The sequence below is a fragment of the Rhodanobacter caeni genome (assembly GCF_039523575.1).
In the GTDB taxonomy this organism is placed as follows: Bacteria; Pseudomonadota; Gammaproteobacteria; order Xanthomonadales; family Rhodanobacteraceae; genus Rhodanobacter; species Rhodanobacter caeni.
In genome coordinates, this window is sequence record NZ_BAAAFO010000004.1 from 558,884 (window position 1) to 614,701 (window position 55,818).

General features: G+C 66.2%; 54 protein-coding genes, 1 tRNA gene and 1 riboswitch (2 of these 56 only partly in view). Of the genes, 38 read left to right on the forward strand and 17 right to left on the reverse strand.

Features of this window, described 5'->3' with window-relative positions; translation table 11 throughout:
• The 6 genes from ABD017_RS15350 to ABD017_RS15375 all read left to right on the forward strand — a co-directional run.
• On the forward strand, positions 1-587 hold the final stretch of the coding sequence (locus ABD017_RS15350) for an MATE family efflux transporter (protein WP_343883648.1). The gene continues 793 nt to the left of window position 1, outside the view; the window shows 587 of its 1,380 coding nt (coding positions 794-1,380); its start codon lies off the left edge, out of view; the stop codon is at positions 585-587.
• A gap of 144 nt (positions 588-731) precedes the next feature.
• On the forward strand, positions 732-1,271 hold the full coding sequence (locus ABD017_RS15355; protein WP_343883649.1) for a 2'-5' RNA ligase family protein: 540 nt from the start codon (positions 732-734) through the stop codon (positions 1,269-1,271).
• Positions 1,272-1,356: 85 nt separating this feature from the next.
• Positions 1,357-2,346, forward strand: a complete 990-nt coding sequence (locus tag ABD017_RS15360; protein ID WP_343883650.1) for a L,D-transpeptidase family protein — start codon at positions 1,357-1,359, stop codon at positions 2,344-2,346.
• A 1-nt stretch (position 2,347) separates the two neighbouring features.
• Positions 2,348-3,040, forward strand: coding sequence for a M23 family metallopeptidase (locus ABD017_RS15365; RefSeq protein ID WP_343883651.1), 693 nt, complete (start codon positions 2,348-2,350; stop codon positions 3,038-3,040).
• Positions 3,041-3,143: 103 nt separating this feature from the next.
• On the forward strand, positions 3,144-3,884 hold the full coding sequence (locus tag ABD017_RS15370; protein ID WP_425543746.1) for a murein L,D-transpeptidase catalytic domain family protein: 741 nt from the start codon (positions 3,144-3,146) through the stop codon (positions 3,882-3,884).
• Positions 3,885-3,897: 13 nt separating this feature from the next.
• Positions 3,898-5,247: a DUF763 domain-containing protein gene (locus tag ABD017_RS15375; protein ID WP_425543752.1), complete on the forward strand. Its 1,350-nt coding sequence runs from the start codon at positions 3,898-3,900 to the stop codon at positions 5,245-5,247.
• Positions 5,248-5,366: 119 nt separating this feature from the next.
• Here ABD017_RS15375 and ABD017_RS15380 read toward each other — a convergent pair whose 3' ends face one another.
• Positions 5,367-6,176, reverse strand: a complete 810-nt coding sequence (locus tag ABD017_RS15380) for a DUF72 domain-containing protein (RefSeq protein WP_343883653.1) — start codon at positions 6,174-6,176, stop codon at positions 5,367-5,369.
• A gap of 147 nt (positions 6,177-6,323) precedes the next feature.
• On the opposite strand from ABD017_RS15380, the gene cycA reads away from it, so the two are divergent.
• Positions 6,324-7,706: a D-serine/D-alanine/glycine transporter gene (cycA, locus tag ABD017_RS15385; protein WP_343883654.1), complete on the forward strand. Its 1,383-nt coding sequence runs from the start codon at positions 6,324-6,326 to the stop codon at positions 7,704-7,706.
• A 49-nt stretch (positions 7,707-7,755) separates the two neighbouring features.
• On the opposite strand, the gene ABD017_RS15390 is transcribed toward cycA, so the two are convergent.
• Together ABD017_RS15390 and ABD017_RS16800 are read right to left on the reverse strand one after the other, a co-directional pair.
• The gene (locus tag ABD017_RS15390) at positions 7,756-8,040 is read right to left on the reverse strand and encodes a hypothetical protein (protein WP_343883655.1); all 285 of its coding nucleotides are present in this window, start codon (positions 8,038-8,040) and stop codon (positions 7,756-7,758) included.
• Positions 7,934-8,986, reverse strand: coding sequence for a DUF4142 domain-containing protein (locus ABD017_RS16800; RefSeq protein WP_425543747.1), 1,053 nt, complete (start codon positions 8,984-8,986; stop codon positions 7,934-7,936). The genes ABD017_RS15390 and ABD017_RS16800 overlap by 107 nt, the downstream gene beginning before the upstream one ends.
• Here ABD017_RS16800 and ABD017_RS15400 point away from each other — a divergent pair.
• Complete coding sequence (locus ABD017_RS15400) at positions 8,985-9,251, forward strand: DksA/TraR family C4-type zinc finger protein (RefSeq protein ID WP_343883657.1); 267 nt, start codon at positions 8,985-8,987, stop codon at positions 9,249-9,251. The two genes, ABD017_RS16800 and ABD017_RS15400, sit on opposite strands and share 2 nt — an antisense overlap.
• 77 nt (positions 9,252-9,328) lie before the next feature.
• Here ABD017_RS15400 and recN read toward each other — a convergent pair whose 3' ends face one another.
• The gene (gene recN, locus ABD017_RS15405) at positions 9,329-11,008 is read right to left on the reverse strand and encodes a DNA repair protein RecN (RefSeq protein WP_343883658.1); all 1,680 of its coding nucleotides are present in this window, start codon (positions 11,006-11,008) and stop codon (positions 9,329-9,331) included.
• Between the two features lie 140 nt (positions 11,009-11,148).
• On the opposite strand from recN, the gene hrcA reads away from it, so the two are divergent.
• The 6 genes from hrcA (at position 11,149) to ABD017_RS15435 (ending at position 18,285) form a co-directional block, all read left to right on the forward strand.
• Positions 11,149-12,210 carry a heat-inducible transcriptional repressor HrcA gene (hrcA, locus tag ABD017_RS15410; RefSeq protein WP_343883659.1) on the forward strand — a complete coding sequence of 354 codons (1,062 nt, stop codon included), beginning with the start codon at positions 11,149-11,151 and terminating at the stop codon, positions 12,208-12,210.
• A gap of 82 nt (positions 12,211-12,292) precedes the next feature.
• On the forward strand, positions 12,293-12,829 hold the full coding sequence (gene grpE / locus ABD017_RS15415) for a nucleotide exchange factor GrpE (protein WP_343883660.1): 537 nt from the start codon (positions 12,293-12,295) through the stop codon (positions 12,827-12,829).
• A gap of 122 nt (positions 12,830-12,951) precedes the next feature.
• Positions 12,952-14,877, forward strand: coding sequence for a molecular chaperone DnaK (dnaK, locus tag ABD017_RS15420; protein ID WP_343883661.1), 1,926 nt, complete (start codon positions 12,952-12,954; stop codon positions 14,875-14,877).
• 135 nt (positions 14,878-15,012) lie between these two features.
• Positions 15,013-16,134 carry a molecular chaperone DnaJ gene (dnaJ, locus tag ABD017_RS15425; protein ID WP_343883662.1) on the forward strand — a complete coding sequence of 374 codons (1,122 nt, stop codon included), beginning with the start codon at positions 15,013-15,015 and terminating at the stop codon, positions 16,132-16,134.
• Positions 16,135-16,182: 48 nt separating this feature from the next.
• Entirely contained in the window at positions 16,183-17,001 is an 819-nt protein-coding gene (gene dapB, locus ABD017_RS15430) for a 4-hydroxy-tetrahydrodipicolinate reductase (RefSeq protein WP_343883663.1), read from the forward strand.
• Positions 17,002-17,055: 54 nt separating this feature from the next.
• Positions 17,056-17,177, forward strand: a riboswitch (yybP-ykoY riboswitch).
• 100 nt (positions 17,178-17,277) lie between these two features.
• Entirely contained in the window at positions 17,278-18,285 is a 1,008-nt protein-coding gene (locus ABD017_RS15435) for a sodium:calcium antiporter (RefSeq protein ID WP_343883664.1), read from the forward strand.
• A 19-nt stretch (positions 18,286-18,304) separates the two neighbouring features.
• On the opposite strand, the gene ABD017_RS15440 is transcribed toward ABD017_RS15435, so the two are convergent.
• The gene (locus ABD017_RS15440) at positions 18,305-19,000 is read right to left on the reverse strand and encodes a 2OG-Fe(II) oxygenase (protein WP_343883665.1); all 696 of its coding nucleotides are present in this window, start codon (positions 18,998-19,000) and stop codon (positions 18,305-18,307) included.
• A gap of 213 nt (positions 19,001-19,213) precedes the next feature.
• Here ABD017_RS15440 and carA point away from each other — a divergent pair, with 213 nt between their 5' ends.
• The 3 genes from carA to greA are packed head-to-tail and all read left to right on the forward strand — an operon-like array spanning position 19,214 to position 24,041.
• Entirely contained in the window at positions 19,214-20,341 is a 1,128-nt protein-coding gene (carA, locus tag ABD017_RS15445) for a glutamine-hydrolyzing carbamoyl-phosphate synthase small subunit (protein WP_343883666.1), read from the forward strand.
• Positions 20,341-23,568: a carbamoyl-phosphate synthase large subunit gene (carB, locus tag ABD017_RS15450; RefSeq protein ID WP_343883667.1), complete on the forward strand. Its 3,228-nt coding sequence runs from the start codon at positions 20,341-20,343 to the stop codon at positions 23,566-23,568. The genes carA and carB overlap by 1 nt, the downstream gene beginning before the upstream one ends.
• Positions 23,565-24,041: a transcription elongation factor GreA gene (greA, locus tag ABD017_RS15455; RefSeq protein ID WP_343883669.1), complete on the forward strand. Its 477-nt coding sequence runs from the start codon at positions 23,565-23,567 to the stop codon at positions 24,039-24,041. Before carB ends, greA begins: the two co-directional genes overlap by 4 nt.
• A 92-nt stretch (positions 24,042-24,133) precedes the next feature.
• Here greA and ykgO read toward each other — a convergent pair whose 3' ends face one another.
• The 3 genes from ykgO to ABD017_RS15470 form a co-directional block, all read right to left on the reverse strand.
• On the reverse strand, positions 24,134-24,259 hold the full coding sequence (gene ykgO / locus ABD017_RS15460; RefSeq protein WP_007080705.1) for a type B 50S ribosomal protein L36: 126 nt from the start codon (positions 24,257-24,259) through the stop codon (positions 24,134-24,136).
• 60 nt (positions 24,260-24,319) lie between these two features.
• The gene (locus tag ABD017_RS15465; RefSeq protein WP_343883671.1) at positions 24,320-25,231 is read right to left on the reverse strand and encodes a LysR substrate-binding domain-containing protein; all 912 of its coding nucleotides are present in this window, start codon (positions 25,229-25,231) and stop codon (positions 24,320-24,322) included.
• 213 nt (positions 25,232-25,444) lie between these two features.
• Complete coding sequence (locus ABD017_RS15470; protein ID WP_343883672.1) at positions 25,445-27,463, reverse strand: oxidoreductase; 2,019 nt, start codon at positions 27,461-27,463, stop codon at positions 25,445-25,447.
• A gap of 186 nt (positions 27,464-27,649) precedes the next feature.
• Between ABD017_RS15470 and cmk the strand changes: the two genes are divergently transcribed.
• From cmk to ABD017_RS15520, 10 genes are all read left to right on the forward strand, one after another.
• Positions 27,650-28,327 (forward strand): (d)CMP kinase, encoded by a 678-nt coding sequence (gene cmk / locus ABD017_RS15475; RefSeq protein ID WP_343883673.1) that lies wholly within the window; start codon positions 27,650-27,652, stop codon positions 28,325-28,327.
• Between the two features lie 168 nt (positions 28,328-28,495).
• Complete coding sequence (rpsA, locus tag ABD017_RS15480) at positions 28,496-30,169, forward strand: 30S ribosomal protein S1 (protein ID WP_343883674.1); 1,674 nt, start codon at positions 28,496-28,498, stop codon at positions 30,167-30,169.
• A gap of 77 nt (positions 30,170-30,246) precedes the next feature.
• Complete coding sequence (locus ABD017_RS15485) at positions 30,247-30,546, forward strand: integration host factor subunit beta (RefSeq protein ID WP_343883675.1); 300 nt, start codon at positions 30,247-30,249, stop codon at positions 30,544-30,546.
• Positions 30,547-30,698: 152 nt separating this feature from the next.
• Positions 30,699-30,947: a LapA family protein gene (locus tag ABD017_RS15490; RefSeq protein ID WP_343883676.1), complete on the forward strand. Its 249-nt coding sequence runs from the start codon at positions 30,699-30,701 to the stop codon at positions 30,945-30,947.
• Positions 30,944-32,116 (forward strand): lipopolysaccharide assembly protein LapB, encoded by a 1,173-nt coding sequence (gene lapB / locus ABD017_RS15495; RefSeq protein ID WP_343883677.1) that lies wholly within the window; start codon positions 30,944-30,946, stop codon positions 32,114-32,116. The genes ABD017_RS15490 and lapB overlap by 4 nt, the downstream gene beginning before the upstream one ends.
• Before the next feature lie 178 nt (positions 32,117-32,294).
• The gene (locus tag ABD017_RS15500; protein WP_343883678.1) at positions 32,295-33,155 is read left to right on the forward strand and encodes an MraY family glycosyltransferase; all 861 of its coding nucleotides are present in this window, start codon (positions 32,295-32,297) and stop codon (positions 33,153-33,155) included.
• Positions 33,142-35,037, forward strand: a complete 1,896-nt coding sequence (locus tag ABD017_RS15505; protein ID WP_343883679.1) for a polysaccharide biosynthesis protein — start codon at positions 33,142-33,144, stop codon at positions 35,035-35,037. The genes ABD017_RS15500 and ABD017_RS15505 overlap by 14 nt, the downstream gene beginning before the upstream one ends.
• The gene (gene galU / locus ABD017_RS15510; RefSeq protein WP_343883680.1) at positions 35,038-35,913 is read left to right on the forward strand and encodes a UTP--glucose-1-phosphate uridylyltransferase GalU; all 876 of its coding nucleotides are present in this window, start codon (positions 35,038-35,040) and stop codon (positions 35,911-35,913) included.
• Positions 35,914-35,999: 86 nt separating this feature from the next.
• Positions 36,000-37,289 (forward strand): NAD(P)/FAD-dependent oxidoreductase, encoded by a 1,290-nt coding sequence (locus tag ABD017_RS15515; RefSeq protein ID WP_343883681.1) that lies wholly within the window; start codon positions 36,000-36,002, stop codon positions 37,287-37,289.
• Positions 37,286-37,654, forward strand: coding sequence for a tRNA-binding protein (locus tag ABD017_RS15520; RefSeq protein WP_343883682.1), 369 nt, complete (start codon positions 37,286-37,288; stop codon positions 37,652-37,654). The genes ABD017_RS15515 and ABD017_RS15520 overlap by 4 nt, the downstream gene beginning before the upstream one ends.
• A gap of 7 nt (positions 37,655-37,661) precedes the next feature.
• On the opposite strand, the gene ABD017_RS15525 is transcribed toward ABD017_RS15520, so the two are convergent.
• Positions 37,662-38,594, reverse strand: coding sequence for an MBL fold metallo-hydrolase (locus ABD017_RS15525; RefSeq protein ID WP_343883683.1), 933 nt, complete (start codon positions 38,592-38,594; stop codon positions 37,662-37,664).
• Between the two features lie 108 nt (positions 38,595-38,702).
• On the opposite strand from ABD017_RS15525, the gene ABD017_RS15530 reads away from it, so the two are divergent.
• A complete protein-coding gene (locus ABD017_RS15530) occupies positions 38,703-39,185 on the forward strand; it encodes a TlpA disulfide reductase family protein (protein WP_343883684.1) in 483 nt (160 codons plus the stop codon).
• 116 nt (positions 39,186-39,301) lie between these two features.
• On the opposite strand, the gene ABD017_RS15535 is transcribed toward ABD017_RS15530, so the two are convergent.
• Positions 39,302-40,201: a LysR family transcriptional regulator gene (locus ABD017_RS15535; RefSeq protein ID WP_343883685.1), complete on the reverse strand. Its 900-nt coding sequence runs from the start codon at positions 40,199-40,201 to the stop codon at positions 39,302-39,304.
• Positions 40,202-40,302: 101 nt separating this feature from the next.
• Between ABD017_RS15535 and ABD017_RS15540 the strand changes: the two genes are divergently transcribed.
• Both ABD017_RS15540 and ABD017_RS15545 read left to right on the forward strand, forming a co-directional pair.
• Positions 40,303-41,178 carry an NmrA/HSCARG family protein gene (locus tag ABD017_RS15540; RefSeq protein ID WP_343883686.1) on the forward strand — a complete coding sequence of 292 codons (876 nt, stop codon included), beginning with the start codon at positions 40,303-40,305 and terminating at the stop codon, positions 41,176-41,178.
• 273 nt (positions 41,179-41,451) lie between these two features.
• Entirely contained in the window at positions 41,452-42,549 is a 1,098-nt protein-coding gene (locus ABD017_RS15545) for a hypothetical protein (protein WP_343883687.1), read from the forward strand.
• Between the two features lie 44 nt (positions 42,550-42,593).
• Here the strand turns inward: ABD017_RS15545 and msrA are convergent, their stop codons facing one another.
• Positions 42,594-43,100 (reverse strand): peptide-methionine (S)-S-oxide reductase MsrA, encoded by a 507-nt coding sequence (gene msrA / locus ABD017_RS15550; protein WP_343883689.1) that lies wholly within the window; start codon positions 43,098-43,100, stop codon positions 42,594-42,596.
• A 163-nt stretch (positions 43,101-43,263) separates the two neighbouring features.
• Between msrA and ABD017_RS15555 the strand changes: the two genes are divergently transcribed.
• Complete coding sequence (locus tag ABD017_RS15555; protein WP_343883690.1) at positions 43,264-43,839, forward strand: TMEM175 family protein; 576 nt, start codon at positions 43,264-43,266, stop codon at positions 43,837-43,839.
• 62 nt (positions 43,840-43,901) lie between these two features.
• Here ABD017_RS15555 and ABD017_RS15560 read toward each other — a convergent pair whose 3' ends face one another.
• Positions 43,902-44,666 (reverse strand): SDR family NAD(P)-dependent oxidoreductase, encoded by a 765-nt coding sequence (locus ABD017_RS15560; protein WP_343883691.1) that lies wholly within the window; start codon positions 44,664-44,666, stop codon positions 43,902-43,904.
• Between the two features lie 137 nt (positions 44,667-44,803).
• Between ABD017_RS15560 and ABD017_RS15565 the strand changes: the two genes are divergently transcribed.
• The 5 genes from ABD017_RS15565 to ABD017_RS15585 all read left to right on the forward strand — a co-directional run bounded on the left by ABD017_RS15565 (position 44,804) and on the right by ABD017_RS15585 (position 48,223).
• Positions 44,804-45,706: a LysR family transcriptional regulator gene (locus ABD017_RS15565; RefSeq protein WP_343883692.1), complete on the forward strand. Its 903-nt coding sequence runs from the start codon at positions 44,804-44,806 to the stop codon at positions 45,704-45,706.
• Positions 45,707-45,916: 210 nt separating this feature from the next.
• Positions 45,917-46,675: a triose-phosphate isomerase gene (gene tpiA, locus ABD017_RS15570; RefSeq protein WP_343883693.1), complete on the forward strand. Its 759-nt coding sequence runs from the start codon at positions 45,917-45,919 to the stop codon at positions 46,673-46,675.
• 13 nt (positions 46,676-46,688) lie between these two features.
• Positions 46,689-47,132 carry a preprotein translocase subunit SecG gene (secG, locus tag ABD017_RS15575; RefSeq protein ID WP_343883694.1) on the forward strand — a complete coding sequence of 148 codons (444 nt, stop codon included), beginning with the start codon at positions 46,689-46,691 and terminating at the stop codon, positions 47,130-47,132.
• Positions 47,133-47,156: 24 nt separating this feature from the next.
• Positions 47,157-47,241, forward strand: a tRNA-Leu gene (locus ABD017_RS15580).
• A gap of 328 nt (positions 47,242-47,569) precedes the next feature.
• On the forward strand, positions 47,570-48,223 hold the full coding sequence (locus ABD017_RS15585; protein WP_343883695.1) for a response regulator: 654 nt from the start codon (positions 47,570-47,572) through the stop codon (positions 48,221-48,223).
• A gap of 76 nt (positions 48,224-48,299) precedes the next feature.
• Here ABD017_RS15585 and ABD017_RS15590 read toward each other — a convergent pair whose 3' ends face one another.
• Positions 48,300-51,413, reverse strand: a complete 3,114-nt coding sequence (locus ABD017_RS15590; protein WP_343883696.1) for an Rne/Rng family ribonuclease — start codon at positions 51,411-51,413, stop codon at positions 48,300-48,302.
• A gap of 335 nt (positions 51,414-51,748) precedes the next feature.
• Here ABD017_RS15590 and ABD017_RS15595 point away from each other — a divergent pair, with 335 nt between their 5' ends.
• Complete coding sequence (locus tag ABD017_RS15595; protein ID WP_343883697.1) at positions 51,749-52,747, forward strand: RluA family pseudouridine synthase; 999 nt, start codon at positions 51,749-51,751, stop codon at positions 52,745-52,747.
• Here the strand turns inward: ABD017_RS15595 and ABD017_RS15600 are convergent, their stop codons facing one another.
• Positions 52,748-53,089, reverse strand: coding sequence for a 4a-hydroxytetrahydrobiopterin dehydratase (locus ABD017_RS15600; RefSeq protein ID WP_343883698.1), 342 nt, complete (start codon positions 53,087-53,089; stop codon positions 52,748-52,750). It lies immediately after the preceding gene.
• A gap of 142 nt (positions 53,090-53,231) precedes the next feature.
• Here ABD017_RS15600 and ABD017_RS15605 point away from each other — a divergent pair, with 142 nt between their 5' ends.
• Complete coding sequence (locus ABD017_RS15605) at positions 53,232-53,840, forward strand: NfuA family Fe-S biogenesis protein (protein ID WP_343883699.1); 609 nt, start codon at positions 53,232-53,234, stop codon at positions 53,838-53,840.
• Positions 53,841-53,906: 66 nt separating this feature from the next.
• On the opposite strand, the gene ABD017_RS15610 is transcribed toward ABD017_RS15605, so the two are convergent.
• From ABD017_RS15610 to ABD017_RS15620, 3 genes are all read right to left on the reverse strand, one after another.
• Positions 53,907-54,266: a c-type cytochrome gene (locus ABD017_RS15610; RefSeq protein WP_343883700.1), complete on the reverse strand. Its 360-nt coding sequence runs from the start codon at positions 54,264-54,266 to the stop codon at positions 53,907-53,909.
• 24 nt (positions 54,267-54,290) lie between these two features.
• Positions 54,291-54,617, reverse strand: a complete 327-nt coding sequence (locus tag ABD017_RS15615; protein ID WP_343883701.1) for a c-type cytochrome — start codon at positions 54,615-54,617, stop codon at positions 54,291-54,293.
• A gap of 109 nt (positions 54,618-54,726) precedes the next feature.
• Positions 54,727-55,818, reverse strand: partial view of a TraB/GumN family protein gene (locus tag ABD017_RS15620; RefSeq protein WP_343883702.1) — the 3' portion only. 153 nt of this gene lie beyond the right edge of the window; the window shows 1,092 of its 1,245 coding nt (coding positions 154-1,245); its start codon lies off the right edge, out of view; the stop codon is at positions 54,727-54,729.

Consider the following 55,818-nt stretch of genomic DNA (forward strand, 5'->3'; position numbering starts at 1 on the left):
TCTATGTGGCAACCGGGCTGGGCTCGCCACAGCTGGCAGCGTTCCAGATCGTGATGACGCTGTTCGCCACGCTCGCGTTTGCGCTGGATGCGCTGGCGATCGCCGCCCAGGCGCTGGTCGGTCGCCATCTGGGTGCGGGTGACCGCGCCAGTGTCAGGGCGGTGCTGCGCCGGTGCCTGGAGTGGGGCTTGCTGGCGGGGCTGTTGTCCGGTGCGGTCGTGGCGATCGGCAGCGGCGTGCTTGGCCACTTGTTCACCAACGCCGCTGCCGTGCTGGCGCTCTTGCCGCCCAGCCTGGTAATGCTTGGCCTCTCGGTTCCCATCGGTGCGGTGGTCTGGGTGCTGGATGGCGTGCTGATCGGCGCGGGCGATCTTCGCTATCTGGCCGTGGCCGGGGTGATCAACCTTGCGGTGTTCGCACCGCTGGCGGTGGCCATCCTCATCGTCGCCCCCGCGGGAACGGCGGGGCTTGGGTGGCTTACGGCGGCCTTTGTCTTCGGTTTTCTGGGCGCGCGCCTGGCCACGCTGGGTTGGCGCGTGCGGCATGATCGGTGGATGGTCATCGGCCCGGATCGCTCGCGCCCCTAGCTGGCGGCACCTGCCCGAGGATGGCCTGGGCTGTCGCATGGATTATCCTCGGCGCCCCATCGACGAGGCCTTGCTCGACGACGGGGCAAGAGCTGAGGGACGAACATGTCGCAACAAGCATCATTCCCTGGATTTGCGCCGGCGGTGGCCACCGATCGCCTGTTTCTGGCCACGTTCCCGGACCGCGGTACCGCCGGCAGGCTCGCCGCCTTTGCGGCGGCGCAATGCGCCCGCCACGGTCTGCGCGGCAAGCCGCTGGCGACCGACCGCTTCCACGTCACGTTGTTCCATCTTGGTGATTCGGCGGGCTTGCGCCCGGAGATCGTGGCGGCGGCCAGCGCCGCGGCGGCGCGGGTCACCGCGGCACCGTTCGATGTGGTTTTCGACCAGGTCACCAGCTTCGAGGCTCGCCGGGAAACATCGCCGTTCGTGCTGACCGCCGAGCAGGGCAACGCGTCGTTGCACGCGTTCCAGGCCGAGCTTGGCGCGCGGCTGCGCGAGGCGGGGTTGGGTCGATGGGTGGCGTCGGGTTTCAGGCCGCACGTGACGCTGGCGTACGACCATCTGGTGATCGCGCCGGAAAAGGTCGCGCCAATGGCCTGGCGAGTGGAGGAGTTCGTGCTGGTGCACAGCCTGCTGGGCCGGACGCGCCACATCCCGCTGGCGCGCTGGCCGCTCGGGTAGGGTCCGACCGGCGTGGCGGGCGCCAACGATCCTTCACGCCGGCTGCGGCAAGCTCGGGCCTCCCCATTCAGGAGGCCGCTTGCCGATGATCGAAAAACGCTGTCGGGTTCTCTGGGCGCTGCTTGCCGCCGCCGCACCGGCACTGGCGGTCGCGCAGGATGCGCTGCCGGTCGTGTTCAATGCGGCGAGGGTGAACGATGCCGCGCTGGTTTCGCCGGTGCGGGCAGGCGACCGGGGCGCGGCGGTGTTGCGGGCGCAGATCCTGCTCGATCGCGCCCGCTTCTCGCCGGGGGAGATCGACGGCGTTTATGGCTCCAACCTGCGCCAGGCGATTGCCGGTTTCCAGGCCAGCCGCGGATTGGGCGTCACCGGCGAGATGGATGCGTCCACCTGGGCGGCGCTGGACCAGGATCGCGCGCCCGCGCTGGTCGCACTCACCCTTGGCCCCGACGACGTCGCCGGCCCGTTCCGCCCGGTGCCCGACGACACGGCGGCCAAGGCCCGCATGGATGCCCTGGGTTATGCCTCGCCGCTGGAAGCGCTGGGCGAGAAGGTTCACGCCAGCCCCGCCTTGCTTCAGCAGTTGAACCCGGGCAAGGATTTCGGCCGGGCCGGCGAGTCGCTGGTGGTGCCGAATGTGCGCAGCGCCATGCCGTTGCCGGCCGTGGCGAAGGTGGTGGTGGACAAGTCCGACGCCACCGTTTCGCTGCTGGACGAGGCCGGCAGGATCGTGGCGCAGTACCCCGCATCCACCGGCAGCAGGCACGATCCGCTGCCCATCGGCGACTGGAAGATCGAAGGCGTGGCCAGGGACCCAGTCTTCCACTACAACCCCAAGCTGTTCTGGGATGCCGAGGCCGGCGATTCCAAGGCGATCCTGCCGGCGGGCCCAAACAATCCGGTGGGCGTGGTGTGGATCGACCTGTCCAAGCCCCACTACGGCATCCACGGCACGCCGGAGCCGTCGAACGTGGGCAAGACCGCATCGCACGGTTGCATCCGGCTCACCAACTGGAGCGCGCGGGAAGTGGCCCAGGCGGTGAAGCCGGGCATGACCGCCACCTTGAAGAACTGACATGAAAGTGCTGATCGGATTCGTGCTGGGTGCGGTGTGCGTCGTGGTGGCGATGCTGAACCTGGGCGGGCAAAAGGCGATCCCCGCCGTCGTGGCGCAGAGCGCGCCGCAAACGGCAAACACCGACGCGCCACCATCGCCGATGGCGGCGGCCACTGTCGCGCCGGTCTCGAGCACGGCCATGCGCGATGCGCTGCCGCCTGCCGCACCGGCGTCGGTCGTCCAAGCGACGCCCGATACGTTGGATCTGCCCGCCAGCGCCATCTCCGGCCTGCTGATGCCGGTGGTGGGCGTCAAGCCCGGCGATCTGGTGGATACGTATACCCTGGCGCGCCAGGCGCGAGGCGAGCACGACGCGATCGACATCATGGCGCCCCGCGGTACGCCGGTGGTGGCGGTGAACGACGGCGAGGTGGTGAAGCTGTTTGACAGCGTGCGCGGCGGGCTCACCGTCTATCAGTTTGGCCCACAGCAGAAAGTCGTCTACTACTACGCCCACCTCGATCGTTACGCGCCGGGGCTGGCCGAGGGGCAGCGGCTGCGCCGGGGCGATCCTGTCGGCTTCGTGGGCAGCAGCGGCAACGCCAGCGCCGATGCGCCGCACCTGCATTTCGAGATCGGCGTGCTCGGCCCGGAAAAACACTGGTGGCAAAGCAGGCCGATCAATCCGTACGGCCGGATAGGCGGGCCGTAACGCCGGACTTTCGGCGGCGCCTGGCCAGGATGGGTGGGCGTCGCGCCCGTTTCGCGGAATACGTCCCAACACCGGGTTAACCCGCGTCCGCTAGACTGGCGCCATGTCCTTGAAAACCTTCATGTCGGCGCTGGCGCTGACCGCGCTCGCCTGCGGCGCCGCGTCGGCGTCGACCGCCAGCACCGAGCCGGCCGTGCGTTCGGTCGGGCTGCATTCGGGAGCGGCGCAACGCCTGGCGCGCGTGGCGCCAGCGATCGATCCGCAGGTGTTGTCGCTGGCCCTGGCGGCGGTGCAATGCGCGCAGGCCAGCGGCGTGGGGATGGCGGCGCAACGGTTGGCGGTGATCGACTACAGCATGCCGTCCCTGCAGCGCCGGTTGTGGGTGTTCGACCTGCGCAGCCACCGGCTCTTGTACCGGGAATGGGTGGCGCACGGCAGCGGTTCCGGCGGCAACCTGCCCACGCATTTCTCCAATGAGGACGGCAGCCACGCCTCCAGCGTGGGCCTGTTCGTCACCGGCGACACCTACATCGGCCGCAACGGCTACTCATTGCGCATGGACGGGTTGGAGCCGGGCTTCAACGATGCCGCCATGGATCGCGCCATCGTGATGCACGGCGCCGACTACGTGAACGCCACCGCCGACCAGGCGATGGGCCGGCTGGGGCGCAGCTGGGGTTGCCCCGCGCTGCGCAGCGCGGTGGCGCGTCCCATCATCGACGTGATGAAGGATGGCCAGTTCGTGTTTGCCTATTACCCCGAACAGGCCTGGCTGGCACGCTCGGCGCTGCTGCATTGCCCGGCCGCGCAGCTGGCCCTGGCGGCGGAGCGTTCCAGCCACTGATGCGCGGCCATCCCTGCACGAGGCGTTTGCGGTGACCCGCCGCGGCGGCAGCGCCGACCTGCCGCTGCACGGCGGCCGGGTGCCGCGCTGGCTGGCAGACCGGATGACCCGGCTGGGCGCGCTGATGGCCGAGGCGATCGTGCATGAGTACGGCCGCGACGAGCTGCTGCGGCGGCTGGCGCACCCGTTCTGGTTCCAGTCGTTTGGCGCGGTGATGGGGATGGACTGGCATTCATCTGGCATCACCACCAGCGTCATCGGCGCGCTCAAGCGCGGGCTGGCGCCGATGTCGGCCGAGCTGGGCATCCACGTCTGCGGCGGCCGCGGCCGCCATTCGCGCGCCACGCCTGCCGAGTTGCTGGCCATCGGCGAGCGCGTGGGTTTCGATGGCGCGGCGCTGGCCACCGCCAGCCGATTGGTGGCCAAGGTGGACAGCGCGGCGGTACAGGACGGGTTCGACCTGTATCTGCATGGTTTCATCGTCAGCGACGAGGGGCATTGGGTGGTGGTGCAGCAGGGCATGAACGGCGACCGCAAGCAGGCGCGCCGCTACCACTGGCTGTCGGAAGACCTTGAGAGCTTCGTCGACGACCCGCACGCCGCCGTCGACGGCCCGGGCCAGGGGCGCATCGTGAACCTGGCCGATCGCCGCGCGCTGGCCTCGCGCAAGGCCCAGGTCGCGTTGCTGCAGACCCTGGGCCCGGACGGCATCGTGCGCGAGCTGGGGCGGATCGAAGGTGGCCTGGGCCAGCGCAAGCCACGTCCGCCAGCCAGTGCGGGCGGCGTGGACGCGCCACTCCAGCTCGGCCTGCTGCCGCACCTGGTCATGCCCGATCACCACGACGTACGCGGCAGCGACGTGGTGACACGACGTCTGCACGGCAACCTGGCCGCCGCCGCGGACAACGGCCCGCGCGATTTCACGGGCTTGCTGCAGGTGCCGGGCGTGGGCGCGCGCACCGTGCGTGCGCTGGCGATGGTGGCCGAGGTGCTGCACGGCGCGCCGTGCCGCTTCACCGATCCGGCGCGTTTCTCGCTGGCCCACGGCGGCAAGGATCGCCATCCGTTCCCGGTGCCCACGCGTGTCTACGACCACACCATCGGCGTGTTGAAGTCCGCCGTGCGCAACGCCCGGCTCGGTCGCGATGAGGAACTGGGCGCGCTGAAGCGACTGGACGATCAGGCGCGACGACTGGAACGCCACGCCAGGGGGCCGTCGGTGGAGCAACTGATCGCCGAGGAGCGTCGCCGGTCGCACCGCCATGGTGGCCGCAGCGTCCATGGTTGGGAGCGCGCCCCCGCGTTTGAGGAGCCGGTGCAGGATTCGCAGGTGCCCGGCCCGCTGCATCATCGCGGCGGCTAGCAAACGGCAGCCGCCGGGCCCGTCCATCCTGCCGGCATCGGCGTGCACCGTTCGCGCGGAAAGATCGTGAAAGATCGCAAGCGCAGAGCTTCGGGCGATTTCCCCGCGCGGGGGAGGGATCAGGCGCGCGAGCGTTTGCGCGCCGCGCGTGGCGGCGTCTGTTCGGCCCGTACCGGTGCCGTCATCAGCTGCTGCAGCCGCAGCGCATCGGGAATGGCATGGCCGCCCGCGGTGTTGTCGAAGATCACCCACGCCTCGGCGCCGGCAGGCGTTTCATCGTCGATCCGCGCGGCCATCTCGCGCAGCGCATCGTCTTCGTAGGCGCTGTAGTAGGTACGCGGCGAGCCGTGCAGGCGCCAGTAGCGCAATCCGGGTTCGCCGGTGGCGTGCCGCGCCGCGGGGCAGGGGGCGGGATCGGCTCCCACGCGAGCCAGGCGGTAGCGCGGCCACAGATCATCGGCGCGGCCATCGAACCAGCTGACGTGTCGCGGTTCGCAGGCCACGCCGCCGGTCCAGCGTGCGCGCAGGCGTGCAAAGAATGCATTGGCCACCCGGGCGTCAAACGCCAGGCTGGGCGGCAGTTGCAGCAGCAGGCAGCCAAGCTTGCGGCCCATCGGCGCCACCTGGGCCAGAAAATCGTCCAGCAGCGGCTCGGCCTTGCGCAGCCGCGCGTGGTGGCTGATGGCGCGCGGCATCTTCACGGTGAAACGGAAACCCGGCGGAACCGCAGCGGCCCAGCGTTCGTAGGTTTGCGGCCGGTGCAGCCGGTAGAAGGACGAATTGATCTCCACCGCATCGAAACGCGTGGCATAGCGCTCCAGCAGGCTGGCGCCGCCATCGAACAGCGCTTGCTGCGCGGTGGCGATCGACCAGCCGGCACAGCCGATGCGCAGGCGGATGCGGTGGCGGGGGGATGTCGGTTCGGCCATGTTCCCGCAGTGTGCGGGGCGCGCGTGAAGACACGGCGATGGCCGGCGCCACGGCCATGCTGGCGCCCAACGTCCGGCCGTGCGCCATTTCCCTTGCCGCCGGCTTTCTTCTATGTTTGCGCATCCTGAACGCCAGAGGCCCGCTGCATGAGCGCATCGACGGAGCAACCCGATCACCTGAGGCGCAGCCTGTCGAACCGGCATCTGCAATTGATCGCCATCGGCGGCGCCATCGGCACCGGGTTGTTCATGGGCTCGGGCAAGACCATCAGCCTGGCCGGCCCGTCGATCGTGCTGGTCTACCTGATCATCGGCGTGATGCTGTTTTTCGTGATGCGGGCGATGGGCGAACTGCTGCTGTCGGACTTGCGCTACAAATCCTTCATCGACTTTTCCACCGACCTGTTGGGGCCCTGGGCCGGCTTTTTCTGCGGCTGGACCTACTGGTTCTGCTGGGTCATCACAGCGATCGCCGACGTCATCGCCATCGCCGCCTACGCGCAGTACTGGTTTCCGGGATTGGCGCCGTGGATTCCCGCCGTGCTGTGCGTGTTGTTGCTGCTGACGCTGAACCTGACCACGGTGCGGCTGTTCGGCGAGATGGAATTCTGGTTTGCGCTGATCAAGATCGTGGCCATCTGCGCGTTGATCGTCACCGGTTTCGCGCTGGTGGCGTGGGGTTTCGAGTCGCCGACGGGCAACAAGGCGTCGCTGGCCAATCTGTGGAACGACGGCGGCGTGTTTCCGAAAGGCCTGGGTGGCTTCTTCGCGGGATTCCAGATCGCGGTGTTCGCCTTCGTGGGCATCGAACTGGTAGGCACCACCGCGGCCGAAACGGCCGACCCGGAGCGCAACCTGCCCAAGGCGATCAACTCGATTCCCGTGCGCATCATCATCTTCTACGTGATGGCGCTGCTGGCGATCATGGTGGTGACGCCGTGGCATCTGGTGGAGGCGGGCAAGAGCCCGTTCGTGGAATTGTTCGTGCTGGCCGGCGTGCCGGCGGCCGCCAGCCTGATCAATTTCGTGGTGCTGACCTCGGCCACGTCGTCGGCCAACAGCGGCATTTTCTCCACCAGCCGCATGCTTTACGGCCTGGCCCAGGAAGATCACGCACCGGGCATTTTCGGGCGCCTGTCGCGCGCGGCGGTGCCGTCGCTGGGTCTGGCGTTTTCCTGCTTCTGCCTGCTGCTGGGCGCGACCCTGGTCTACGTGATCCCCGACGTGGTCACCGCCTTTACCCTGGTGACCACGCTGGCGGCGGTACTTTTCATGTTCGTTTGGTCGCTGATCCTGTGCGCCTACATGGCCTACCGCCGCAAGCGGCCGCAATTGCACCAGGCATCGAAATACAAGATGCCCGGCGGCGTGGCGATGTGCTGGGTGTGCCTGGCATTCTTCGCCTTCGTCATTGTCCTGCTGACCCTGCAGGGCGACACGCGCGAAGCCTTGCTGGCCAGCCCCGTCTGGTTTCTGTTGCTGGGCGCAGGCTACCTGTGGAAGCGGCGCCGGGTGCCGCGCGCTGGCTAGTCCACGCGCGCGCCCTGGCGGCGCCGGAAGGGCGACGTGCGCATGACCGTCAGCCCTTGGCACTCACCAGCTTGAAGAAGGTGCTGTCGTCGCCGTCGGTTTTTTCCTTCTGGTAGAGAAAGGCCACGCCGCTGGCGTCGAACTTGCCGAACCACTCGTCCCAGCTGACGTGCCTGAGCTCGTCTTCGCCGGCGCCGCCGGGAAAGTCGATGCGCAGGATGCCGACGTCATGGTCCGAACCGGTGCCGCGCACACAGGCGGGCTTGCCGTCGTGTTGTTCGACCCATTCGCGGATCTCGTCGTGGTCGGTGGTGGTGATGGATTGCGATGGCATGGTCGAGTCTCCCGCAAGACGATAGGAAAGCGGCCTCATGGGCCGCGCAACGAAGGGCCACCGTCGCACCCGCCGTGTGTTCGATGCGCGAAGCGACCCGTGTCGGGCTATTGGCCGGCGCTGCGGCTGGCGCCGGGCAAGGGACCTTGTTGAGCGCTTCGGCCATCGCCAGGTGCTGCTGCAAGGCGGGCAGTTCCTTGCGGGCGAAGGCGCGCAGGGCGGCGTCCCGGCCCTGGCCGGCCTCTTTCGAGAAGAGCGCGATGGCGTCGTGGTGGTCGTTGACCATGGCGCCGGCGAAGGCGCGATCGAAGGCCGCGGCGTCCAGTCGGCCCAGGTCGTGCTGCAACTGCTCGGCGCGTTGCACGGGCACCGGCGTGGATTCATGCGCGGTGCCGCGCTGCGTGGCGATATCGGCCAGCTCGTTGTTCATGCGCGTGTGGTCGTCGATGATCCGTTGCGCCAGCTCGCGCACGGCTGGCGTTTGCGATTTTTTCAGCGCGAGCCTCCCCATCGCGATCTGGAAGCCGTTGTCGCCCGCTGCCCTGGCGACGAAATCCTGATCGCCGCGCGCCAGTACCGGTTGGCTGGAAACCGCTTTCAACGAGGTGGTGCCGGTGGCTGGTGCGCTCACCGCGGACGCGGGCGCCGTGCCCGGCGCGGTGGACGCGGATTGATCGCGGCCGCAACCGGCCACGGCCAGCGACAGGCAGGCGGTGCCGGCAGCGCAAAGGGCAAGACGTTTCATGCGAATCTCCAGGCGTGGGGCGGGGCGGTCGGGGACCGCACGGCGGACACCGTGGGCCAACGCGGCACAAGATGGCGTACAGCTCTTGTGAAGACGGTTGCTGCATGCGCGCCGGGGTGCGGGTTCTTCACCCGTGATCCGCGCGGTGTTCATCGGCCGCTGGCTATCCTCGGGCCATTGCTGCGGGCAGGAGACGATCATGGCAACGGGTTGGGCGGGTGATGGCGCGGTGCAGGATCAGATCGACGCCACGGTCGATGACGCCGTGTCGCGCGCGCGCAGGCAACTGCGCAAGGGGCCGGGGCGGTTGCGCTGCGAAGAATGCGACGTGGAAATCCCCGAGGCGCGCCGCAAGGCCGTGCCTGGCGTCCGCTTGTGCGTGGCCTGCCAGGAGCTGCAAGACCGCGAGCAGGCCAGCACGGCCATCTTCAACCGCCGCGGCAGCAAGGACAGCCAGCTGCGCTGATCGCGGTTTTCGGCTGTCGTTACCGCAGGGGAGGGTGGGTTACGGCGTGATCGCGCTGGCGCCCGGAGTCCAGAGCGTCATTTCTCGGCCGTCTGGCCCCGCTCCAGCATCTGCCTGGCGTGTGCGCGGGTTTCGCGGGTGATCTCGACGCCGCCCAGCATGCGGGCCAGTTCGTCGCGGCGGCCGGCGGCATCCAGCGTCTCGATGTGGGTGTAAGTCGAATCACCATCGCTGCGCTTGCTGACGCGCAGATGCGCGTGGCCCTGGGCCGCCACCTGCGGCAGGTGGGTGACGCACAGCACCTGGCGCTGCATGCCCAGCGCGCGCAGCTTCTGGCCCACCACCTCCGCCACGGCACCGCCGATCCCGCTGTCGACCTCGTCGAACACCATGCTGCCGACGGCATCGTTGCCCAGGGTGGCCACTTCGATGGCGAGGCTGATGCGCGCCAGCTCGCCACCGGATGCCACCTTGCGCAGCGGCCGCGGCGGCTGGCCGGGGTTGGCGCTGACCAGCAGTTCGCAGCGCTCCTGGCCGAGCGGGTCCGGGTCGGTATCGGCGACGGCCTCCAGCCCGACCTGCAGCACGCCGCCGGCCATGCCCAGCTCGCCCATCAGCGCGCCCACTTCCTGGCCCAGCCGCATGGCGGCATCGGCGCGCGAACGGCTGAGCCGATCGGCGCACTCGCGGTATTCGCGTTGCACCTGCCGGCGTTGCGCGTCGAGCTTGTCCAGCGCATCGCCGGCGCCTTCCAGCTCGGTGAGTTCCGCCTGCATTTCGCCCAGCCTGGCGTGCAGCTCGGCGACGGGCAGGCGGTGCTTGCGCGAGAGTTCGTGCAGGCGCGCGATATGGGTGTCGACCTCGGCGTAGCGGTCCGGGTCGAGATCGACGTCCTGCGCGTAGCGGCCCAGCCCGTCGACGGCCTCGCCGAGCTGGATCTCCGCGTTGTCGAGCAGTTCCAGCAGCGGCGCCAGCCGCTCATCGAGGGTGGCGAGTTTGCCCAGTTCCGCCTGCGCCCGGCCCAGCGCCCGGCGCAGCGCGAACTCGCCGTCGCCATCGAGCAGGTCCACCACGCCGGAAGCGCCTTCGGCGAGCCGGCCGGCATTGGCCAGCCGCTTGTGGCTGGCTTCCAGCTCGGCCAGCGCGGCGGCGGGCAGCGCCCATTTTTCCAGCTCGGCGATCTCGTGGCGCAGCAGTTCGATGCGGTGGTCGCGATCCTCGCCGCCGCTGAGGCGACGCACGCGGGCGCCCAGTTCGCGCCATTGCGTGGCCAGCTCGCGCACTTGCGCCACCAGTGGATCATGGCCGGCATAGGCATCGAGCAAGGCCATCTGGTGGCTGCGCGAAAGCAGCGCCTGGTGCTCATGCTGGCCGTGGATCTCCACCAGCAGCTCGGCGATCTCGCCCAGCTGCCGGGCATTGGCCGGGCGGCCGTTGATCCACGCCCGCGAGCTGCCTTCGGCGCGCAGGACGCGGCGCAGCTGGCAGGCGCCATCCTCGTCGAGCTCCTCGCGCTGCAGCCATGCGCGCGCCTGCGGCAACGCTGCCAGGTCGAACTCCGCCGCCAGCTCTGCCCGGTCGCTGCCGGCACGCACCATGGCGCTGTCGGCGCGGGCGCCGGCCAGCAGCATCAGGGCGTCGACCAGCAGCGACTTGCCGGCGCCGGTTTCGCCACTGACCACGGTCAGGCCGGGACCGAACGCGATCTCGGCTTTTTCGACGACAGCGAACTGGCGGACATAGAGCGAGGTGAGCATAAGCCAAGCCGTGAGGGGGTCGGGCGATTGTAAAGGCTGCCAGCGCACAGGCGGTGCCCCTTGGCGCGCGGGCCCGCCCATTCTTGCAATGCGCGGACGCAGACCTTATTTCTATGCGGTCTCAGGGACTGCAACAGCACATGATCAACCCTTACGGTCACGACCTCGATGCCCGAGCGCGGCGGTTGCTGCGCACGCTGATTGCGCAATACCTCGTCGATGGCGAGCCGGTCGGGTCGCGCACGCTGTCGCGGTCGTCCGGCCTGGACGTGAGCCCGGCGACCATCCGCAACATCATGGCCGACCTGGAGGACGCCGGCCTGGTGGCCTCGCCGCACACGTCGGCCGGCCGCGTGCCCACGCCGCGCGGCTTGCGCCTGTTCGTGGACAGCCTGATCGAACTGCAGCCGTTGCCGCACGAGGACATGATCCGCCTGCAGCGCGAGCTTCCGCCCGGCCCCACCACCACGCGCGACCTGCTCGGCAACGTGTCGACCCTGCTGTCGGCGATGACCCGTTTCGCCGGTGTGGTCAGCGTACCGGGGCAGGCCGATTTCCCGTTGCGCCACATCGACTTCGTGGCGCTGCCGGACGCGCGCGTGCTGGTGATCCTGGTGTTTACCGACAACCAGGTGCAGAACCGCATCGTGCAGCTCGCCAAGCCGCTGGCGAGCCATGAGCTCGAACAGGCGGCCAATTACCTCAACAGCCAGTTTGCCGGACTTCGACTGGACGACATCCGCGCCCAGTTGCTGGTCGAATTGCGCGAGACCGGCAGCGAGCTCAATCGCCTGCTGGCCAGTTCGGTCGAGCTGGCGGCCGCATCCTTCGCGCCGCAGGCCGGTGGCGACGATGTGCTGGTCAGCGGCCAGACCAACCTGATGGCCTATTCCGAACTGGCCGATGTCCAGCGCCTGCGCGAGCTGTTCGACGCCTTCCAGCAGAAGAACGAATTGCTGCAACTGATGGAAGTGTGCGCCCGTGCGCCGGGCGTGCGGCTGTTCATCGGCGAGGAATCGGGCTTGTCCGCGCTGGACGGCTGCAGCGTCGTCACCGCCAGTTACGGCGCGCAGGGCAGGGTGCTGGGCGCGGTCGGCGTCATCGGCCCGACGCGCATGGCGTACGAACGGGTGATCCCGGTGGTAAAGGCCACCGCCGGATTGCTCAGCGACGCCTTGAATCGCGCCGCCACGACCTTATAACCGCTGCGGGACGGAGTTTTCCGCGAATTCACTGACGGCTGGCCGCCATGCCGGCCATGGCCAAGGCTTTGGAGTTTTCTAAATGCACAACAACGACCCCCACGCACCCCACGACGCGCAGGGCGAAAATCCCGATGTCGAGAATGGCCATTCCGAGATCGAGACGTTGAAGCTGCAATTGAGCGAGCAGCAGGCGCTCAATGCCGAATTGCGCGAGGCCAACCTGCGCGAGCACGCCGAGCTGGACAACCAGCGCCGCCGCATGCAGCGCGATCTGGACCAGGCGCGCCGTTTCGCCAACGAGAAACTTCTGAACGAATTGCTGCCGGTCTATGACGGCTTGGAGCGCGGCCTGGCGGTGGAAACCGGTGACGTCGCCTCCGTTCGGGAGGGCATCAGCCTCACCCTGAAGTCGCTGTTGAAGATCGCCGAGAACAACGGCCTGGTGCAGATAGACCCCCTGGGCCAGACGCTGGACCCAGAGCGCCACCACGCGGTCAGCATCGTCGATGCGCCGGGCGCGCTGCCCAATACCGTGGTGAGCGTGCTGCAGAAGGGTTACGTGCTCAATGACCGGCTGCTGCGCCCCGCACTGGTGGCGGTGGCCAAGAGCGAATAACCGGCCGGGCAGATCATCGGCATACACATCCGGGAATGCGACCGGCATTGAATCGACAGGTCGCAACCCCATTCTGAAAACCAGTCGCGGCGGCGGACCGCCGAAAAATTTGGAGCATAGTCATGGGCAAGATCATCGGTATCGACCTGGGCACCACCAACTCGTGCGTGTCCGTCATGGACGGCAGCACCGCCAAGGTCATCGAGAATTCGGAGGGTGACCGCACCACGCCGTCGATCGTCGCTTTCACCAAGGACGGCGAAGTGCTCGTGGGTGCCTCGGCCAAGCGCCAGAGCGTCACCAATCCGAAAAACACCTTCTACGCGGTGAAGCGCCTGATCGGCCGCAAGTTCAGCGACGCCGAGGTGCAGAAGGATCTGGGCGTGGTGCCCTACAGCATCGTGGCGCACGACAACGGCGATGCCTGGGTGCAGACCTCCGACGGCAAGAAGATGGCGCCGCAGGAAATCTCGGCCAAGGTGCTGATGAAGATGAAGAAGACCGCCGAGGATTATCTCGGCGAGACGATCAGCGAAGCGGTGATCACGGTGCCGGCGTACTTCAACGACAGCCAGCGCCAGGCCACCAAGGATGCCGGCAAGATCGCCGGCCTCGAAGTGAAGCGCATCATCAACGAGCCCACCGCGGCGGCGCTGGCCTACGGCCTGGACAAGAGCGGCGGCGACCGCAAGATCGTCGTGTACGACTTGGGCGGCGGTACCTTCGACGTGTCCATCATCGAGATCGCCGAAGTCGACGGCGAGAAACAGTTCGAGGTGCTGGCCACCAATGGCGACACCTTCCTGGGCGGCGAAGACTTCGACATGCGCGTCATCGACTACCTGGTCGACGAGTTCAACAAGGAGCAGGGCATCGACCTGCGCAAGGACCCGCTGGCGCTGCAGCGCCTGAAGGATGCGGCCGAGCGCGCCAAGATCGAGCTGTCCTCCAACCATCAGACCGACGTCAACCTGCCGTACATCACGGCCGACGCGTCCGGCCCGAAGCACCTCAACATCAAGCTGACCCGCGCCAAGCTGGAGTCGCTGGTGGAGGAGCTGGTCAAGCGCACCATCGAGCCGTGCCGCACCGCGCTGAACGACGCCGGCCTGCGCGTTTCGGACATCAACGACGTGATCCTGGTTGGCGGCCAGACCCGCATGCCCAAGGTGCAGGAGGCGGTGAAGGACTTCTTCGGCAAGGACCCGCGCAAGGACGTCAACCCCGATGAGGCCGTGGCCGTTGGCGCGGCGATCCAGGGCGGCGTGCTGGGCGGTACCGTCAAGGACGTGCTGCTGCTGGACGTCACCCCGCTGTCGCTCGGCATCGAGACGATGGGCGGCGTGATGACCAAGCTGATCGAGAAGAACACCACCGTGCCGACCAAGGCCGCGCAGACCTTCTCCACCGCCGACGACAACCAGACCGCGGTGACCGTGCACGTGCTGCAGGGCGAGCGCGAGCGTGCCAGCGCCAACAAGTCGCTGGGCAAGTTCGACCTGTCCGGCATCGAACCGGCGCCGCGCGGCATGCCGCAGATCGAGGTCACGTTCGACATCGACGCCAACGGCATCCTGCACGTGTCGGCCAAGGACAAGAAGACCGGCAAGGAGCAGAAGATCGAGATCAAGGCCGGCTCGGGCCTGTCCGACGAGGAGATCGCGCGGATGGTTGCCGATGCCGAGGCCAACAAGGAAGAGGACAAGAAGTTCCACGAGCTGGTCGCCACCCGCAACAAGGCCGACCAGCTGGTGCACGCCACCCGCAGCGCGCTGAAGGAGCATGGGGGCAAGGTGCCGTCGGATCAGCTCAGCACGATCGAGGGTGCGCTGTCCGACCTGGAGAAGGCCAAGGACGGTGACGACAAGGCCGCGATCGAATCGAAGATCGAGAAACTGGAGCAGGTGTCGCAGGCCTTGCACGCGGCCGCGCAAGGTGGCGGTGCTGCCGATGCCGGCGCCCAGTCTGCCCCCGGCGGTGGCTCCGCCCAGCCCGACGACGTGGTGGACGCGGAGTTCACCGAGGTCAAGGACGACGAGAAAAAATAATCGTCCTGCAGTCGGCGCCGCCGATTGATGCAGCCCGCGCCGCAGGTTTTCCCGCGGTGCGGGCTGTTTGCTGAGCGGGGGCATGCCCCACCGTCGGCGGGGCATGGCAAGGTCAAACAGGTTGCGGATAGATGAATGAGCAAGCGTGATTACTATGAGGTGCTGGGCGTCGAGCGCACCGTCACCGAGGTCGAGTTGAAGAAGTCGTTTCGCCGGCTGGCGATGAAATACCACCCCGATCGCTGTCCCGACGACCCCACGGCCCAGGAGAAATTCAAGGAGGCCAAGGAGGCCTACGAGGTTCTTTCCGACGGCCACAAGCGCGCGATGTACGACCAGCATGGCCACGCGGCTTTCGAAGGCGGCATGGGTGGCCGCGGCGGCGCCGGCTTCGGTGACGTGGGCGACATTTTCGGGGACATCTTCGGCGACATCTTTGGCGGCGGCGGCCGTGGTCGCCCGCGGCGCGGCGCGGATCTGCGCTACATCATGGAGCTCGACCTGGAAGAGGCCGTCTTCGGCGTGAGCCGCAAGATCGAGGTGCCCACCCAGGTCAACTGTCATCACTGCAACGGCACCGGCTCGGAAGACGGCAAGGTAAGCCAATGCAAGACCTGCCGCGGTCACGGCAGGGTGCGCATGCAGAACGGCATTTTCTCGATCCAGCAGGCGTGCCCGCATTGCGGCGGCACCGGCCAGGCGATCGAGAAGCCGTGCAAGCCCTGCCACGGCGAGGGCCGCCTGGAGGAAACGCGCACGTTGTCGGTGCAGATTCCCGCCGGCGTCGACAATGGCGATCGCATCCGCCTGACCGGACAGGGCGAAGCCGGGCCCGCCGGCGCCCCCGCAGGCGATCTGTACGTGGAAGTGCACGTGCGCGAACACGCCATTTTCCAGCGCGACGGCAACGACCTGTATTGCGAACTGCCGATCCGGTTTTCGCATGCGGCACTGGGCGCCGAGCTGCCCGTGCCGACACTCGAAGGCGAGGTGGCGATCAGCATTCCGCCGGAAACACAGACCGGGCAGGAGTTCCGCCTGCGTGGCCGCGGCGTCAAGTCCGTGCGCAGTGGCCGCCATGGCGACCTCATCTGCAAGGTCGTCGTCGAGACGCCGGTACGATTGACACGCCAGCAGCGCGAACTGCTGGAACAGCTCGAGGCCAGCTTCGACGACGGCGATGGCGAGAAGCACATGCCGCGCGCCAAGACCTGGGTCGACGGCGTGCGCCAGTTCTGGTCGCGGGTAACCTCGTAATCGCGCGCCGCGCCTCATCCCTTCCATCACCTGCCAAGGACGCACGACATGACGACGCCACCCATCCGTCTCGGCCTCAACGGCGCTTCCGGTCGCATGGGTCGCGCGCTCCTCGCGCTGCTTCGCGATGATCCGCGGTTCGAACTGGTACATGCGGTAGTGGCACCGGGCTCGGCGGACGATGGACAACCGATCCATCACGGTGCCGCGCTGCGCTTTGCGCACGAGTGGTCCGATGCACCGGCGCTGGACGCGATGATCGACTTCAGCGGGCCGGCCGCGCTGGACGGTGCGCTCACCCATTGCCTCGCCCGTGGCGTCGCCCTGGTCAGTGGCACGACCGGCCTCGACGCGACCATGGAGGCCCGACTGGACCAGGCTGCGGAACGCATCCCCTTGTTGCGCGCCGCCAATTTCAGCCTGGGCGTGGCGGTGCTGACGCGCTTGCTGCGGGACGCCGCCGCGGCATTGCCGGGCTGGGACCTGGAAATCGTCGAGGCCCATCACAACCGCAAGCAGGACGCGCCCTCGGGCACCGCGCTGGCGCTCGGCCACGCGGCCGCCGAGGCGCGCCACACCACGCTCGACCAGGCCGCCGTCTACAGCCGCGAAGGCCAGACCGGTCCGCGCACCGAAGGCAGCATCGGTTTTGCGGTGGTGCGTGGCGGCGACATCGTGGGTGAACACACGGCGCTGCTGATCGGCCAGGGCGAGCGGGTGGAGCTGGGCCACCGCGCCACGGACCGCTCGATTTTCGCGCGCGGCGCATTGCAGGCCGCGCACTGGCTGAGCAGTCGCCCGGCGGGCCATTGGGCAATCGACGACGTAATCGCCGTGCCGCGCCAGCTGCCTGCGCAGCACGGATAAGCGCGCCGTGAGACGCGCTGGCTTGTGGCTTGCTCCCGCTGCCGCTAGGATGCGCGCGTTGTCATTGGGGAGTAGCCAGCCTCGTTCCCCCTGAGGCGTTCGCATCAACAGACTTGGTCGCCGTGTTCTCCGGCGCCATGGTGCGAACAGCCACCGGCGTCGCTTGGCGCCGGTGTTGCCCGGCGAGACCTTTGGCCATCGACATGCTTACCCGGCCGGGCGAGCGGTGTCGTTGTGCCATCGGTATTCCGCTCGCCCGGCCTTTTGTTGGTAATCATGCTGCTTACCTGCGTGCTGTTTTTCGCTTCGGCGCTGGCCATCTATCTGGCCTGCGAATACTTCGTCAACGGTGTGGAATGGTTCGGGCGCAAGCTCGACCTGGGGGCCACCGCCACCGGCACCGTGCTGGCCGCCTTCGGTACCGCGCTGCCGGAAAGCGCGGTGACCTTCGTTGCCGTCATCTTCGGCAAGACACCCTCGGCGCGCGATATCGGCGTAGGCGCCGCCATGGGCGGGCCGCTGGTGCTGGCCACGATCGCCTATGCCGTCGTGGGCGTGGCGCTGTGGCTCAACCGGCATCGCCTGCAGCGGGCCGACCGGATCGTCCGCGTGGATCACCGCCGCCTGGCCCGCGACCAATCGTGGTTCCTGGCGATTTTCGTGATCAAGGTGGGCCTGGGGCTGTTCGCCTTCGCCTTCAAACCGGCCCTGGGCGTGCTGTTTCTGGCGGCGTACGCGCTTTACGTGTGGCGCGAGATGCGCAGCGACGACAGCGCACCGGATGACGAAACGCTGGACCCGCTGAAGTTCCGGCCAGGCCACGCCGAGCCGGCGTTGCGTTGGGTGGTGGCGCAGACGTTGGCTGCACTGGGGGTGATCGCGGTGGCGTCGCGGGTGTTTGTCAGCCAGCTGGAATCGATCGGTGCGGCATTCGGTCTGCCGCCGCATCTCGTGGCGCTGGTGCTGAGCCCGGTCGCCACCGAGCTGCCGGAAACGGTCAATGCGCTGATCTGGGTGCGCCAGGGCAAGGAGCGGTTGGCCCTGGCGAACATTTCCGGCGCGATGATGATCCAGGCCACCATCCCCAGCGCGCTGGCGATATTCGCCACGCCCTGGATGTTCGATACGCCGCTGATCGTGTCCGGCGTGCTGACGGCCGTTGCGATTGTCTACCTGTGGAGGCTGTTCCGTCGCGGTGCGGTCGATGCGCGCTGGCTATGGCCGGTGGGCCTGCTTTACGGCGTATTCGCCGTCTATGTGGCGTGGCATTTCGCCAGCGCTTGAGGTCGCTGACGGGCGCTGCTCAGTCCGGATGCGAGGCGTTGCGATCGCGTCCAGCGCCGAGACGCGTATCGAGTTTGCCGAAGATTTTCTTGAACACGCGGGAGAACTTTCCGCGCCGCGTCTTGCGCTGCTTTTCCTTCTCGCTGGTGAGCCAGGAAACCTGGATCACCCGCCGCTCGCCTTCGTACGGCAGGTGGCCGTGGAATGAATTGTCACAGCGCCTGAACGCGGCGAACTCGCCGTACAGCGGCGGCAGTTCCGGCGCCACCATCGCGTCGATGTCGTCGATCTTGCTCAGAAACCGCAGGCAGCCGTTGCTGGTGTCCGGCCAGCTGTGGTTGAGGTAAAGCAGCGCGGTGACCACTTTCGAGCGGCTGTCGGTATGGATGGTGCCGTGGCGCTTGTTCAGCAGTCGACACATGGTCACCAGGGTCGGGTATTGCTCGAGCCTGTCCATGCCCAGGCGGCGCCCGACGGCGCTGGCAAAGGACGGTGCCGTCATCTGTTCGACGAGCGCGTTGATGGACGGGCCGCAGTCGCCAGGGTCGTAGGGAAAAAAGCCGGCGCTGGGATAGTTCGGGAAATCGCGCGCCAGTTCCCCGCGCGCCTCGTCGGGCAACTGCCCATGCGCCACAAGGAAAGGGAAAGGTTGCAGATGCACCGTGGTATCCGGGCGATCGAGGCGCGCGGGATCAAGCAAGACTGCGGTGCACATACGTCATTCAACTCCATGTAAACGCGGCAAGTGTACCTGCGATCACCATCATGCCGAAGACGCGCGGGCGGGGTCGTTCATGCGTCGTAAGGTGGACAGAACCCCCTGCCGCCACCTATCATTTCCAGCCGCCCCGAGACCTTTCCTTCCACCGTTCACAAGCCAGCGCTCCGCGGCTTGCGGACTTTGCTGCATCTAAAAGGCGGATACCGTATGCCCATTCCCGCTCTGCTTGCCCTCGAAGACGGCAGCCTGTTTCATGGCCATGCCGCCGGCGCCAACGGTGAAACCGTCGGCGAAGTGGTGTTCAACACGGCAATGACGGGTTACCAGGAGATTCTCACCGATCCCTCCTATGCACGGCAGATGGTCACCCTGACGTATCCGCATGTGGGCAACACCGGCGTGAATGCCGAAGACGCCGAATCCCGCACCGTGCAGGCCGCCGGCCTGATCGTGCGCGACGTGCCGCGCCGCGCCAGCAACTGGCGGTGCACCGAAAGCCTCACCGATTACCTGAAGCGCCACGGTGTGGTCGCCATCGCTGGCATCGACACGCGTCGCCTCACCCGCATCCTGCGCGTCAAGGGCGCGCTGTCCGGTTGCATCGTGGCAGGCGAGCAGATCGACGCGGAGGCCGCACTGGCCAGCGCGCGTGGGTTCGCCGGCCTGAATGGCATGGACCTGGCGAAAGTGGTGAGCACGCGCGAACCGTACGTGTGGAACGAGGGCATCTACGATCTCGATCGCGCTGCCTTCAACCAGCCAGCGAAGCGCTTCAAGGTCGTGGCGTACGACTTCGGCACCAAGCTCAACATCCTGCGTCTGCTGGCCGAGCAGGGCTGCGAAGTGACCGTGGTGCCGGCGCAGACGCCGGCCGCCGACGTGCTGGCGATGAAGCCCGATGGCGTATTCCTCTCCAACGGCCCCGGCGATCCTGCCGCGTGCGATTACGCGATCGCCGCCACGCGCACGTTCCTGGAAGCGAAGATCCCCTTGTTCGGCATCTGCCTCGGGCACCAGCTGATGGGCCTGGCGCTGGGCGCCCGCACGCTGAAGATGAAGTTCGGCCACCACGGCGCCAACCATCCGGTGAAGGATCTGGACGACGGCCGCGTGCTGATCACCTCGCAGAACCACGGCTTCTCGGTGGACCCGGCCACGCTGCCGGCCAACGTGCGCGTCACCCATGTCTCTCTGTTCGACGGCTCGCTGCAGGGTTTTGCGCTCACCGACCGCCCGGCGTTCTGTTTCCAGGGCCACCCCGAGGCCAGCCCCGGCCCGCTGGACGTGGGCTATTTGTTCAAGCGGTTTGCCGCACTGATGGAGGAGGCCCGCTGATGGCCAAGCGTACCGATCTCAAGAGCATCCTCGTCATTGGCGCCGGCCCGATCGTGATCGGCCAGGCCTGCGAGTTCGACTACTCCGGCGCGCAGGCGTGCAAGGCGCTGAAGGAGGAGGGCTTCCGGGTGGTCCTGGTGAACTCCAATCCCGCCACCATCATGACCGATCCGGAAACCGCCGACGCGGTCTACATCGAGCCGATCAACTGGCAGACGGTGGAGCACATCATCGCCAAGGAGCGCCCGGATGCGGTGCTGCCGACGATGGGCGGCCAGACCGCCCTCAACTGCGCGCTGGACCTGGCCGACCACGGCGTGCTGGAGAAATACGACGTCGAACTGATCGGCGCGCGGCGCGACGCCATCCGCATGGCGGAAGACCGCGAGCTGTTCAAGCAGGCGATGACCGAGATCGGGCTGGAAAGCCCGCGTTCGGGCGTGGCCAAGAGCTTCGAGCATGCGCTGGAGATCCAGGCCGAACTGGGCTTTCCGGCCATCATCCGCCCCAGCTTCACGCTGGGCGGTTCCGGCGGCGGCATTGCCTACAACAAGGAAGAGTTCGAGGTCATCGTCAAGCGCGGCCTGGAGCTTTCGCCCACCAACGAAGTGTTGATCGACGAATCCCTGCTGGGCTGGAAGGAATTCGAGATGGAAGTGGTCCGCGACACCGCGGACAACTGCATCATCATCTGCGCCATCGAAAACCTCGATCCGATGGGCGTGCACACGGGTGACTCGATCACCGTGGCACCGGCGCAGACGCTCACCGACAAGGAATACCAGCGCCTGCGCGACGCCAGCATCGCGGTGCTGCGCAAGATCGGCGTGGATACCGGCGGTTCCAACGTGCAGTTCGGCATCAATCCCGACACCGGTCGCGTGGTGGTGATCGAGATGAACCCGCGCGTGTCGCGTTCGTCCGCGCTGGCATCCAAGGCCACCGGCTTCCCGATCGCCAAAGTCGCCGCCAAGCTGGCGGTGGGCTACACGCTGGACGAATTGAAGAACGACATCACCGGCGGCCTCACCCCGGCATCGTTCGAGCCGACCATCGATTACGTGGTCACCAAGATTCCGCGCTTCGCGTTCGAGAAGTTCCCGTCCGCCGATGCCCGGCTCACCACCCAGATGAAGTCGGTGGGCGAGGTGATGGCGATCGGCCGCACCTTCCACGAATCGCTGCAGAAAGCGCTGCGCGGGCTGGAAATCGGCAAGACCGGGCTCAACCCGAGCGGGCTGGAGATCGATACCGAAGAGGGCCTGGCCACGCTGAAGCGCGAATTGCGCGAGCCGCGGCCCGACCGCGTGTTCCACCTGGCCGACGCGTTCCGTGCCGGCTTGTCGCTGGAGGAGGTGTTCAACCTCAGCCGCGTCGATCCGTGGTTCCTGGCCGCGTTCGAGGACATCGTGCTGGCCGAGCGCGAGGTGGCGGCGCAGGGCGTCACGGCGCTTGACGCGCCGCGCCTGCGCGAACTGAAGCGGCTCGGTTTTTCCGATGCGCGGCTGGCCGAACTGCTCGGGTCCGACGAGGCCGCCGTGCGCCATCTGCGCCACACGCTGGGCGTGCGGCCGGTGTACAAGCGCGTGGACTCGTGCGCGGCCGAGTTCGCTACCAGCACCGCCTACATGTACTCGACCTACGAGGAAGAGTGCGAGGCCGAGCCGACCGGCCGCGACAAGATCATCGTGCTGGGTGGTGGCCCGAACCGCATCGGCCAGGGCATCGAGTTCGACTATTGCTGCGTGCATGCCTCGCTGGCGCTGCGCGAGGATGGCTATGAAACCATCATGGTCAACTGCAACCCGGAAACCGTCTCCACCGACTACGACACGTCCGACCGCCTGTACTTCGAGCCGCTGACGCTGGAAGACGTGCTGGAAATCGTGGAGCTGGAAAAACCCAAGGGCGTGATCGTGCAGTACGGCGGCCAGACCCCGCTGAAACTGGCGCGTGCGCTGGAAGCGGCCGGCGTGCCGATCATCGGCACCAGCCCGGACAGCATCGACCTGGCCGAGGACCGCGAGCGGTTCCAGCAGATGATCGAGAAGATCGGCCTGAAACAGCCGTCCAATCGCACCGCGCGCAACGCCGACGAGGCGCTGGCGCTGGCGCGCGAGATCGGCTACCCGCTGGTGGTACGCCCCAGCTACGTGCTTGGCGGCCGCGCGATGGAGGTGGTGCACGACGACGCCGACCTGGCGCGCTACATCCGCGATGCGGTGAAGGTGTCCAATGATTCGCCGGTACTGCTGGACCGCTTCCTGGACCACGCCGTGGAAGTGGACGTGGACATCATCGCCGACGCCGAGGGCAGCGTGCTGATCGGCGGCATCATGGAGCACATCGAGGAGGCCGGCGTGCACTCGGGCGACTCCTCCTGCTCGCTGCCGCCGTATTCGCTGTCGCCGCAGCTGCAGGACGAGCTGCGACGCCAGGCGTCGGCGATGGCGCGCGAGCTGAAGGTCGTCGGCCTGATGAACACGCAGTTCGCCATCCAGGGCGACACGGTCTATATCCTGGAAGTGAACCCGCGCGCGTCGCGCACGGTGCCTTTCGTGTCCAAGGCCACCGGCGTGCCGCTGGCCAAGATCGCCGCCCGCGTGATGGCCGGCCGCAGCCTGGCCGAACTCGGTGCCACGCGCGAAGTGATCCCGGCGTACTACTCGGTGAAGGAGGCGATCTTCCCGTTCCTGAAGTTCCAGAACGTCGACCCGATCCTGGGCCCGGAGATGCGTTCCACCGGCGAGGTGATGGGCGTGGGCCGCAGCTTCGGTGCCGCGTTCGCGCGCGGCCACGAGGCCGCCGGCATCCGCACGCCGCCGCGCGGCAAGGTGTTCGTGTCGGTGCGCGATGGCGACAAGGAGCGCCTGCTGCCGGTGGCGAAGGAAGTGCTGGCGCGCGGCTTCACCCTGGTCGCCACCGCCGGCACCGCCAGCTATCTCGCGGAACACGGCGTGGCGTGCGATCGCATCAACAAGGTGCTGGAAGGTCGCCCGCACATCGTGGACTTGATCAAGAACGGCGAGATCGTCTATATCGTCAATACCACCGAGGGCAAGCAGGCCATTGCCGACTCGTTCTCGATCCGCCGCGAGGCACTGCAGCGTCGCGTGACCTATTCCACCACCGTGGCGGGCGCCCGCGCACTGGTCCATTCGCTGGATTTCCACAGCAACGGCGAAGTGCACAGCCTGCAGGAACTGCACAGGGAGCTGAACGCATGAGTCGGCCGCCGATCACCAAAGCCGGTTCGGAACGCCTGCGGGCCGAGCTCGAGCAACTGAAGTTCGTCGATCGGCCGCGCATCATCGCGGCCATCGCCGAAGCGCGTGCGCATGGCGACCTCAAGGAGAACGCGGAGTATCACGCCGCGCGCGAGCAGCAAAGTTTCACCGAAGGCCGCATCGCCCAGCTGGAAGCCTTGCTGTCGAATGCCGAGGTGATCGACGTGGCCCAGCTCAAGCCCGGCGATCGGGTGGTGTTCGGCGCCACGGTGGAGCTGGAGGACGAGGACACCGGTACGCCGGTGACCTACCAGATCGTGGGCGACCTGGAGGCCGACATCAAGCGCCAGATGATCGCCGTGTCCTCGCCGATCGCGCGCGCGCTGATCGGCCACAGTGCCGGCGACAGCATCGAGTTCACGGCACCCAACGGGGTGAAGCACTACGAGGTGATCAGCGTCCGCTACGTATAGGCGCCGGTGTGCCGTGGCGCGAGGAAACGGATCGCCGATACGAGAAAAGGCCGCTTGCGCGGCCTTTTTTCTTGCTCAACCGTCGCTGTTCTTCAGCGCTGGCGAGCCTTGAAACGCGGGTTGCTCTTGCAAATCACGAACACCTTGCCGCGACGACGCACGATCTTGCAGTCGCGGTGCCGCGCCTTGGCGGACTTCAAAGAGTTAAGCACCTTCACGGCCGGCTCCTGATACTAAACAATGGACAAGCCCGCAAGTGTAGTGGTTTGCCGCGCTGATCACAAGCTGGAGACCACCGCGACTTCCGCCACCGTGGCCAGGAATTTCTCCAGTGCCGCGGACTGGTCATGGATGCGGCTGGCGGCGGCGAGCAGCAGGTAGGCGTCGGCGTCTTCCAGCGGCACGTAGCTCACTCCCGCCAGCCTCACCGCGCGCATGGTGGCGGGCACCAGGGCCAAGCCGAGCCCGGCCGCCACCAGGGCCAGCAAGCCATTGATCTGCTGCGCGTGCTGGTTGATGCGCGGCTTGAACCCGGCCTTGGCCGCCAGCTTCACCAAGCGGTCGTACAACGTGGCGGCCAGCTCGCGCGGTTGCGTGATGAAGGCATCGTCGGCGACTTCGGCCAGCCTTACGCTTTTGCGGGCGGCCAGCGGATGGCCCGAGGGCAGCGCGAGCAGGAGTGGCTCGCGATCGATCACCGCCAGGCGCAGGCCGCGGGCGTCCTTCGTGTGCTGCGGTTCGTCACGGACGAAGCCCACGTCGATCTGTCCGGCCAGCAACGCGGCGAACTGGGGCTCGCTGTACATCTCGTGGAGCTGGATGTGCACGTTCGGAGCGATCTGGCCGTAGCGCAGCAGGGCCTGGGGCAGGGCAGGGTGGAACGATACCGATACGGTGTACGCCAATCGCAACTGGCCGCTGTACCCCGCGGCGGCAGCCAGCACGTGGCTGCGTGCGCTCTCGGCTTTGGCCAGGATTTGCCTGGCTTCCTTCAGGAAGACCCTGCCGGGCTCGGTCAGCGCGACATTGCGCTTGTCGCGCTGCAGCAGCTGCACACCAAGGTCGCGTTCAAGTGCCTGGATCTGCTGGGAAAGCGGCGGTTGCGACAGGTGCAGACGGATGGCGGCGCGGGTAAAGCTGAGTTCCTCGGCGACGGCGACGAAATAGCGTAGCTGGCGAAAATCGAACATATAGCGAAAACATCTAAATGATGCGCGAAATATATATTGGTTTCTTTATTGCGTCGATCATAAACTGCTCCCCGTCCCATCATCTCCTCCCCCCTTGGTGATGGCGACCCTCGCCCCGCAGCGACGCTATCGCGATATCTGGCCCCTCCCCCCTCCGGGCCCATATTGACGCGTCGCACTTGCGGGGCGTTCTCGTTTCTGCGGTACGCCCGGTTACAGACGGCAACCCAGTTGCGTGCCTTGGGCGATCGCCCGTTTGGCGTCGAGCTCGGCCGCGACGTCCGCGCCTCCGATCACGTGCACCGTGACGCCCGCGGCCATGAGTTCGTCGGCAAGCACCCGGTTCGGTTCCTGCCCCGCGCAGACCACCACGTGGTCCACCGGCAGGACGCGCGGCTCGCCATTGACCGTGATGTGCAGGCCATCATCGTCGAAACGCTGGTAGGCCACGCGCCCAAGCATGGCGACGTGTTTGGCCTTCAGCGTGGCGCGATGCACCCAGCCGGTGGTCTTGTTGAGTCGTGCGCCAAGCCGCCCCGGGCTGCGCTGCAGCAACCACACTTGCCGTGCGGGGGCTTCGGGCTGCGGCTTCTGCAGGCCGGCGCGGTTTTCCAGACTCATGTCCACGCCCCATTCGCGGGCCCATCGCGCGGTGTCGGTGGTGGGCGAGGGCTGGTGTTCAACCAGGTACTCGGCCACGTCGAAACCGATGCCACCCGCGCCGATGATGGCCACCCTCGCGCCCACGGTGCGATGCCGCCCCAGCACGTCGAGGTAGCTCAGCACGCGGGGATCGTCGTGGCCGGGGAAATCCACCGCGCGCGGCGTCACGCCGGTGGCGACAACCACCTCGTCGTAGCCCGCGGCGCGCAGCGAGGCCGCAGTTGCCGTCGTGCCAAACTGCACGTCGACGCCGGTGTCGGCCAGTCGATGGCGGAAATAGCGCAAGGTCTCGTGAAATTCCTCCTTGCCCGGGATCTGCCTGGCGTAGTTGAACTGGCCGCCGATCTCGCTGGCCTGGTCGATCAGGGTCACCGCGTGGCCGCGTTCGCCCAGCGTGCTGGCGCAGGCCATGCCCGCGGGGCCGGCACCGACCACGGCAATGCGCTTGCGCGTCATCGCGCGCTCGATCCGGATTTCGGTTTCATGGCAGGCGCGCGGGTTGACCAGGCAGCTGGCGCGCTTGTTCTGGAATACATGGTCCAGGCAAGCCTGATTGCAGGCGATGCACGTATTGATGCGTTCGCTATGTCCGGCTTTCGCCTTGTTGGCCCAGGCCGGATCGGCCAGCAGCGGGCGCGCCATCGAGATCATGTCCGCGTCGCCGTCGGCGAGGATGCGCTCGGCCACCTCGGGCATGTTGATCCGGTTGGTGGCGACCAGCGGGATCGACACCTCGCCTTTCAGCCTGCGGGTAACCCAGGCGAACCCGGCGCGCGGCACGCTGGTGACGATGGTGGGTACGCGCGCCTCGTGCCAACCGATGCCGGTATTGATGATGCTGGCGCCCGCGGCTTCGATGGCCTTGGCCAGCGTCACGACGTCATCCCACGGCTGGCCGCCCTCGACCAGGTCGAGCATCGAGAGCCGGTAGATGATGATGAAATCGCGGCCCACCGCTTCGCGCGTGCGGCGCACGATCTCGATGGGCAGACGCATGCGCCGCGCGGCATCGCCGCCCCAGGCGTCATTGCGGCGATTGGTGCGTTCGGCGATGAACTGGTTGATCAGGTAGCCTTCCGAGCCCATCACCTCCACGCCGTCGTAGCCGGCCTCCCGCGCCAGCGTGGCGCAGCGGACGAAGTCGGCGATGGTGCGTTCCACGCCGCGCGACGACAGGGCGTGTGGCGTGAACGGCGTGATCGGTGATTTGATTTTTGATGGCGCCACCGACAGCGGGTGATAGCCGTAGCGGCCCGAATGCAATATCTGCAGGCAGATGCGGCCGCCTTCGGCGTGCACGGCGGTGGTGAGCTTGCGATGCCGTGGCGTGTGCCAGGGCAGGGTCAGGCGTCCGCCGAACGGCTTGAGCCAGCCAGCGATGCTGGGCGCGATGCCGCCCGTGACCATCAGGCCGACACCGCCGCGCGCCCGTTCCGCGAAATAGGCGGCCAGCTTGTCGTAATCGCGGGCCTTGTCCTCGAGCCCGGTGTGCATCGAACCCATCAGGATGCGGTTCGGCAAAACCACATGACCGAGATCCAGTGGGGCAAACAGGTTCGGGTAATTCATGGTGGCCCTGTGGGTCAAACGATCGTATGAATGTGCCTTCGTCCGGGCGACAATTGCAAGCGCCGCGGTGGCACGCGAGCCACGGTTGCCTGGGCCTGCTGGCCAACCACACGCGTCCGCCCGGCCGCTGCCATCATCGGCGAGGGGGTAAACTTCGCGATTCGACCGCCATGACCAGGAACCGCCATGCCCCATGCCTCATCCGCTCCCGTGCTGACCATCGACGGGCCATCCGGGTCGGGCAAGGGCACGATCAGCGCGCTGGTGGCGCAACGGTTGGGCTGGCATTTGCTGGATTCCGGCGCGCTGTATCGCGCGGTGGGCTATGCGGCGGGCGTGGAAGGTTTGGACCTGTCCGACGTGGAGGCGGTGACCCGGTGTGCGCAGACCACCCGGATCCAGTTCCGTGCGCAGAAGGGCGCCGAGACGCGGGTGATCGTCAACGGCCACGACGCCACCGACGAGCTGCGCACCGAGACGGCCGGCGCGGCGGCCTCGGCGATCGCGTCCGTGCCCTCGGTGCGCCAGGCGCTGGTTTCCCTGCAATTGGGCTTCCGCAAGGCGCCCGGGCTGGTGGCGGACGGGCGCGACATGGGCACGGTGATCTTCCCCGATGCCGCGTTCAAGGTTTTCCTCACCGCCAGCGCCGCCGAACGCGCGAAAAGACGTTATAAGCAGTTGAAGGAAAAGGGACTCGGCGTTACACTTTCCGGCCTTCAGCGCGAAATTGAGGCGCGTGACAGCCGCGATGCATCGCGCGCCGTCGCGCCGCTCAAGCCCGCCGCCGATGCAGTGCTGGTGGACACCACCGGCATGGGCATCGACGAGGTCGTCGCGAAAGTACTCGCCGTCGTGCAGCCTTAGACCGGTTGCGCGGCGGTTTTTGCGCCCCTGCCGCGGCAGGGGATTTTGGCCAACGGTGGCTTGCGATCGGTTCGAAAGGCCGTCGAAGACACCCTCAACCGGTGGACCGATGATACGTGGCCAACACAGACGCCACTGCCAACGGTCCTTTCCCACTATGGAATCAACATGACTGAAAGTTTTGCCGAACTGTTTGAACAGAGCCAGCAGGCTATCTCCAAGCTGAAGCCCGGCGCCATCGTCACCGGCATCGTTGTGGAAATCCGCAACGACGTCGTCGTGATCAACGCCGGCCTGAAGAGCGAAGGCATCGTCCCCATCGAACAGTTCAAGGACGAGCAGGGCGTGCTGGAGGTGCAGGTTGGCGACGAGGTGAAGGTAGCCCTCGAAGCCTTGGAAGACGGGTTCGGCGAAACCAAGCTGTCGCGCGAGAAGGCCAAGCGCTCGATGGTGTGGGACGACCTCGAGCAGGCGTTCGACAAGGAAGAGACCATCGTCGGCATGATCTCCGGCAAGGTCAAGGGCGGCTTCACCGTCGACATCAAGGACGTCCGCGCGTTCCTGCCGGGCTCGCTGGTCGACGTGCGCCCGGTGCGCGACCCGGTCTACCTCGAGGGCAAGGAACTCGAGTTCAAGATCATCAAGCTGGACCGCAAGCGCAACAACGTGGTGGTCAGCCGCCGCGCCGTCGTCGAGACCGAGTTCTCCGAGGAGCGCGAGAAGCTGCTTGAGCGCCTGACCGAAGGCGCGGTGGTCAAGGGCACGGTCAAGAACCTCACCGACTACGGCGCGTTCGTGGACCTGGGCGGCATCGACGGCCTCCTGCACATCACCGACATGGCGTGGAAGCGCGTGCGCCACCCGTCCGAAGTCGTCAACGTGGGCGACGAACTGGACGTGCGCGTGCTGAAGTACGACAAGGAGCGCAACCGCGTTTCGCTGGGCCTGAAGCAGCTGGGCGACGACCCGTGGGTCGCCATCGCCCGCCGCTATCCGGTCGGCAGCCGCCTGTTCGGCAAGGTCTCCAACGTCACCGATTACGGCTGCTTCGTCGAGATCGAGCCGGGCGTGGAAGGCCTGGTGCACGTGTCCGAGATGGACTGGACCAACAAGAACGTCAATCCGGCCAAGGTGGTGCAGGTGGGTGACGAAACCGAAGTCACCGTGCTGGACGTGGACGAGGAGCGTCGCCGCATCTCGCTGGGCATCAAGCAGACCCGCTCGAACCCGTGGGAAGCCTTCGCCGCCATGCACAAGAAGGGCGACAAGGTCTCCGGCCAGATCAAGTCGATCACCGACTTCGGCGTGTTCATCGGCCTGGAAGGCGGCATCGACGGCCTGGTGCACCTGTCGGACATCTCCTGGCAGGTGTCCGGCGAGGATCTCGTGCGCGACTTCAAGAAGGGCGAGGAGATCGAGGCGGTGGTGCTGGCGGTGGACCCGGAGCGCGAGCGCATCAGCCTGGGCATCAAGCAGATGGAGCAGGATCCGTTCGGCCAGTTCATGGCGGCTAATCCGCGCGGCAGCATCGTCAACGGCACCGTCAAGGAAGTCGACGCCAAGGGCGCCGTGATCGACCTGGGCGAGGGCGTGGAGGGTTACCTGCGCGCCAACGACATTGCCAAGGAGCGCATCGACGACGCCACCCAGCACCTGAAGGTGGGCGACAAGGTGGAGGCCAAGTTCACCGGCATGGATCGCAAGGGTCGCCAGCTGGCGCTCTCGATCCGCGCCAAGGACGAGGAAGACGCACCCGAGTCGGCCGTCGACTACGCCTCCGCCTCCACCGGCACGACCAAGCTTGGCGCCTTGCTCAAGGAGCAGTTCAACAAGGCTGATTGATCGGTAGCGACATTACCGAGTTGACGCGGGGCGGCATCACGCCGCCCCGCTGTTTCATGTCACGGACATTGGGGACCATGACCAAATCCGAATTGATCGAAGCGCTGGCCAGGCGCCAGACCCATCTTGCGTTTGCGGACGTGGAGATGGCCGTAAAGAGCGTGATCGAGCAGATGAGCCACGCGCTGGCCAACGGCGAACGTATCGAAGTACGCGGTTTTGGCAGCTTCGCGCTGCATTACCGTCCGCCGCGGATGGGCCGCAACCCCAAGACGGGCGAAGCGGTGGCGCTCCCCGGCAAGCATGTTCCGCACTTCAAGCCAGGCAAGGAATTGCGCGAACGCGTCAACCTGCAACTGGAAAGCGCGACGGCCTGAAGCACGATCCATGGGTTCATCGAGGCAGGCGACTGGTGTCGTTCCTGCCTTTCTTTTTGGTGGCCATCCGTCCGCCGCTGTTGCTGACCGGCCATGATCGTTGCACCGGGCCAGAGCTGTGCCGGTGTCGGCCAATCAGGTAAAGTCCCGCCATGCGACTGCTCGTATTGCTCCTGCTCATTGCCTTCCTCGCTGCCGGCGTCCTGCTGGGGGCGTTGAACGCCGATCTCGTCGCTTACGACCTGGGTTTTGCGCGCATCCAGTTGCCCAAGGGAGCCGGCTTGCTGGGGAGTCTGGTGATCGGTTGGCTGCTCGGCGGTCTTACCGCCTGGTTTGGCGTGAGCACCCGCCATCGTCGCCAACAACGCAAGGCAAACAAGAAGCCAGCGGCTGGCGCATGAGCTTCCTGTATCTGTTGGCCATGGCGGTGCCGGCGGCCTTCGCGCTGGGTTGGTGGACCTCCCGCCGCGCGGGCGTACGCCGATCGGGCGCACGGGTGAGCGAACTTTCATCCGATTATTTTCGTGGCCTGAATTACCTGCTCAACGAAGAGCAGGACAAGGCGATCGAAGTATTCCTCAAGCTCGCCGAATACAACCGCGATACGGTGGAAACCCACCTGGCGCTCGGCAACCTGTTTCGCCGCCGCGGCGAAGTGGACCGGGCCATTCGCCTGCACCAGCACCTGGTGTCGCGTCCGGGCCTGAACGACGCGATGAAGACCGTGGCCCTGCTGGAACTGGGCGAGGACTACATGCGGGCCGGGCTGCTCGACCGCGCCGAGGCGCTGTTTCGCGATCTCGTGGCGATGGACGCCCACGCACCTTCGGCGCTGCGTCATCTCATCGCGATCTACCAGCACGAGCGCGACTGGCACAAGGCCATCGAACACGCGCGCCGGCTGGAAACCATGACCGGCGAGGACGAGACGCCGATGATGGCGCAGTTCTATTGCGAGCTTGCCGAGCGCTCGCGCCAGCATGGCGCGCGCAGCGAGGCGCGCGATTACCTCGCCCAGGCCTTTGCCAGCCAGCCGCAGTGCGTGCGCGCCTACATGCTGACCGGTCGGCTGAATTCGGAAGAAGGCGCGCACGACGCAGCGGTGGTGGCCTACGAGGCGGCAGTCGATGCGGATGTCGCGTTCGTGCCGGATATCCTGCCGCCGCTGCTCGAGAGCTATCAGCGGTCCGGGCAGATGGGGCGCGCGGAGCAGTTTCTGCGCGGCCTGCTCGATCGCTATCACGGTGTCTCGCCCGTGCTGGCCCTGACGAACCTGTATCGACAGCGCGATGGTGATCGGCAGGCAGTGGAATTTCTCACCTCGCAATTGCGACAGCGGCCATCGGTACGCGGGCTGATGACCCTGATCGACGCCACCATGGACAAGATCGACGGTGAGGCGAGGGAGAATTTCCAGATACTGCGCGAACTGATGCGCAAGCTGCTGGAAGGGCAGGCCATGTATCGTTGCAGCCGTTGCGGTTTCGGCGCCAAGGCCCATCATTGGCAATGTCCCAGCTGCAAGAGCTGGAGCACCATCCGCCCCATTCACGGGGTTGCCAATGAATGAGCATGGATTTGTCGTGCCAGGGCTGGCAGCAGGATGGTTGGTGGCGTCATTCCTTTTGTCCTCGTTGCTCGTAGGTGCGGCCATCTACTACGCGCGCCGACGCGGCATGTTCGATCAGCCTGGCCGGCGTCGGTCACACCGTGTGCCGACGCCGCGCGGTGGCGGCATTGGCCCGGTCATGGCTGCGTTCATCTGCGCTTCCGGCGCGATGTTGACCTTGCCCCGGCCGGTATCCGCGGTGGTCGTCGCGGGCGTGGCGGTGGCACTGTTTCTGGTCGCCCTGGTCGGGTGGTGGGATGATCACCGGCCGCTGCCGGTGTGGCCCCGGCTGGGGGCGCAGGCGGCGGCTGTCGTTTTGTTTTCCTTCACGCTGTTCGCTACAGACTTGTCGTGGTATTGGTTCCCGTTATTGCTGCTGGCGGGTATGTGGAGCATCAACTTGCACAACTTCATGGATGGCATCGATGGCCTGCTGGCGCAGCAAATCGTTTTCGTGGCGGGGGCCCTGGGTTGCCTTGCCTGGTCCGTCGCCGAGCCGGCTCTGGCGATCGGGGCGGGTACGGTCATGACGGCCGGTATGGGTTTCTGGCTCTACAACCGGTCGCCTGCCCGCATTTTCATGGGTGACGTCGGTAGCGGCGGTGCGGGACTGCTCGTGTTTGCTTTTTCCGTCCTGCTGTGGCGGCTCCAACCGTCGCTGGCATGGGCGGCACTGGTGCTTTCCTCGGCGTTCGTGACCGATGCCAGCCTGACCCTGCTGACCCGGATGAAAGGCGGGCGCTCGTGGCACCGTGCCCACCGCGAACATCTCTATCAGTGGATGGTCCGCAGCGGCATGTCGCACGCCGGCGTCGACGCGCGCTATCTGGGCTGGAACCTTCTGATAGCGGCGCCTGCCGCCTGGTGGATCGCCGCCCACCCACGCAGTGCCATGCCGGTTGCCTTGGCGATCTATGCGATTGCGGCGTTGCTGTGGCTGGCCATGAAACGTCGCTGCCTGCAGCGCCCCTCCGCAGGAGGCCGCCATGTTGTTGCGTAAGGTGGCTGCCTTCATCCATCCCCGGGTCGCCGTGGTGCTGCACGACCTGGTGGCGACGGCACTGGCCTGGTGGATCAGCAAACTGCTGCGCTATGCCTTGAAGCCGGACGAGGTCGTCGGCTTCATGCTGTTCGAGTTTCCCATCGTGCTGCTGGTGCAGGGCCTCATCTTCCGTTGGACGGGCCTGTACAAGGGCGTGTGGCGTTTCGCCAGCCTGCCCGACCTGTGGAACATCGTGCGCGCGGTGCTCCTGGGGGCCGTGGCGATCGGGTTGTCGCTTTTCCTCTATTGCCGGCTGGAGGGTGTTCCGCGGTCGGTGTTGCTGCTGTACCCGATGGTGCTGGCCGGATTGCTGGGCCTGCCACGGCTCACTTACCGGTTCTGGAAGGACAGCCGGGACGACTCGCGTCGTGGCGTGTCCATCAAACGGGTGTTGATCGTCGGCGCCGACCGTGCCGGCGAGGTACTGTCACGCGACCTTCGCCGCGACAGCGGCTACGCGGTGGTGGGCTTCGTGGACGATCGCATGGCATTGCGCGGTGCCAGCATCAATGGCCACCCGGTGCTGGGTGACCTGGAGCAGTTGCCAGACGTGGCGCGGGAAGCGGCGGTGGACATGCTGCTGATCGCCATGCCCGAGGCCTCGACCAACGAGATGCGCCGCGTGGTCGCCTTGTGCGATGCCACCGATCTGCCCTATCGGACCGTGCCGCGTCTGGATGACGTCGTGGCCGGTCGCGCGCAGTTCAACGAGATCAAGGACGTGGCGATCGAGGATCTCCTGGGCCGCGACGCGGTGGAGCTGGATTGGACCGCGATCCGCCAAACGCTGACCACGCGCCGCGTACTGGTCACCGGCGGTGGCGGTTCGATCGGTTCCGAACTCTGCCGGCAGGTGGCGAGGCTGGGAGCGCAATCGCTGGTCGTCGTCGACCAGAGCGAATACAACCTGTACCGCATCACCCAGGAACTGCGTGCCGACTTTCCCGAGCTCATTCTCGACGGCGTCCTGGCGGATTGCGGCGATCGCGCCGCCATGCAGAAGATGTTCGCGGAGGCGCAACCCCAGGTCGTATTCCACGCGGCGGCCTACAAGCACGTGCCGATGCTGCAGACGCAACTGCGTTCGGCCTATCGCAACAACGTGCTCGGCACGCGCACGGTGGCGGACCTGGCCAGCGAGATGGGCGTCGAATGCTTCGTGCTGATCTCCACTGACAAGGCGGTCAACCCGACCAGTGTCATGGGGGCCTGCAAGCGCGTGGCCGAGATCTATTGCCAGAACCTTGATGCCCACAGTTCGACGCGCTACATGACCGTGCGGTTTGGCAACGTGCTGGATTCGGCCGGGTCCGTGGTACCGCTGTTCCGCCGCCAGATCCGCAGCGGCGGCCCGGTGACGGTGACGCACCCGGAGATATCGCGCTACTTCATGACCATTCCCGAAGCGTGCCAGCTGATCCTGCAGGCGGCGAGCCTTGGCGAGGGTGGGGAGATTTTCGCGCTGGACATGGGCGAACCGGTACGTATCCGCGATCTCGCCGAACAGATGATCAGGCTGGCCGGCAAAAAGCCCGGCAGCGAGATTCCCATCGTCTACACGGGTCTGCGCGCCGGCGAGAAACTGTTCGAGGAATTGTTCCACCCGCTGGAGAATTACAGCGCCACCGCGCATGCCAAGATTTTCCTGGCGCAGCACCGCGAGGTGTCGTGGGAGCTGCTGCAGGCACTGTTGAACAAATCCGTCGACGCGGTAGCGGACTTCAGGGAGGAGGATCTGCGGCGTTGCGTTTCCAGCCTGCTGCCTTCGTTCCGCTGGAGCGAAGTGGCGCAGCCTGACAACGTGGTATCCATCCGTCGCAATGAATCAGGAGAAAAATAAGTGAGCAAGCCTCTGCGCAAAGTGGTCTTTCCCGTGGCGGGGCTTGGTACGCGCTTTCTCCCGGCCACCAAGGTGGTGGCGAAGGAGATGCTGCCGGTACTCGACAAGCCGCTGATCCAGTACGCGGTGGACGAGGCGGTTGATGCCGGCGCCGACACGCTTATCTTCGTGACCAACCGCTACAAGCATGCCATCGCCGACTACTTCGACAAGGCGTACGAGCTGGAAGCGAAGCTTCAGGCCAAGGGCAAGGAGGATTTGCTGGCGCTGGTGCAGGGCACGTTGCCGAAGCATGTCCGCGCCATCTTCGTCACCCAGCCGGAAGCCTTCGGTCTCGGGCACGCGGTGCTCTGCGCCAAGCCGGTGGTAGGCGACGAACCTTTCGGCATCGTCCTGCCCGACGACCTGATCTGGAACGGTACGGGCAAGGGCGCCCTGCGCCAGATGGCCGAGCTGGGCGATGAGCAACAGGCGGGGGTGATCGCGGTGGAAGAGGTGCCACGCGACGAAACCGACAAGTACGGCATCGTCGCGGCAACCGCGATCGACGATCGCAGCGCGCGCATCAACCACATGGTGGAGAAGCCCAAGCCTGCCGACGCGCCATCGAATCTCGCCGTGGTGGGACGGTACGTGTTGCCGAGCCGGATTTTCCAGTTGCTGGAGCAGACCGTGCCCGGCGCCGGCGGCGAGATCCAGCTGACCGACGCCATCGATGCGCTGTTGAAAGAGCAGGGCAAGGTATTGGCCTACCGCTTCGAGGGCACCCGTTTCGACTGCGGCAACAAGGCTGGTCTGGTGCGCGCCACCATGGCCATGGCGATGCAGGACCCCACGCTGCAGCCCACGGTACGCTCGTTCCTCGCCAACCTCTGATTGCTGCCGCCGCGGAGCAGTGCAGCCGGCTGCATCCTGCCCTCCGGCACTCGTCCGAGCGCGGGTGCGGGTTGTAGGGTGATGCCATGTCCCCGGGTTTGCCTTCTTCCTACTACCGCGCCACCGCCACGCCATATGCGGCGTATCCGCCGTTGCAGGGCACGCACGAGGCGAAGGTGGTCGTCGTGGGTGGCGGTTACGCGGGGCTGAATACCGTCCTGGGCCTGGCCGAGCGTGGCATGCGCGACGTGATGCTGCTGGAGCGCGAACAGGTCGGCTTTGGTGCCTCGGGGCGCAACGGCGGTTTTGTTTTTGCCGGCTATTCGCTGGACGAGCAGAGCCTGCTCGACCAGGCAGGCGCGTCCCGGGCCCGGAGCATGTTTGCGCTGACCACGGCGGCCGTGCAGCGCATCCGCCAACGTATCGCGCAATACGACATTGCCTGCGACGTGGTGGACGAGGGCGTGATCTGGGCCAACTGGTTCCGCGACAGCGCCATCCTGCACCGGCGCCAACAATTGCTGGCCAACCATTACGGCGTGCAGTGGGAGGCGTTGTCGCCGACGCAGTTGCGCCACTTGGTCGACAGCACGCGCTACCACGGTGGACTGTACGAGCCCGATGCCTTGCATCTGCATCCGCTCAACTACGCGACAGGGCTGGCGCGCGCGGCGGCGAGCCGTGGCGTCGGCGTGCACGAGAACAGCGGTGTGCTGCAGATGCGCCGCGAGGGTGCGCGCTGGCGCGTCGATACCGCGCATGGCAGCGTGCTTGCCGACCAGCTGGTACTGGCTTGCGGCGGTTACCTGGCCGGGCTCGAATCATCGATCGATCGCGCGATCCTGCCGATTGCCACCTACGTCATGGTGACCGAGCCGCTGGGCGAGCGGATGCAAGCCTGCCTGCGGACCCGGGCGGCGGTGTACGACACCCGGTTTGCCTTCGATTACTATCGCCCGCTGCCCGATACGCGCCTGCTGTGGGGTGGCCGCATTTCCATTCGCGAACGTTCCGCACGCGCCGTGGAACAACTGCTCACCGCCGACATGCTGCGGGTCTTTCCCCAGCTGGGGAACGTGCGTATCGATTACGCGTGGTCGGGGCTGATGAGTTACGCAACACACCAGATGCCCCAGATCGGCGGCAATGCGGAAGGGCTGTGGTGGGCGCAGGCGTTCGGCGGTCACGGCCTGGCACCGACCTGCGCCGCCGGCGAACTGCTTGCCGCTGCCATCGCGCACGGGGACGAGGGCTGGAAACAGTTCGGCGACTACGGACTGCGCAGCACGCATCGACCCTGGGGCTATCTGGGGGCGCAGGCACGCTACTGGTGGCAGCAAGGCCGCGATTGGCTGAAGAGTGAGCTGGAACGATGAACGACGACAAGCAGCAGATCATGCGTGACCCCGGCACCGAAATAAGCTGGGCGGATTTCGAAAAGGTTGTCATTGCCGCGGGCACGGTCACGCGGGTGGAGGCGTTTCCGGAAGCGCGCAAGCCGGCGTGGAAGGTCTGGGTGGATTTCGGCCCGTACGGCGAGCGCAAGACCAGCGCGCAAATCGTCGCGCTCTATGGCCCCGCGGATCTCGTCGGCAGGCAAATCGTGGGCGTCATCAATTTCCCGGAAAAGCAGATCGGGCCGTTCCGTTCCCAGTTCCTGCTTACCGGCTTTTCGACGGAGCAAGGCGTGGTGATCACCACGCTGGAAAGGCCGGTACCCAATGGCACCCGGATGACATGAGCGGCGTTTAGTGCCGCGCCTGCCGATCCAGCCACACCAACAACCCCTGGGCGTTGAGCTCGATGTCCGTGCCAAGCAAATCGCGCAGCATGGCGCGGTTGCCGCTCCAGCCATGCGCGGCGGCGTGTTCGGCGTAGAGCTCGGTGAGCGCTTCCATCAGGCGCGCTTGCCGGTCGGGCTGCGCGCCGGCCGCCCGGGCCAGCGCCACCATCGCATCGATCCGCCGGTGGAGATCGTCGGCGAGCTTTTCCACCTGGTCCACCGCGCCAAAGTGGGTGAGGTAGATCGCCTCCGGCTGCAGCGCGACCAGGCGTCGCAGCGATGCATGCAGCGCGTCGGGGTCGAACTGCACCGGCGACGTGGTGGGAATGACGAACGGCCCTTTGGCGGTATCGAATTCGCGGTAGCTGAGGCCGAACGTATCGCCGCTGAAGCAACGCCTGGAGCGCGCGTCGTGGATGCACAGGTGGTGCTTCGCATGGCCGGGCGTATCGAGGCAGCGCAGCGGTCGCCCGGCCAGGTCGATCACATGATTGTCCGGCGCTTCGACCACGCGTTCGGGCGGAACCGGCTGCAATCGACCGTAGGTGCGCTCCATCACTTCCTCGCCATACACTGCGCTGGCACCGGCCCAGAGCTGCGCGGGATCGATCATGTGCCGCGCGCCGCGCGGATGAACCGCCAGGCGTGCGCGCGGCAGTTGCGCCATCAGGGCGCCGGCGCCGCCGGCGTGGTCCAGGTGGACGTGGGTGAGGATCAGCCAGTCCACCTCATCCACCGCGAGGTCCGCCTGGCGCAGCGCGTCGAGCATGCGCGGCACGGCGAAGTTCGTGCCGCAATCGACAAACGCGCCACGTCCGTTCTCCACGATCAGGTAGGCGGCATCGAAGCGGGGGCGAACGAAACCGGTATCGATGGTATGGATGCCGTGCATTGTCATGATGCCTCCTGATGCCGATCGGGGCAGGGTAGCAAGTTGCCGCGCGACGATCATGCGCCGCGCGCGCCGCGTAGACTGTCGAGCCATGCATCTCGACGGGAGAACGGTATGACCTCACCCATGGCGCCGGCATGGCAGGTGTCGCGCTGGTTCAACAGCGAACCGCTGGCCCTGGCCGATCTGCGCGGAAAGGTCGTGCTGCTGCATGCGTTCCAGATGTTGTGCCCCGCCTGCGCCATGCAGGCGCTGCCGCAGATGCAGCGCGTGCGGCGCACGTTTGCCGGCGAACCTCTCGCGGTGGTGGGGTTGCATACCGTGTTCGAACATCACGACGCGCAGGGTCCGGTTTCGCTGGCGGCGTTCCTGCACGAGTATCGCTACGATTTTCCGGTGGGCGTGGATGCGCACGATGAAGGCGAGCCATTGCCGCGCACGATGCGCAGCTATGCCATGCAAGGTACGCCGACCCTGATCCTGGTCGACGCCGAGGGACGCTTGCGCCAACAGCATTTCGGAGTGGCGGATGACCTTGCGCTGGGCGCCAGCTTGGGACGACTGCTCGCCGAGACGCCCACGCCGCCTGGAGCCTGAAGCGTCGCCGGCATCGTTGCCGGGGATGTTGTCCCACGACCGGGAAATGATCGATACCGCCAGGCCGACGCATGGCGAGATCGGTGCGTGCCCGCAGGCCCGCGTCGGCGTGGACCTCACTTCGCGTTGGCAAGCCGGGCGAAGGCGGCGGGCGAGGCGTTCTCGAAACGCTCCAGCAGCAGCTTTACGAACGCAGAGACACGCGCGCTCACGTGCCGGTGCGAGGGATACAAGGCCCAGACTTCGACCGGACGGTCGGCGAGCGTGCCCCAGACGATCAGGCGACCGGCATCGACGTCGGCCTGCACCAGCGAGCGTGGCATGGCGGCCGCGCCGATGCCGGCAATCACCGCATCGTGGATCATCGCCATCGACGACAGGCGCAATACCGTGCGGGTCGCAATGCGGCGCACGCTGCGTGCGCGACTGAGCTGCCATGAGGCATCGGCCGGCGTATGCGACAGCGTGATGGCCGGCACCGGGACGGTGTGCTTCTTCGGCAGGGACAGCGATGGCGCGGCTGCCACGACCATCACGTCACGCAGGAAACATCGGCCGGACAACTCCGTTGACGGGTCCGGATTGGCGCGGATGATCAGGTCGAAATCATCGTCCACGGGGTCGACGAAGCGGTCCTCCGCCACCACCTCGAGTTGTACCTGCGGATAAGCCAGGGCGTAATCCGCGGCAATGCGGCCCAGACCGCGCTGGCCAAACAGTACCGGCGCGCTGACCCGCAGTCGGCCGCGCGGCGCGCTGGTGCCACGCCGCAGCACGTCGCCCACTTCGTCAATGTGTTCCAGCAGCGACTGCGTCCGCTCCTGCAGCTCGCGCCCCTCCATCGTCAGGCGCAAGGTGTGGCCGCCGCGTTCGAACAGGCGCACGCCCAGCACATCCTCGAGCTGGCGCACGCGGCGCGAAAGCGTGGCCTTGGGGCGACCGGTGGCCCGCGCGGCGCGGCCAAAACCGCCATGTCGAGCCACTTCGTTGAAATCGGCCAGGGCGAGCAGATCCATGATGTTCCACTGATGAGACGACCTGTCCATATTACGCGGCTATCGGTAGCTCGGGTGAGACGCGAGGATGGCTGCACATCCACTCACACGAGAGCTACCCCATGAACATTCTGGTCACCGGCAGTACCGGCACCATCGGCAGCCTGGTCGTGCGCAGCCTGGCCGCGCAGGGCGCCAGCGTCCATGCGCTGACGCGCAACCCCGACAAGGCGTCGTTTCCGTCAGGCGTCACCGCCGTCAAGGGCGACATGACCGACATCCCCTCGATGCGTGCGGCGCTGAAAGCGGTCGATACCCTGTTTCTGCTCAACGCCGTGGTCGCCGACGAGGTGACCCAGGCGATACAGACCCTGAGTCTGGCGCGCGAGGCCGGTATCGAACGCATCGTCTATCTGTCCGTGCTCAACAGCGATACCTACACCGACGTGCCGCATTTCACCGGCAAGTACACCGTGGAACGGATGGTCGAACAGCTGGATTTGCCGGTGACTGTGCTGCGCCCTTCGTATTTCATGCAGAACGACGTCAGGCTCAGGGACGGCTTGTTGCAGGGGCGCTACGGCATGCCGGTGGGCGATGTCGGGATAGCGATGGTCGATGTACGTGACATCGCCGAGATCGCGGTCGCTTCGCTGCTGCGCCGCGCCCAGGCGCCGACGCCGCTGCCGCGCGAGGTGATCGAAATCGTGGGGCCGGACGCGCTGACGGGCGATGCGCTGGCGACAATCTGGTCCGGCGTGCTTGGCAAACCGGTGACGTACGCGGGGAACGACCTCGATGCGTTCGAGGGTTTCATGGCCGGGGTGATGCCGCCGTGGTCGGCCTACGATCTGCGGCTGATGCTCACGCGGTTCCATGTCGATGGCATGCTCGGCAAACCGCTCGCCGTGAAGATGCTCACTGGTCTGCTCGGCCATCCACCGCGTCGCTATCGCGATTTCGCGATGGAGCTGGCGTCGGCATGGCAGGCGGGGTAAACGACACACGACACGAGAAGTCCATGGCGGCGGCCGTGTCCGGTATCGGAGAGGCTGCCACTGCCAACGCGACAGTGCCGGATTGCTTCTCCGACGGTAAGCGACCCAAGGGGACGATCCTGCCCCGCGTACGTTATCGGCAAACGCCCTTGGCAGTATCGGCCTGTCGGGGATGGAACCTGGAGCTGGTAGCACAGGGCAGCCGGCGTCGATGTTCACTTTCGAGACATTCGCCAGCCCACACACTGGAGAGCCCGATCGCGAGTCGTGCGAGTGCACCGTCATACCAGCCGCCGTTGGACTGTCCGCCATACCGTGTGCCGTCATGCCTTGCCATGCGCGCTGCTTGGCCTGCTTGTCGCCACATCAGCATTCGGCAGTACGCCCGGCGGGCGGGGAAAGCCGCTGAAGATCGATGTCGTTCGCGATCGCTTGACGCTGTCGTTGACGCATTACCCGCAGGTGTATCTGCATGGCGAGATCGATGCCGGCGCCCCGCAGCGGTTCGCGGCCCTGGTGGCTTCCGGCCGCATAGAGTCCGGTTCGGACGTCTATCTCAATGCACGCGGTGGCGACCGCGCCGCCGCCATGGCGTTGGGGCGGATGTTCCGCGCTCGCGGCATGGCCACGCATCTGGGCACACCGCGGCAACCGAAGCAGGCGAGCATCGCGGCGAAGACGGCAGCCTGCATGGATGCCTGTGTCTATGCCTATCTCGGTGGGCTGTATCGATGGGTGCCCAGCGGGCGCGACCGTATCGGCTTCAGCTCGCCGTCGATGCAGGAAACGCGTCGCCTGCCCGATACCGTGGGCTATCTCAAGGCGATGGGGATCCCGGCAGACGCGCTGGACGGCGACGCATGGATGACCGCCGAACGGATGATCGCGTCGGGCCTTGCCAACAATGGCCGCATGCCACCCACGGCCACCTACGATCTGTCCTTGCCCGCTCCGAAAATGGAGGTGCGCCAGGCCGACCGCAAAGGGATACACCGACTCACGATCCAGTGCCAGTCCGGTCGGACCACGGTGACGGCGTACGATGAAGTGGGTGTCGAGCGCGCACGTCAGATTGCCCTGCGCGGCGGCAGTTCCTACTTTCAACTCGGCGACGAGAAGCGCCTCGGCCAGCCGCGTGGCGGGGCGCAGGCGGTCGGCAACGCGCTGGTAATTCGTCGTGATTATCCCCCTGCCGACCTGGTGGACCTGGTATCGGCGTGGTCGTTCGGCGCGTGGGTGGGCGGTCGCAGCGATGCTTTCCGCGATGGCTTCAGCATGCCGCTGCAGTCGGTTCGCGCGCAGCTCAAGGTTTTCTATTACACCTGCTGGCGTGCCGCGCCTTGGCCGCCGCGACCGAAGAAGACCCGTTGAAAGCTGCCGTCCGGTCGCGTGACGGCAGCGCAGGCGACGTCGTCTCAGGTGCGCCGCGGCAGTTTCCAGTCCGGTCGGATGAAGTGGCAGGTGTAGCCGGTGGGGTAGTGCTCGAGATAGTCCTGGTGTTCCGGTTCGGCCTCCCAGAAATCGCCTGCAGGCGCCAGCTCGGTCACGACCTTGCCCGGCCACAAGCCGGACGCATCGACGTCGGCGATGGTGTCTTGGGCAACCTCCCTCTGTGCCTCGCTGGTGTAGAAGATGGCCGACCGGTAGCTGGTGCCCCGATCGTTCCCCTGGCGATTGAGGGTGCTCGGGTCGTGGATCTGGAAGAAAAATTCCAGCAGCGTGCGGTAACTGATCACCTGCGGGTCGAACACGATCTCGATGGCTTCGGCGTGGGTGCCGTGGTGGCGATAGGTGGCGTTGGGCACGTCGCCGCCGGAATAACCGACGCGGGTGGAGATCACCCCGGGTTGACGGCGCAAAAGGTCCTGCATGCCCCAGAAGCAGCCGCCGGCAAGAATCGCGCGATCGGTGGTGGTTGTCATCGACATCTCCGTTGGTCTGTGAGCCGCTGAAGATGAGGATCATGCGCCGCTTTATCGAGTGGTGGAATGACGTGGCCTGCCTGCATCATCGCCGTGCATGGGCGTCGGTCCTGAGGCAAGCTTGGCGGCCTGTGGACATCGGGTGCCTCGCGGAGATCGACACATGGGCAAGGGGCGGCTGGAAGCGTTCAGCGACGGCGTCATCGCGATCATCATCACCATCATGGTGCTGGAACTGAAGGTGCCGGAGAGCCATGCGCTGGCATCGCTGGCGCCGCTGGCTCCGGTGCTGCTCAGTTACGTACTGAGCTTCGTGTACGTCGGCATCTACTGGAACAACCACCACCACATGCTCTCGACGGTGCACCGGATATCGGGGCGCGTGTTGTGGGCGAACCTGCACCTGCTGTTCTGGCTGTCGCTGCTTCCGTTCACCACCGCCTGGATGGGCGAGAACCACTTTGCCGCATCGCCGACGGCCGTCTATGGCGTGGTCCTGCTGATGGCGGCGGTCGCCTACTGGGTGCTGCAGCGCACGCTGATCGCGAGTGACGGCCGTGACGCCATGCTCGCCACGGCCATCGGATCGGACTGGAAAGGCAAGCTGTCGCCGCTGCTTTATCTGACGGGCATCGCGTTGACCTTCTGGCGACCGGGGGCGGGCCAGGCGCTGTACGTGTTGACGGCATTGTTGTGGCTGATACCGGATCGTCGCATCGAGCGGGCCAGCAACCGCTGAGCGCAAGCTCCCTCCATGGAGCATGCCGCCAGGCCCGTCGGTTCCCGCCGCCCGTGCGGTGTCTACAGGAACATGCCGCCGGATGCCTCGATCCGCTGGCCGTTGATCCAGCCGTTGGCGGGCGCCAGCAGCGAGGCCACCACGCCGCCGATATCGTCCGGTTCGCCAACCCGGCCCAGGGCGGTCTGCGAGGCCACGAATGCATTCAGCTGTGCGTTGTCGCGGACCGCGCCGCCACCGAAATCGGTGGCGATGGCGCCGGGCGCCAGGACGTTCGCGGTGATGCCGCGCGTACCCAGTTCCTTGGCCAGGTAGCGCGTCAGAACTTCGATGGCACCCTTCATCGCCGCATAGGCGGCGTGGCCGGGGAGCGTGAATCGGGTCAGGCCGCTGGAGATGTTGAGGATGCGTCCGCCATCGGCGATACGCGGCAACAGCTTCTGCGTAAGGAAGAACACGCCCTTGAAGTGCACGTTGACCAGTTCGTCGAACTGCGCTTCCGTCGTGTCGGCAAAGCCGACGTGTCCGCCGGTGCCGGCGTTGTTGACGAGAAAATCGAATTGCTGGCGCTGCCAGTGGCCCTGGAGTGTTTCGTCCACACGCTGCACGAAATCGCCGAACCGCTGGCTGTCGGCCACGTCGAGCGGCAACGCCGCCGCCCGACGACCCATCGCCTCGATCTGCGCCACCACGGCTTGCGCCTCGGTGCGATTGGTGCGGTAGGTGATGATGACTTCGATGCCTCGCTCGGCCAGCTTCAGTGCGGCATTCCTGCCCAGACCACGGCTGCCGCCGGTGATCAGGGCGATGGGGGATGGGTGAGTCATGGTTGTCTCCGCTCGATCAATGGGCCTGCGACTTTATTGATCGGTCGGCCGGGGATAAATTGCCGGCATCTGATTTATCTGTTCGCCATCGACGAACAATAGGCATCCATGCCTCAGGCACCCCCACGGGAAGGCAAGTGAACGAACTCCAAGCGATGCGGATATTCCAGCGGGTGGCGGAAATGGCCAGCTTCACGCGCGCCGCCGAGAGCATGGCGATACCCAAGGCCAGCGCATCCACGGCGGTGCAGCAGCTGGAAAGCCTGCTTGGCACGCGCTTGCTGCACCGGACCACGCGCAAGGTCAGCCTGACCCACGACGGCCAGGCTTTCTACGAGCGCAGCAGGGATCTGCTGGGGGACATCGACGAACTGCAGTGCATGTTCCAGCAAGGCGGCCAATCGCTGCGTGGACGCCTGCGGGTGGACATGTCCACCGGCATGGCCTGCAACATCGTGATCAAACGGCTGCCGGAATTCCTGCAGGCGCACCCGTCGATCGAACTGGAGCTGAGCAGCACCGACCGGCTGGTCGACCTGGTGCGCGAGGGTTTCGATTGCGTAGTGCGCGCGGGCGCTTTGGCGCAGAGCAACCTCGTGGCCCATCCGCTCGGCCACCTGCGCATCATCAACTGCGCCAGCCCCGACTATCTGCGCCGCCACGGTACGCCGCGATCGCTGGCGGATCTCTCGGCACATCGGCTGATCCACTACGTGTCCACGCTGGGAAGCAAGCCGCCAGGCTGGGAATATCCCACTGGGAACGGCTATGCCTGCCTGCCGATGGATGGCGTGCTGACGGTCAACAACACCGAGGCCTACACGGCGGCCTGCCTGGCTGGGCTGGGTTTGATCCAATCCCCCGTCGCGAGCCTGCAACCGTGGCTGGACCAAGGGCGGCTCGTGGAAGTGTTGCCGCAGTTCCCGGCCGAGCCGATGCCACTGTCGATCCTCTACGCCAACCGTCGCAACCTGCCGGGGCGGGTCCGCGAATTCATGGTGTGGCTGGAGGGCTTGCTGGCGCCGTACCTGCAGCGGTAGGAGAGGGCTCTCGACGAGCGTTTCTGCCTCCCGCGGATCATGCCCTCGCGACGCCGAATGTAGCTGACAGAAAAATTGGTATGGTCCAACGGCGCCCGTGGTATCAATTTATAGGCGAAGTGGTACGGAATAAGGCTGGGCAGCACGACCAGTTTGCCGGGGGCCGGGGGCATCAGTAAGCTTGCCGCTCGCTCGCCTATGAAGCAGACCATGCGCAGAAAACTTGTGGCCGGAAATTGGAAGATGTACGGCAGCCGTTCGATGGCCTCCAGCCTGGCCGGTGCCATCGCCGCCAACATGCCGACCGAGATCGACGTCGCCGTTTTTCCCCCGTTCCCCTACATCGCCGCCCTGGGCGAACAGCTCGCCGGCACCCCCCTGCAGCTTGGCGCGCAGGACGTGAGCGAACATGAAGGCCAGGGCGCCTATACGGGCGAGGTCAGTGCCGCGATGCTGGCCGAAGCCGGCGTGGACTATGTGCTGGTGGGGCACTCGGAGCGCCGCCGCTACCACGGTGAAAGCAATGAATGCGTCGCGCGGAAGTTCGCGGCCGCCAGGGCAGGCGGACTCACCCCCATCCTGTGTGTGGGTGAAACACGCCAGCAGCGTGACAGTGGCGAAACGGAGAACGTCATCGGCGAGCAGCTCGAAGCCGTGCTGCGACTCAACGGCATCGCGAGTTTCGACACCGCACTGGTCGGGTACGAACCGGTGTGGGCGATCGGGTCCGGCGAGACGGCGACGCCGCAACAGGCCCAGGACGTCCACGCGTTCATTCGTAGCAAACTCGAAAAGGAAGATGCTACAATCGCCCGTCTGACTAGGCTGCTTTATGGTGGCAGCGTCACTGCGGTCAACGCAGCAAAGCTGTTTGCGCAAGCGGACGTCGATGGCGGGCTGGTCGGCGGCGCGGCCCTGACGGCAACCGACTTCCTAGACATCTGCGCCGCGGCGCATCAAGCGCCATAGGTTCCGGAAAATCATGTTCGTCATTTTCAGCGTCTTCTACATCCTGGTCGCGGCGGCAATGACCGTGCTGATCCTGCTGCAGAACGGGCAGGGCGCCAGTGCCGGCTCCGGTTTCGGCGGCGGTGCTTCGGCCACCGTGTTCGGTGCGCGTGGCTCGGCCAACTTCCTGACCCGGGCCACTGGCGTGCTCGCCGCGGTGTTTTTCGCGCTCAGCCTGGGCATGGGCGTGTACCTGAACTACAACGGCAACGCCCATCCGGATGCCGTCGATCTCGGCGTAATGTCCGGCGTGGCAACCAAGCCCGCCGAAACGCCAGCCGGCAAGGCCGCCGTCAACCCGGAAGTACCGCAAGCCACTTCGCCGGCCGCTGGCGTCCCGGAGGCAACAACGGCCCCCGCCGCCAACCAGGGCGAAGTACCGGCCGCACCGCCGCCGAAACCGGCGACAAAGCCCTGAAGCAAGCGCAGTAGAAACACACCTGCCCAGGTGGCGGAATTGGTAGACGCACTACCTTGAGGTGGTAGCGACGAGAGTCGTAGGGGTTCGAGTCCCCTCTTGGGCACCATTTGATACTACCGTGGCGGTTTGCTGCGGAAACGAAACCCGCCACCCGGCGGGTTTTTTCTTGCGGCAGCCGTGGGGGCCATGCAGCCCGCCGTTGGCCGGTCAGACATTCCCGCACGGTAGGCCAAGGCGTGCGCCGACATAAGCCGTAGGGCAGGCGTGGCAAATTTTGCTGATGGCTTGCAGCAGCGAAGCTATGGCGGGGATGCCTTTGTCACGTTGCATGGCTTGGCCGATGCCTGCCCGATCCGCAGGCATGTGACCGCATGGCTTGCAATGCGTTGTTCAGCAGCCTAATTTCACTAAGCCTAACCAAGGAGGGGCACGCGGTGATCAATGTCATATTGGTGGACGATCATGAGCTGGTGCGCACCGGCTTCCGGATGATTTTGCAGCAGCAACCCGACATCTGCATCCAGGGCGAAGCGGGCAATGCGGAAGAAGGCCTGCGATTGATCCGTACACTGAAGCCGGATATCGCGCTGGTGGATGTCCACATGCAGGGCATGAGCGGCATCGAGCTTACCGAGCGTGTCAATCGGGCAAAGATGTCGACCCGCATTGTGGTGGTCACGGTGGTTGACGACGCGCGCTTTCCGAAACGCCTGCTGGATGCAGGTGCCCTGGGTTACCTCACCAAGGGATGCCGCGCCGAGGAATTGATCACGGCCATTCGCCAGGTGTCTACCGGCAAGCGCTATCTGGCACCCGCCGTGGCGCAACAGCTGGCGTTGGCGACGCTCGATGGCCGTGCCTCGCCGTTCGACGTGTTGTCCAGCCGCGAGCTCGAGGTGGCGATGATGCTGGTATGCGGAAAACCGCTGACCTTGATCGGCGAGCAGCTCAACCTCAGCCCGAAAACCGTCTCGACGTACAAGCAGCGCCTGATGGAAAAGCTGCGCGTGGATCATGTGCTCAACCTGGCCCATCTGATGACGGTGCATGGCCTGATCGACAATCCGGGCCACGCCATCGGCGGTTGATCGCACAAGGCAGGGCGTAAAAAAAGCCGGGCATTGCCCGGCTTTTTTCGTGTCGTGGACGGCTACGCCGAGCCGTTCACTCGCCTTGCGGCTGCCCGCTCGGGCGGCTCACCTCGGCCGCGTTGACGTCGCGGCTCACGGACAGCGGGCGATTGGCGGCAAGCAGATCGCCTTGTTCCGGCGTGGGAGCCGCGGCGGTCGATTGCTCCGCCTTGGTCGTGGATTCATCGACCGCGACAGCACCCGCGACCGCCGGCTTTGGTGCGGGCATCGAGGCAGGGACAGTGGCGAAAGCGGCTTCTCCGCGACGCGGTCCATTGATCGCGGCGGCCACGGCGGCGACCAGCGGTGTATGCGCTCCGGGCGCCGGGGCGGCGTTTGCCTTTTCGCCCGTGGCGGCCTCATGGGATGGTTGCTTTGAGGACACCGGCGCTGGCGCATCGGCTGATGCGACCGAGCTCGGGGCGGCGGCGACCGACGGTGCGGCGGCCGATGCGACGGGCGAAGGTTTGACCGCGACATCCGCCTTGTCCGGTTCGGTCGTCGAGGCCGCCACCGCGGAAGGGATGGGCGGGAGCGGTGGCAACTTGAGTTCGGTGGCGGAAGCAGTAGCGACCGTTGCGACGCGATCCTGTTCCGACGTGTCGTTGGACGCATCGGCGATGTCGCCCGCTGCTGCCGTCGCCGTCTCCAATTTGGTGTCAGGGGCTACGGTGGCTTTGGCGGATGCTGCCGCCCGAGATTCGGGAGATGCATCCAAGGCGGGCGCCGTGACCGTTTCGGCAGGGGCCTTTGATCCATTCTGGCTGGAGGCTGCGGGTTTCTCGGCACGGTTCGTTGCATTCTCGTCGCCCGTATCGAGGGACTGCGCCTGAGCGTCCGTCGCGCCAACGGCGGTGGCTGCCTCATCGTGCCGGCGACGGCGACGGCCACCGCGGCGACCCCGGCGACGGCGGGAAGGGCCGCCATCGGCATCGAGAGTTTCTTCGGCTTCGGGGGCAACTGAAGTCACGGCCGGCGCGAGCTGTTTTGCTTCCTGCGCGGCGTCGGCGAGTGGTGCCGGCTCCAGCGCTTCGGCCACGGGAGAGCGCGGTTGGCGTTCAGGCTTGGCCTGGGGATTCTGGCGCGGCGTGACGGCCGCGGCGTTTTCCGCGGTGGACGGACGCGATGGGCGCGGCGGCCTGGAAGAGGTACCGTTCTGCGCCGGCTGCTGCGATGGCCGCGGCTGGCCGGCCTCGCTGTTGCGCTGGCGGTTGCCCTTGGACTGCTGCGTCGAGGCGGAGGACTTGGCCGCCGGCTGCGCGCCCTCACGACGCGGCTGACGCGCCTGGGTGGCGTTCTGCGTCGATTGTCCCGAACGACCGCGCCCGGAACGCTCGTCGCGACGGTTGTTGCGGCCGGCACCGTTGGACGGCGACTTTTCGGCGGACGTTTCCGCTGGCGCGGCTTCGATGCTGCTGCGGAACCAGCCCAGCACGCGCGCAATAAATCCGCCTTCGGATGCGTTTGTCGATGGCTTGGCACGCGCCGGTGATTTGGTCGACGGGCTTGCCGCGACGGGCGCGGGCGCGACTTCTTCGCGGATGGGCGCGGGGCTGGCGGGCATGATGCCGCTTACCGCGGGCTGTTCGCCGCTGCCCAGGGTCTGGCCCATTTTCGGAAGTTCGGTGGCGGTGACCGCGGTGAGACGCTCGTAGCTGGGCTTGCTGTGCTCGCCCATCTCCGCTTCCTTGATGCGCATGATCTCGATGTGCGGCGTTTCCAGCTTGTCGTCGGCAACGACGACCACGTGCACCTTGTGGCGCAGCTCGATCTCCACCACGCTGGCGCGCTTCTCGTTGAGCAGGAAGTTGGCCACGGAAGGCGGCGCCTGCACCAGCACCTGGCCGGTGTTGTCCTTCATGGCGTGTTCTTCGATGAGCCGCAAGGTCGACAGCGACAGCGATTCGACGCCGCGGATATGGCCGTGGCCCTCGCAGCGCGGGCACACGATCTCGCTGGCTTCGCCCAGGCTGGGACGCAGCCGCTGGCGCGACATCTCCAGCAAGCCGAAGCGGGAGATGCGGCCGATCTGGACGCGCGCGCGGTCGAGCTTGAGCGCTTCCTTGAGGCGGTCTTCCACTTCGCGCTGATGGCGCGGGCTGTCCATGTCGATGAAATCGATCACGATCAGGCCACCGGCGTCACGGATGCGCGCCTGGCGGGCGATCTCCACCGCGGCCTCGCAGTTCGTGTTGAACGCGGTTTCCTCGATGTCGCTGCCCTTGGTCGCCTTGGACGAGTTGATGTCGATGGCGGTGAGCGCCTCGGTCTGGTCGATCACGATCGAGCCGCCCGAGGGCAGGCGCACCTGGCGGTCGAACGCGCTCTCGATCTGGGTCTCGATCTGGTAACGGGTGAACAGCGGGGTGTCGTCGCGGTAGAGCTTGAGCTTGCGCAGGGCGTTGGGCATCACCTGCTGCATGAAATCGCGGGCATCGTTGTACAGCGATTCCTCGTCGATCAGGATTTCGCCGATGTCGCTGCGCAGGTAGTCGCGCAGGGCGCGGATGAACAGCTTCGACTCCTGGTAGATCAGGAACGGCGCCTTCTGCTTGCTGGCAGCCTCGGAGATCGATTTCCACAGCTGCAGCAGGTAATCCAGATCCCATTGCAGTTCTTCGGCGTCGCGGCCCAGGCCCGCGGTGCGCACGATCAGGCCGACGTCGTCGGGAACGGTGACGTGCTCAAGTGCTTCCTTCAGTGCCTGCCGGTCCTCGCCCTCGATGCGGCGCGAGACGCCACCGGCCTTGGGGTTGTTCGGCATCAGCACCATGTAGCGGCCGGCCAGGCTGATGAACGTGGTCAGGGCGGCGCCCTTGTTACCGCGCTCTTCCTTCTCGACCTGGACGACGACTTCCTGGCCTTCCTTCAGCAGCTCGCGGATATTGGACTTGTGCGGGTCCAGTCCGGGGGTGAAATACTCGCGGGAGATTTCCTTCAGCGGCAGAAAGCCGTGGCGTTCGGCACCGTACTCGACGAAGCAGGCTTCCAGCGAAGCCTCGACGCGGGTGATGCGACCCTTGTAGATATTGGATTTTTTCTGTTCCCGCGAGGGGATTTCGATATCAAGGTCGTACAGGGTCTGGCCATCGACAATGGCCACACGCAACTCTTCACGCTGAGTCGCGTTGATCAACATACGTTTCATGGTGGAATTCCTCGGCTTGCCGCGCGTCGCGTGCCGCGGTGGCGCCTCGATGGCGGCCTGCCGGGGATCGCGCCGCAGCGGTTAAGCGGCAAAATGACGGCACCGTTCCCGGTGTCGGGGATGATTCGATCTACTTGCGTTGTCGTATCCGATGCCACATGGCATCGGACAAACAACAACCCAACCGTTACGATGAAAGGGAGATCGTGGTCGGTGCCGAACGGGCAGCCGCCGCCATCCTCGCCGACGTCGCGGATGGGCCACCTCTCCCGAGCCATGTATCGGCGGGCCAGGTGGACGCCCGCCGAGTATCCTATTTCAGCAGGTTTTTTTCAATGCAAACGGTAACTTCCCCCGATGCACCTCAAGGTGTGCGTCAAGTCGTGGTTGGCCCCGAACGGGATGGCCAGCGCATCGACAATGCCTTGATGACCCTGCTCAAAGGCGTTCCCAAGAGCATGGTCTACCGGCTGCTGCGCACCGGCCAGGTGCGTATCAACGGCAAGCGGGCCAAGCCGGACACGCGTCTCGCGGACGGCGATACGCTGCGCATCCCGCCGGTCCGTGTGGCCGAACGGGAGGAAGGCAGGGCGCCGGCCGGCGGCCTGGTGGCCTCGGTGGCCGATGCGATCCTGTTCGAGGACAAACACTTTCTGGTGATCGACAAGCCCTCCGGCGTGGCCAGCCACGGCGGCAGCGGTGTCAGCCACGGCGCCATCGAACTGTTGCGCGCGGCGCGGCCGCAGGAGCACCTGGAACTGGTGCACCGGCTCGACCGCGATACCAGCGGCGTGCTGGTGTTTGCCCGCACGCGCGCCGGGCTGACCGGCCTGCAGGCGTTGATCCGCGCCGGCGAGGTCACCAAACAATACCTGTGCCTGATGCTCGGCCATCCCTCCAAGGCCAAGTTCGACGTGAATGCGCCCTTGCTGAAATCGGTGCTGCAAGGCGGCGAGCGGATGGTGCGGGTGGCCGACAGCGGCAAGCCGTCGCTGACGTTCTTCCGCGAAATGGAACAGTACCCGGGCGCGCGCCTGATGCAGGCCACGCTGGGCAGTGGCCGCACGCATCAGATCCGCGTGCATGCCGCCCATATCGGCCATCCGCTGGCCGGCGATCCCAAATATGGCGATCGGGAAATGAACAAGCGTTTCCGCGAGATGGGCTTGCAGCGCCTGTTCCTTCACGCGGCGCATCTGGGTTTCGAGCTGGATGGGCGTTCGTACAGTTTTTCCACGCCGCTGCCGGAGGACCTGAAGGCCTTTCTCGACGTGCTGTCCGTCAAGGGCAAGCGCCTGGTCTACACCCGCGACAAGTCGCGCACGGATATCTGATCAGCGCTCGAGCAGCGCCTCGACCCGCGCCGCGCAGATGAAATCGTTCAGCGACAAACCGCCCACATCGTGGGTCGACCACGCCAGCCGGCAATGGCCGTAGCCTGCTTCGATGTCGGGATGATGATCCTCGTGGTTGGCCATGAAGCCCACGGCGTTGATGAAGCCGAGCGTGCGGTGGAAATCATCGAAGCGGAAATCCTTGACGATGGCCTTGCCGTCGGCGCCGAGTTCCCATCCGGGCAATTGCTGCAAGAGCTCCTGCACCGCCGATGCATCCAGGGCGTGCTCTTTTCCCTTGCGCGGTTGGCAGTGTTGCGCGGACAACGGGTGGGCGTTCATCGGTACTCCAAGAGCTCAAAGGGGAGCCATCCAGCCTTGATCCTGGCGCCTGAAAAGTCAAAGCCGCGCGTGCAGGCTGAAACTGGACTAAAATGGTGCTGATTAGCCGCAGCGGCGGCGCCAGTTTTTGGTCGGAGCAGGCATGATCGACATTTCGGAACGCGCGCAACAGCATTTCCTGCGCCTTCTATCGCAACAAGGCATCGATGACCTCAGCATTCGCCTGCGCGTCACGGCACCGGGCACGCCGGCAGCGAACTGCGAGCTGGAGTTCTGCGAGCCGGTCGACCTGGTCGGCGGCGAGTGGACCATCGAATGCGCCGGTTTCAATTTTCATGTCGATGGCGACAGCGCGCGCTGGCTGGACAACGCCACCATCGACTTCGAGCCAACCGCCACGGGTGGCCAGCTGAACATCCGCGCGCCGATGATCAAGGGCCATGTGCCCGGCGTGGAAGCCGGCTTGATCGAACGTGTGCGCTACGTTCTGGAGGCCGAGATCAACCCCAAGCTTGCCTCGCATGGTGGCCGCGTCAGCCTGCTGGAGATCGATGCCGATGGCGTGGTGCTGTTGCAGTTTGGCGGCGGTTGCCATGGTTGCGGCATGGTCGACGTGACGCTCAAGCAAGGGGTGGAAAAAACCCTGCGCGAACGGGTGCCGGAGATCACCGCCGTGCGCGACGCGACCGATCATGCCGGTGGTACCACCCCGTACTACAGCAAGCACGAGGGTGCGTCGGCCGCGGTGTGATTCAGCCAGGAAGCCCACGAAAAAGCCCGCCGAAGCGGGCTTTATTCAAATCAGGCTTGACGGCTCTCAGTTGTCGCCCTGCACATGCCCCTTGAGCGTGTCCAGCTTGCTCGGCAGGCTGGAAAAGTAGGCGGCGATGTCTTCGATATCCTGGTCGGACAAGGTCGAGACCATGCCCTTCATGATCGGGTTGTTGCGCTGGCCGTTCTTGTACTCGTGCATCACGTGGGAGAGATACAGGTGGTACTGGCCGGCCAGGCGCGGATACTGCGGATCGACGGCGTTGCCATCGGTGCCATGGCAGGCAAAGCAGGTGGCCGCCTTTTCCTTGCCGTTGGCAGCGTTGCCGGCGTCGGCGGCCATTGACTGGACCGAAGCGAACGCCAGGGCGGCGCCGAACGAAAGTAGAACCAGTGCACGATTCATGCGGAAATCCTTGGGTACCTGAGCTTATTTGCTGGCGAGACTGGAGAGATAGGCAGCGATGTTCTGGATGTCCGTGTCGGACAAGCTGCTTGCCTGGGCATCCATCGTGGGATGGACGCGATCGCCACTCTTGTACCCGTTCAGGGCATTGACGATGTACTGCTCATTCTGGCCGGCGATCTTGGGCACCGGATATTGCGGATAAGCATTGGTGTAGCCGGGTACGCCATGGCAGCCAGCGCAGGTGTAGATCAATTTGCGGCCGGCAGCCTTGTCGCCCTCGGCATGTGCGCTGGTGGCGGCAAAGAGGACGGAAGCCGCGGCCAAGCCGAGCAATTGCAGTCGAGTCATCGAATTCGTTCCCACGGGTGCGGCGGGTGTGGAGTGTATGCAACCGGCCAAGTATAGACGTTGCGTTGACGCGGGGACAACACGACTACGTCGGCGTTTGCCGCTTGGCTCAGACCAGACTCTTGAAAATATGGATACCGGCGCTGTACTCGCCGACGATCGTGCCCACGCTGACCAGAAAGAAATTCAGCAGCGTGCGGGCCACGCGATTTTTCCACCAGCCGCTCCAGTGGACGATGTCGTCGCGCAAGGTGTCGAAGTCGACCACGCGCGGACGCCGCACCCAGGCTTCGGCCGTCGCACTGATGCCGCCGGCGGGGATGCCGGGGCGGAACGGTTTGATCGGCGCGGCGACGAAAGCCGCCGCGATGCTCAGCGGATGCGCGCCCGCGACCAGCGCGCCGAGCGCGGCAAAGCCACCGGTGAACACTATCCAGTCACGCAATGCCTGCGCGCCCAGTGCCGTGTTGCGATGGAAGGCGTAGCCGATGGCGGCAAACACCAGCAACACCAGCGCCGCCGCAAGCCACTTCGGCCAGCGCGCCTTGGGCGGCGTCGCGGCCAGTGCCGCGACCTTGGCGGAAGGATCGTCCTGCTGCGTGCGCAACTGCTCGCACAGGCCCTTGAGGTGTCCTGCGCCAATCACCACCAGCACGCGGCGGGTCGGTGTTTCGGCGGTGGACGACCGCGCCGCTTCCTGCCGCAACCGCGCAGCCATGAACGCATCGCGCTCACCGATCAGGCTGTCGTACAGCGGCTTGGACTCGCTGGCGAACTCGCTGAAGGCACTCTCCAGCAAGTCGCCCTGTTTCAGCTTCTCGATCTCGACCTGCTCGATCTGCTCGCGCTCGAACACGCTGGCCAGCAGGCCGCCGAGCAAGCCGAAACGCTGCCAGAAACCCACGCTGCGCCACGCCCGTTTCAAGGTGGTGCCGACCTCGCGGTCGATCAGCCACAGCGGCAACTGACGCTGTTCGGCGCCATCCATCGCCGCCTTCATTTCCGCGCCGGGCTGGATGCCGGACTGGTCGGCCAGGCGTTTCTGGAAGGTCGACAGCACCAGGCTGGCGGCGACCATGCCGGCCTTGCCCTGGCGGATCACCTTGAACAGATCCATCTGCTTGAACGCTTCGGGATCGCGCATGCCCTGGGCGCGGCTCTCGCACAACTCCACGGCGACCGCATCGAACGGCTCGTGCGC

Excerpts from the sequence above, each read along its gene's own strand:
- ABD017_RS15530 (WP_343883684.1), top strand. The coding sequence starts at position 38,703 with ATGACCTCACCCATGGCGCCGGCATGGCAGGTGTCGCGCTGGTTCAAC.
- ABD017_RS16800 (WP_425543747.1), bottom strand. The coding sequence starts at position 8,986 with ATGATCGTCTCCTGCCCGCAGCAATGGCCCGAGGATAGCCAGCGGCCG.
- ABD017_RS15590 (WP_343883696.1), bottom strand. The coding sequence starts at position 51,413 with ATGAAACGTATGTTGATCAACGCGACTCAGCGTGAAGAGTTGCGTGTG.
- ABD017_RS15400 (WP_343883657.1), top strand. The coding sequence starts at position 8,985 with ATGGCAACGGGTTGGGCGGGTGATGGCGCGGTGCAGGATCAGATCGAC.
- ABD017_RS15555 (WP_343883690.1), top strand. The coding sequence starts at position 43,264 with ATGGGCAAGGGGCGGCTGGAAGCGTTCAGCGACGGCGTCATCGCGATC.
- ABD017_RS15600 (WP_343883698.1), bottom strand. The coding sequence starts at position 53,089 with ATGAACGCCCACCCGTTGTCCGCGCAACACTGCCAACCGCGCAAGGGA.
- dapB (WP_343883663.1), top strand. The coding sequence starts at position 16,183 with ATGACGACGCCACCCATCCGTCTCGGCCTCAACGGCGCTTCCGGTCGC.
- hrcA (WP_343883659.1), top strand. The coding sequence starts at position 11,149 with ATGATCAACCCTTACGGTCACGACCTCGATGCCCGAGCGCGGCGGTTG.
- greA (WP_343883669.1), top strand. The coding sequence starts at position 23,565 with ATGAGTCGGCCGCCGATCACCAAAGCCGGTTCGGAACGCCTGCGGGCC.
- ABD017_RS15500 (WP_343883678.1), top strand. The coding sequence starts at position 32,295 with ATGGCTGCGTTCATCTGCGCTTCCGGCGCGATGTTGACCTTGCCCCGG.
- ABD017_RS15360 (WP_343883650.1), top strand. The coding sequence starts at position 1,357 with ATGATCGAAAAACGCTGTCGGGTTCTCTGGGCGCTGCTTGCCGCCGCC.
- ABD017_RS15505 (WP_343883679.1), top strand. The coding sequence starts at position 33,142 with ATGTTGTTGCGTAAGGTGGCTGCCTTCATCCATCCCCGGGTCGCCGTG.
- ABD017_RS15605 (WP_343883699.1), top strand. The coding sequence starts at position 53,232 with ATGATCGACATTTCGGAACGCGCGCAACAGCATTTCCTGCGCCTTCTA.
- ABD017_RS15440 (WP_343883665.1), bottom strand. The coding sequence starts at position 19,000 with ATGTGCACCGCAGTCTTGCTTGATCCCGCGCGCCTCGATCGCCCGGAT.
- grpE (WP_343883660.1), top strand. The coding sequence starts at position 12,293 with ATGCACAACAACGACCCCCACGCACCCCACGACGCGCAGGGCGAAAAT.
- ABD017_RS15560 (WP_343883691.1), bottom strand. The coding sequence starts at position 44,666 with ATGACTCACCCATCCCCCATCGCCCTGATCACCGGCGGCAGCCGTGGT.
- rpsA (WP_343883674.1), top strand. The coding sequence starts at position 28,496 with ATGACTGAAAGTTTTGCCGAACTGTTTGAACAGAGCCAGCAGGCTATC.
- carB (WP_343883667.1), top strand. The coding sequence starts at position 20,341 with ATGGCCAAGCGTACCGATCTCAAGAGCATCCTCGTCATTGGCGCCGGC.
- ABD017_RS15435 (WP_343883664.1), top strand. The coding sequence starts at position 17,278 with ATGCTGCTTACCTGCGTGCTGTTTTTCGCTTCGGCGCTGGCCATCTAT.
- ABD017_RS15610 (WP_343883700.1), bottom strand. The coding sequence starts at position 54,266 with ATGAATCGTGCACTGGTTCTACTTTCGTTCGGCGCCGCCCTGGCGTTC.
- ABD017_RS15390 (WP_343883655.1), bottom strand. The coding sequence starts at position 8,040 with ATGCCATCGCAATCCATCACCACCACCGACCACGACGAGATCCGCGAA.
- cycA (WP_343883654.1), top strand. The coding sequence starts at position 6,324 with ATGAGCGCATCGACGGAGCAACCCGATCACCTGAGGCGCAGCCTGTCG.
- ABD017_RS15485 (WP_343883675.1), top strand. The coding sequence starts at position 30,247 with ATGACCAAATCCGAATTGATCGAAGCGCTGGCCAGGCGCCAGACCCAT.
- ABD017_RS15615 (WP_343883701.1), bottom strand. The coding sequence starts at position 54,617 with ATGACTCGACTGCAATTGCTCGGCTTGGCCGCGGCTTCCGTCCTCTTT.
- ABD017_RS15535 (WP_343883685.1), bottom strand. The coding sequence starts at position 40,201 with ATGGATCTGCTCGCCCTGGCCGATTTCAACGAAGTGGCTCGACATGGC.
- ABD017_RS15540 (WP_343883686.1), top strand. The coding sequence starts at position 40,303 with ATGAACATTCTGGTCACCGGCAGTACCGGCACCATCGGCAGCCTGGTC.
- tpiA (WP_343883693.1), top strand. The coding sequence starts at position 45,917 with ATGCGCAGAAAACTTGTGGCCGGAAATTGGAAGATGTACGGCAGCCGT.
- lapB (WP_343883677.1), top strand. The coding sequence starts at position 30,944 with ATGAGCTTCCTGTATCTGTTGGCCATGGCGGTGCCGGCGGCCTTCGCG.
- ABD017_RS15370 (WP_425543746.1), top strand. The coding sequence starts at position 3,144 with ATGTCCTTGAAAACCTTCATGTCGGCGCTGGCGCTGACCGCGCTCGCC.
- ABD017_RS15595 (WP_343883697.1), top strand. The coding sequence starts at position 51,749 with ATGCAAACGGTAACTTCCCCCGATGCACCTCAAGGTGTGCGTCAAGTC.
- dnaK (WP_343883661.1), top strand. The coding sequence starts at position 12,952 with ATGGGCAAGATCATCGGTATCGACCTGGGCACCACCAACTCGTGCGTG.
- ABD017_RS15380 (WP_343883653.1), bottom strand. The coding sequence starts at position 6,176 with ATGGCCGAACCGACATCCCCCCGCCACCGCATCCGCCTGCGCATCGGC.
- dnaJ (WP_343883662.1), top strand. The coding sequence starts at position 15,013 with ATGAGCAAGCGTGATTACTATGAGGTGCTGGGCGTCGAGCGCACCGTC.
- carA (WP_343883666.1), top strand. The coding sequence starts at position 19,214 with ATGCCCATTCCCGCTCTGCTTGCCCTCGAAGACGGCAGCCTGTTTCAT.
- ABD017_RS15365 (WP_343883651.1), top strand. The coding sequence starts at position 2,348 with ATGAAAGTGCTGATCGGATTCGTGCTGGGTGCGGTGTGCGTCGTGGTG.
- ABD017_RS15490 (WP_343883676.1), top strand. The coding sequence starts at position 30,699 with ATGCGACTGCTCGTATTGCTCCTGCTCATTGCCTTCCTCGCTGCCGGC.
- ABD017_RS15465 (WP_343883671.1), bottom strand. The coding sequence starts at position 25,231 with ATGTTCGATTTTCGCCAGCTACGCTATTTCGTCGCCGTCGCCGAGGAA.
- ABD017_RS15520 (WP_343883682.1), top strand. The coding sequence starts at position 37,286 with ATGAACGACGACAAGCAGCAGATCATGCGTGACCCCGGCACCGAAATA.
- ABD017_RS15525 (WP_343883683.1), bottom strand. The coding sequence starts at position 38,594 with ATGACAATGCACGGCATCCATACCATCGATACCGGTTTCGTTCGCCCC.
- recN (WP_343883658.1), bottom strand. The coding sequence starts at position 11,008 with ATGCTCACCTCGCTCTATGTCCGCCAGTTCGCTGTCGTCGAAAAAGCC.
- ABD017_RS15515 (WP_343883681.1), top strand. The coding sequence starts at position 36,000 with ATGTCCCCGGGTTTGCCTTCTTCCTACTACCGCGCCACCGCCACGCCA.
- cmk (WP_343883673.1), top strand. The coding sequence starts at position 27,650 with ATGCCCCATGCCTCATCCGCTCCCGTGCTGACCATCGACGGGCCATCC.
- secG (WP_343883694.1), top strand. The coding sequence starts at position 46,689 with ATGTTCGTCATTTTCAGCGTCTTCTACATCCTGGTCGCGGCGGCAATG.
- ABD017_RS15470 (WP_343883672.1), bottom strand. The coding sequence starts at position 27,463 with ATGAATTACCCGAACCTGTTTGCCCCACTGGATCTCGGTCATGTGGTT.
- msrA (WP_343883689.1), bottom strand. The coding sequence starts at position 43,100 with ATGACAACCACCACCGATCGCGCGATTCTTGCCGGCGGCTGCTTCTGG.